This is a genomic window from Gilliamella sp. W8123, assembly GCF_016101085.1.
Lineage (GTDB): Bacteria > Pseudomonadota > Gammaproteobacteria > Enterobacterales > Orbaceae > Gilliamella > Gilliamella apis.
In genome coordinates, this window is sequence record NZ_JACFRE010000011.1 from 1 (window position 1) to 43,078 (window position 43,078).

Consider the following 43,078-nt stretch of genomic DNA (forward strand, 5'->3'; position numbering starts at 1 on the left):
TCACAGCCGGTGCGTTAAGAGCGAACGAAGGCGGAAGGCAGTCACATCGTGACCACTTGCGTGGTCGCCGCGGGAGATTGTAAAGAGGGTTGGCGGCAACCCTCTTAACTCGGACGTAATCGTCATATAGAAATAATCGCAAAACCGAAAACGTCCGAAACTTACCGAATAAAAAATTTTGCGGAGAGGGGTTTTTGGGAAAGAAAAACCAGATGATTGTGCCATGAGTTAGAGCATTATTCATCTGGTTTTATATTCAATAGATTAATTGTTTAATCTACTTTTTTATTTTATCGCTTTAGCGACAATTTGTTGTGCTTCTTGTTGTAAGGTTGCTAAATGCTCGTTACTTATAAAGCTCTCGGCATAAATTTTATAGGCATCTTCAGTACCAGACGGACGAGCGGCAAACCAACCGTTTTGCGTGATAACTTTTAAACCACCGATTGGTGCGTTATTCGCTGGTGCAGTAGTTAGGCATTGGGTAATTTCTTCACCGGCTAGTTTATTTGTAGTTAATTGGCTGGCATCGAGTTTGGCTAATTTTTGTTTTTCAGTAAATGATGCCGGTGCTTGAATTCGACCATAATAAGAAACACCAAATTTAGCTTCAAGCGCTTGGTATTGCTCTTGTGGGTTTTTGCCAGTTTTTGCTGTCATTTCAGCCGCTAATAGGCATAAGATGATACCATCTTTATCCGTTGCCCAAACTTTGCCATTAGTTCTTAAGAATGATCCGCCAGCGCTTTCTTCACCAGCAAAACCTAGTTTACCGTGATAAAGTCCATCAGCATACCATTTAAAACCGACAGGATATTCAAGATATTTTTTGTTTAAGCTATTAGCTACACGGTCGATCATTGAGCTAGTGACTAGCGTTTTACCAATAGCGATATTTTGATGCCACTGTGGACGATTTTGAAATAAATAGTTTACGCAAGTTGAAAGGTAAGCATTTGGGTTCATTAATCCTTTCGGTGTAACAATGCCGTGACGGTCAGCATCAGTATCGTTACCAAAAGCTAAATCAAATTTATCTTTAAGGTTTAATAAACCAGCCATCGCCCAGCGACTTGAACAGTCCATACGGATCACTTGATCATGATCAAGATGCATAAAGCTAAATGTTGGGTCAATTTTATTATTGACGATTTCAAGGTTTATGCCGTACTTTTCAGCAATACGAGGCCAATAGGTAATACATGCACCGCCAAGTGGATCAACACCAATTTTTAGCGATGATGACTTGATTAATGATAGATCTAAAATATTTTCAAGATCGTTGACATAATCAGTTTCATATTCTTTAGTATGTACGAAGTCTGATTTTAGCGCTTTTTCTAAGCTGACACGTTTAACACCATTAAGGTTGTTTCTTAGCAGTTCATTAGCACGGTTTTCGATTTGTTTGGTAATATCAGTATCGGCAGGACCACCATTAGTTGGATTGTATTTTATACCGCCATCTTCAGGTGGATTATGTGAAGGGGTAATTACAATACCATCAGCTAATTGAGATTGTTTATCCTGATTATAAGTCAATATCGCATGCGATATTACTGGTGTCGGCGTGTACCCCCAATTTTGTGCTATAACCACGGTTTGTTCATTAGCTACAAAGACTTCAAGCACTGATTTTAATGCCAGTTCAGATAAAGCATGAGTATCTTGACCAATAAAACATGGTCCAGTGATATTGTTTGTTTTGCGATACTCGGCTACCGCTTGGGCAATTGCTAATATGTGTGCTTCGTTGAAGGTGGCTTTATTTGAGCTGCCACGATGACCTGATGTACCAAAAATAACTAATTGGCTAGCATTATCAACATCTGGTTGAATTTGATAATAGTTATTTTGTAATGTTTGGATATTAATTAGGTCAGATGGTTGAGCTAATAATCCCGCACGGCTTGACTTAGCCATTTTTTACTCCTCTTTCATAACTTTATTTTAATATTCACTTTTATAATCATTATGTTAGTGAATTGTTATATAGTCTACGGTAAAAAGGCATGGATAACTTGATTAATCATGCTTTCTGAAATACCCATGTCACTCATAATCGATTCAATAATATATAGTTTTCGCGCTGTATTCGTATTACTAATTACCCAATATGGGGTACCAACAATTTCTCTTGGTTTGGTGTTTTTTCCCGAAGTTTCTAAGGATTGTTTGTCTTTAGCTAGGTATTGCCGTTTACTGCCATGTAGTGACGTTGCTGCAATTGAAAATAGTGCCGGGTTGTAGTTATATAGCGCGCCAAGTAGTAATAAAAAACGGCTTATGATCGATTTTTCATTCGTGAATGCATCGCTAGTAAGGAGATCCTTAAAAATAGGGTAATGATTTTCTTTGGCTGATATAGGATCAGCTTTAGTCATTTGAGGTTGGTTAAAGTTTAATAAACGTCGCAAAATACTTGATGCATCTTCACCAATATGTTTAGTTTGACCTGCAATAAATTGATAAAGTTCTTCGTCGATTTCGATAGTTTTCATTCTGTTACTTTGCCTATTAAATTATTGTACTGGACAACCATTAACTGGAATGGTGTCAAAATTTAAACTTTTAGTTGGTCTGTCTTGTAAACAATCTGGTTTAGATTGATGTGTGACGGTTTCATTTTTTATCGTCGTTTGCTGATTTTCATCATGACAGGCCGTTATCATAACTGATAATAGTAAAGGAAAAAATAACCGTTTCATGTACTTATTGTATGCTAGATTAACAATTGAGCTGAGTATAACTCAAGTTAGCCAAAAATTGTATTATCTAATGATAAAATAATGAAAATGATATTGTTGTTTTTCAAAAAGAATATTATTCTAAACAAGGTATAAAAATATACTCAAATTATATGAGGAATAAATTATGAAAAAAATCGTCACATTAACTATTCTAGCAGCAATTTTATCTGGATGTAGTAATAGTGATATCTATTCTGGCGATGTTTATACAGCAGACCAAGCAAAACAAGTCCAACAAGTAAGTTATGGTACAGTTGTATCGGTAAGGGCAGTTAAGATTCAAGCAAATTCTGATGGTAACAATAGTGGTAATTTAGCTGGTACTGTAGGTGGGGCTGTAATTGGTGGCGTTTTAGGTAATACGATTGGTGATGGTACCGGTAGAATCTTAGCTACAGCAACAGGTGCCATTGGTGGTGCAATTTTAGGCGATGCGATTGAAAACAAATCTAGTCAAGCCGATGCGGTTGAATTAGAAATTAAACCAGAAAATGGTTCTAACTTTGTTATCGTACAAAAAGGTGATGTTAAACAGTTTTATGCTGGTCAAAATGTTAAATTAATTACTAATGGTAAACGCATCAACGCCGCACCAAGATATAGTGGTAAATAATCTCAGATTTATTTTAAATTTATCATTTAAAGCTGGCTAGTTTTATATAAATTTGCTTTCACTTATACTTGTTATCAGTGAAAGCTTCTTTTTATTGTAATTATCTTATTTGCTATTTTATCCTTATCAGCTAATTGATTATTTTGTCGACATAAAAATTTGCCTGTCTAATCACAAATCGCTAAACTCAAACTAAATGTTTTAATAGAAATAAGGAACTATATAGTAATGCGTATATTACATACAATGATCCGAGTCGGGGATTTAAAACGATCAATTGATTTCTATACTCGAGTTATGGGAATGACATTGCTTAGGACTAGTGAAAATCCGGAATATCAATACTCACTGGCTTTTGTCGGTTATGGTGATGAATCAACCAATTCAGTAATTGAATTAACTTATAATTGGGGAACTGAAAAATATGATCACGGTACTGCTTTTGGTCATATTGCTATTGGTGTTGATGATGTTGCTAAAATGTGTGAGGATGTTCGTCAAGCTGGTGGTCGAGTTACTCGTGAAGCGGGCCCAGTAAAAGGTGGTAAAACGATTATTGCTTTTGTTGAAGATCCCGATGGTTATAAAATAGAGTTAATTCAAAATAGCCAAGCGACTAAAGCATTAGGCAATTAATTCAGTTATTTTAATTTTTACTATCGCCGAGTGATCGGCGATATTGGTTATTAAAATTTAGTTAATATTTGGCCGTCAATAGATCGGTTAATAGTTGGTGATGGGCTATGGCTTGTTTGCTTTGTTCAAGACTAGCACTAGTCATAATGGCATTTAATGCAGTTAATGATTCATCAAAATCATCATTGATAATCACATAATCATATTCATTGTAATGTGAGATTTCAGATTGAGCTTTATGCATTCTTTTGCTGATCACCTGAGCATCATCTTGACCACGTTTGATGAGTCGATTTTCAAGTTCTTTGAGTGATGGCGGTAAGATAAAAATACTTTTTGATTCAGGCATTTGTTGTCTAACTTGTTCGGCACCTTGCCAGTCAATATCTAAAAAAACATTAATACCTTGCAATAGAGATTGCTCAATTTCGGCTTTAGATGTTCCATAATAGTGATCGAATACATGGGCATATTCCACGAAAGCATTTTGCTTAATTAATGATTCAAACTCTTGATTATCAACAAAATAGTAATGTTCACCTTGTTGTTCACCAGGTCTTGGTTTTCTTGTCGTATGAGAAATTGAAACTTTTGCTGGATGGTGGTTTTTTTGTGCTAAATAGGCACGAATAAGACTTGATTTACCAGCACCACTTGGTGCCGAGATAATGAATAAAGTACCCGTATACATAAATAATATTACCGTTTTTTAATAAGATAATGAGTGATTTTTATTGTCACAAACAGTCGATAGGCGCTATTATAGCAAAATTTGCTTATTGTATGTGGCTTATTGTTATATATAGATTTTATTATTAGCGATCAATGATATAACGAATAATACGGCAGTGAAATTGAAGCAACATTATTACAATTATTAAATATATTAGATAGCAGTTTATGTCATTAAGGAAAGGAAAATGTCTTTAACATTTAAAGATGGTGTACAAGCGTGTATTCCAACTTTATTGGGTTATATTGGAATAGGTATTGCCGCTGGTGTTGTGGGTAAAGCGTCTAACTTATCGGTATTAGAAGTGACACTCATGGCAATTATTATTTATGCGGGCGCATCACAATTTATCATCACCGGTTTAATGATGGTAGCAACGCCAATATCTGCGATTATTTTCACGGTGTTTTTAGTTAATTCGCGGCATTTTTTGATGAGTATGGCGACTGCGCCGGCATTTCGTCGTTTCTCATTATTGAATAATATTGGTATTGGTAGTTTATTAACTGATGAAAGTTTTGCGGTAGCCATGAATGCTATTGCTAATAAACAACCCGTAAATCCAGCCTGGATGCATGGCCTAAATATAACCGCTTATGCTGCTTGGATTCTATCATGTTTAGTTGGGGCATTGATTGGTGAATGGTTGCCCAATCCAGCACAATTTGGATTAGATTATGCTTTAGTGGCGATGTTTATTGGTTTACTTTATTTACAGCTAACAGCTGATAAATCTAAAACACTTTTAAATCGTGTTATTGTAATTTTGACAGTCAGTGTAATATTGATTTTTTTATTACGTTTTGTCTCATCCGAGATGGCGATATTACTTAGTACTTTTGCCGGTTGCTTTATGGGGATTATTGTGGAGCGTAAAGCATGAGTATTTATAGTCTATTAATCATTTTGGGTAGTGGTTTGGTGACTTGGTTACCTCGGGTTATCCCTTTCTTATTAGTCAGAAAATTGCAATTGCCTGAAGTGGTAATTCGTTTTTTATCCTATGTACCTATTTGTATCTTAACCGCACTGTTTGTCGAGAATCTTTTTATAGTTAAACAAGGTGAATTTCCTAGTTTTAATTTTGAATATTGCTTAGCTGCGCTGCCAACTATTGGTGTTGCTGTTTTGACTCGTAACTTGATGTGGGTGGTTATTGCTGGAATGAGTAGTATGGCATTAATTCGCTATTTTATTATCTAAACAGATTGTCTATTCAAACAAAAACAGGGCAATTGCCCTGTTTTACTATTTAATATTTTTTAGGTTCTTTCTTTTTGTTGTAATTTTAGAATACTTTTATTCAACTTTTCCGCTTCGGCAGTTTGACCTAATTGATTTAAATAGTTGGCCATTGCTTTTTGGTTAGCTAGGTTATTAACAATAACTTTTGGTTGTTGTTTCCACCATTTTATCAAAGCAAGTGGATCACTATTGGTTGATAATTGTTTGATACGGCCAATATATGCTGCTTGTCTAAACTGATCGAGTTGAGAATCTGGATAAGCTTTAGTTTTATACATGATTGGTAATAAATCAATAACGGATTGATAATCTTCCGTTTCATAATAGAGTTGATCGGCTAATCTCAATATTTCAACATTACGCGGTTTTTCGTTTAATAATTTTTCAATTGTGATTTTAGCTGCACTATATTCATGATTTTTGAGTTGTAAACGAATTTGTACCAGTTGAAAAGCAAATAACTCTTTTGGTTGGCAACATTTTGCCGCTTCGGCTAAAGATTGATTGGCGGCGATTAATTGGTCTGCATCAATTTGTGCTTGAGCTGCAAGTAAATAAGATAAAGTAGAGCTTTTTGCACCTTTGGCACTTTTCATAAATAGTTTTGCAGCTTGTTGATAATCACCTTGTAAAAGGTAAAATTGTGCTTGTTCAACCCGTTTAATTGATTTCTTCGGTGATTTTAATCTTAACCATTCACCAAAAGCAGTTTTTGAGTTAAAGACTTTTTTACCTATTTCATAAACTAAATACAGGACAAGCAATCCCAACAATTGTAGTATGACAAATGAGTTAAAAGACATACTTATTCTATATTTAGCAACTTCAAATATCGCTGAACCTTGATTGCCTTCAAGAATAGGGCCAAGAAAAAATCCACCGACTAATACTAAGAAAATAATGAGTATTTTTAACATTATTATTCTCCTATTTACCTAATGCTGATTTGACTCGAGTTTGCATTAATTTTTCAAGTTCAATAACGCTATCGAGTTTATCGGGGATGTTTTGATTACTAATCGATTGTTTTTGTAAACTATCAAGATCATTTAAGAACAATTTAACTGCTGATGCATTACCATCGAAATAAGCATTAATCCAAGTTGAAGCATCATGTAAAGCACGTTGATATATGAGTTCTTGATGTCTTGGTACTGCCTGCGCCGCAATTAATAACCGGAAACGAATATTTTCACGAAGATACAAGGTCTGTTCTAAACTTAAAGGTGTTTTTAAAATTTGGCATCTGACAATTTGCTTTTCATCATTACCTGCCTTATCGAGACAAGTGGCAAAATGGTTATCTTTTGCGTCTAGTTTTTCAATTTTGATAAATTTGTCCATAAATTTTTCGGCATTGACAAGTAAATTGTCTGACCAATCATCTATTGATGAGCTAACTTGATCTTCAGCTAAGTTCGATGACGGTTTATTATTTGTTGAAACCTCATCTGCGGTTTTAATTTCATTTTGGTTAACTGCCTGTGCAGCTTCTTTATAATTACCGACTAAAGGTAAGTCGGTTAATGATTCAGATAAACCTAATAGCTTAATAATAATCCCATCTTCATCAATAAAACTGATTTGTGATAAGGCATTAATATCTTTGCTAATGGCTTGTCTTGCGGCTAATAGACTTGGATCATTGGTTTTGGCCAAACTTTCATCAGCACTTTTCAATAATAAACGGGCACTGGTATAATCTTGGTCATTCCAAATTTTTCTACCCGCAAGGTGGACTAAATAGTTAGCCTGTGAGATTAACCAAACATTATTATCAAGTGTGGATAGGGCAGATAAACGTTCATTAATCGTATTCAAATTTTGTTCGTTTAACTTTGTTGCATCATTAATTTGTATGGTTAGTTGTTGTTGAATCTTTTGGTTTTCATTTAATTGGCGATCAACACGTTGCGATAAAGATGTAAATTGTTGGTTTTGTTGATTAACAGCATCATTAATATTAGTTTGCAAATCATTAATTATGCTAGCTTTAGTATTTTGCTTTAAGTTTGCAACCTCTGTTTGTAAGGTGGAAATCTTTCGTTTTTGATTTTCAATTTGTTTATATCCTTGGAAATAAACAAATCCACTTAAGCAAACTGTTAATGCTATGGCAAGTATTGACAGTTTTGATACCGGTGCGTGGGATTTACTACTATTAACCGATGAATTGGTAACCGATGAATTGGTTGGTTGTTCGATTTTTGTACTAGAAGTTTTTTTGATTGGTTCTTTTTTATCTACGTTCATCGTCGTTTTCGCTTCTTTGTTTGCATTAGGTATTGGCGGTTGACTAAATGAAGTGGTGCTGATGTTGGATAGTGTTGCATTGGCACCATAATATTTTGTTGACATAAATTAACCCCATTTAGATTTTTTAAATATTTTTGGCATTATGACATAGAGTTATCATTGTTTTAAATAAAAATTGATTATTTGCACTAACAATTTTTAAAACTTTTTGCCAATTTAACTGTTTAGCTTTTGCAAAAATTCTATCACTGGTTACGATTAGTTGTGCATCACGTTTATGTTTATTTTGGCAGTAAATATCCAGTTGTAATAGGTGATCAACACTCGTAATTAATATGATCTGTTGGGTAATATTTTCGGCTAATATGTTTGGTTTATAAGTAATAGTTTGACGAGTATAACATGCAATTGTTTTCACATTAACTGTTTGTAACTTTAGCTGCTGAGATAATTGTTGACCGCCTTTATCCCCACAAAGAATTAACGCATTATGACCACTTATGGATTGTTGATTTAATAATGATAATAATCCGGCACTATTTTCTTCATTTGGGTAATCAACATGAACGCTATTTTGTTGGCTAAATAATTCGGCAGATTTTTTGCCAATGGCAAAATAGCGAAGGTGATTAGGTAACCTGAGATTAGGTAGATGTTGTTCAATCATATAAGTGACTTGTGGTGAAACAATAATAACCATATCACCTAAATTGAGGTTATCCAATTGTTGCTGTAAATACCCCAGATCTTGACCAGCTAAGATATTAAAAAAAGGTAGATGTTTTGCTGGTATATTGGCTTGATTTAATAATAGGGTTAAATTATCCCCTTCGGGGGAAGGGCGAGTAATATAAATCATTAGTTAATTAGTTCCGCTAATATTTTATCAGCGCCTTTAGCTAATAATTTTGCTGCCAATTTTTCGCCTAAGCTCTCGGCTTCTGTAGCTGCGCCTGTTACGCTAACTTTAATAATTGTTGAACCATCTAGACTGCCAACTAAACCATTTAAGGTTAATAAATTGTTAGTTAAAAGACTTTGACAGGCAATAGGCACTTGGCAACCGCCTTGTAATGCCTGATTCATTGCTCTTTCAGCTTGAATACATATTCGGCTATGTTTATCATCAAGTGGCGCAAGTAATTGCAAAATTGTTTCATCATTAATTCGAGTTTCGATACCAATGGCACCTTGGCCTACCGCAGGTAAAATTAAGTCAGTATCAATGTATTGTTTGATTCGCTCTTGTAATCCTAGTCGTTTTAAACCGACAGCAGCTAGAATAATGCCATCATATTCTTGGTTATCCAATTTGGCTAAACGGGTACCAACATTACCACGTAAATCTTTGATGATTAAATGTGGATATTTAGCCCGTAATTGACATTGACGTCTTAAACTTGAGGTGCCAATGATAGCTCCATCAGGTAAATCATCTAAACATTGATATTGATTTGATATGAATGCATCACGAACATCATCACGTTGACAGATTGTGGCAAGCGTTAATCCTGTAGGAAATTGAGCTGGAATGTCCTTAATAGAATGAACGGCAATATCAGCTTCATTATCTAGTATGGCTTGTTCTAATTGTTTGACAAATAATCCTTTACCGCCGATTTTCGATAGCGGACTGTCCAATAGTACATCACCTTTAGTTACCATTGGGATTAGTTCAACAGTTAAATCTTGGTGGATTGTCATTAATTGTTGTTTAACAAAGTTAGCTTGCCAAAGGGCTAAGGGACTTTTTCTTGTTGCGATGCGGATTTTCAATGATGCTCCCTATCTTCCGAACTTTAACTATTTTTGTTGTTATAAGTCATTCAACATAAATTGGTTAACCTAAAACTCATTATATTTGAGCTTTAGGCTGCAACACTCATTATGTCATCTATAGTTCATCAACAAAATTAATGGCAAAACCAATGTAATTTGCTGGGGTTAGCTGTTTTAAACGAGCTTTTTCATGTTCAGGTAACGCTAACGAATCGATAAATTGTTGCATTCCTTGTGCGTCGACACGCTTGCCTCGCGTTAATTCTTTTAATTTTTCGTATGGTTTTTCGATACCATAACGACGCATCACGGTTTGAATGGGTTCTGCTAATACTTCCCAATTGCGGTTAAGTTCATCAAGTAGATACTCTCGATTAACTTCAAGTTTATTTAGACCTTTGAGTGTTGATTGATAAGCAATAATCGCATAACCAATACCTACACCAAGATTACGTAATACCGTTGAGTCGGTTAAATCTCGTTGCCAACGAGAAATAGGTAATTTACTACCAAGATGACTCATGATTGCATTAGCAAGGCCCAAGTTGCCTTCTGAATTTTCAAAATCAATTGGGTTTACTTTATGTGGCATAGTTGAAGAACCAATTTCACCAGCAACGGTTTTCTGTTTAAAATGATTTAGAGCGATATACCCCCAAACATCACGATCAAAGTCGATCATAATGGTATTAAAACGGGCAATGCAATCAAAATATTCAGCAATATAATCATGTGGTTCAATCTGGGTGGTATATGGGTTCCATTGTAATCCCAATGAAGTTACAAATTCTTCACTAAATTTATGCCAATTGATTTGTGGGTAAGCAACCATATGCGCATTATAATTACCTGTAGCGCCATTAATTTTACCAAGAATTTCAATTGACTCTAATTGTTTGAGTTGTCTCTTTAGTCGATAAACTACATTGGCAAACTCTTTACCGATGGTGGAAGGTGTAGCTGGTTGTCCATGTGTTCTTGATAATAATGGTAAGTCACGATAAGTCTTAGCTTGCGTGGTGATGGTTGCAATTAATTTGTTCCAGTAAGGGATAAGAACTGTGTCTCTGGCTGTTTTTAACATTAAAGCATAAGATAGATTGTTGATATCTTCTGATGTGCAGGCAAAGTGGATAAATTCATTAATAGCTTGCAGTTCTTCGTTAGTGTTAACTTTTTCTTTTAAGAAATACTCAACAGCTTTAACATCGTGATTGGTTGTTCTTTCGATTGTTTTGATGCGTATCGCATCTTGTTCATTAAAGTTGTCAACAATTTCATTCAGGTGCTTCGTTGCTTGTTCACTTAGCGTTGGTACTTCAAGAATATCTGCTTGATTAGAGAGTTTTTGTAGCCATCGAACTTCAACTTGCACACGATATTTTAACAAACCATATTCACTAAAAATGGTGCGTAATTCTGTTGTTTTGTCACCATAACGACCATCAATTGGTGATAGGGCGGTAAGAGCAGATAATTCCATCGGTTTTACTCCGTTGCTATTTTTTAAATTTAATAACTTTGTTGATTAATATCTTTTAATAATTCTTGTGCTGCATTACATATTCGTTTACGACCCAGCAAAATTTGCCAGCGACTACCACCAACTTGATACCATAAAATGGCAGAACGAACACAACCTAGTAGTGAAGCTCTAACTTTGGCTTGCACCAATGAATTTTGTAAATACTCCGCTTTACCTACTACTTTGATTTTGGTTGATAGAGGACTGATAATATCCGAATAGATTCCCGCTAATGAATAAGAGAGATCATCAACATGATTACTGATTGTCTCTTGATTCATATCTGAGTAAAGTCCAGATATCCGTTGCAAACGTTGATCTATTTTACCTAATGCATCATTATTTTTTAAAAGTTTGCTGGTGACACTTAATGCACCAAACAAATAACGGATGATTTCAACTTGTTGCTTTTGATTGGATGATAGTAGTGAGATAAGTGTTTCTAGGCCTGTTTTAATATTGGTAATACCATCATAAACATCATCAGTGGTTTTTGGCGATGTATTGAATATGCTTTTAATTGCTATTTGATAAAGCGTATTGTTACAAACCCCTGTATTAGCAAGTTGGGGAATAAGTGACGCAGATTGTGTTACGCCGGCAAGGGCTATTGCAATATGATGATATTTACTATTCATTTTAATGCTCCTTACTGCTTACAATTCGTTCCTCAATAATACCGCCACCAAGGCAGACTTCATCTTGATAGAATACCGCTGATTGTCCAGGTGTTACTGCTGCAACAGGTTGTTCAAACATTACTTGAATTTTATCTTGTTCTAATGGTGTGACACTACAAACAATATCTTGTTGACGATAACGCGTTTTTACTGTGCATTGAAAAGGTTTGGTCACAACTTTACGATCAACCCAGTGTAGTTGTTGAGCAATTAATCCATCTGAAAACAAAGCTGGATGATCATGACCTTGGGCAACAATTAATTCATTATTTTTTATGTCTTTGTCAACAACATACCATGGCGTATCATCGGCTTGTTTTAGACCACCTATGCCAAGTCCTTTACGTTGTCCTAATGTGTGATACATTAGCCCTTGATGTTGGCCGATAACTTCACCGTCTACAGTCCGAATCACGCCTGATTGTGCCGGTAAGTAACGAGCTAAAAAGTCACTAAATTTTCGTTCACCAATAAAACAGATCCCGGTTGAGTCTTTTTTAGCTGCGGTTGCTAGGCCTAGTTTTTCGGCGATTTTTCGTACTTGTGGTTTTTCTAGTTCACCAACAGGAAATAAGCTTTGTCTAATTTGATCTTCACTCAGCGTATATAAAAAATAACTTTGGTCTTTATTGTTATCTATACCGCGCAGTAATTCGACTTTACTTCCATTTTCTCGCTTGCGAACATAATGGCCAGTAGCGATATAATCAGCGCCAAGATCTTCGGCTGCATATTCAAGAAAAGCTTTAAATTTGATCTCTTTATTGCATAAAATATCAGGATTAGGCGTTCTGCCTGCCTTATATTCGGATAAAAAATGTTCGAATACGTTATCCCAGTATTCGGCAGCAAAATTGATTGTGTGTAATTTGATGTTTAATTTGTCACATACTGCTTGCGCATCAGCTAAATCGATCGCTGCTGAACAATATTCTTCTGTGTCATCTTCTTCCCAATTTTTCATAAATAAACCAACAACATCGTAACCTTGTTGTTGTAATAAATAAGCAGAAACAGAAGAGTCTACGCCGCCAGACATGCCGACAACGACTTTTTTTCGAGTGTTTATATTTGGCATAATAACTAAATCAATGGGCAAAAATTTTGTGATAATTTTAGCATAATTATGATGAAAAGTGTAAGGCTATGCGAAAGAGGGATAAGGGTTTGACTAACAAATTTTTATTAATAGTTGTCTGTTTATATCTATTCGCAGAAAAAAATTAATTATAGTTCCAAACTCCATTGATAATATCAATGGAGTTAAATTTAAAGATAGCATTATTATGGTGATCTTAATTAAGATCTTTCAGTAAATAGACCACATGGCCGATTATTTTAAAATCGTGTTGTTCTTTTTTGTCAACCACAATAGCTGGATATTTAGGGTTATCTGAAATTAAAACTAGGTTAGCACCTTGATTTTGAATACGCTTGATACTTATATGATCATCATACTGTACCGCATAAAGAAAACCATCAATAGGTTTAGCGTTAGCTTTATTGATAATAAGAATATCATGATTTGATATGGTTGGTTCCATACTGTCACCCTTAGCCCAAACAGCGATTAGATTATCAACTTCACAACTGTGATGTTTGATTAAGGTGATATCAAATGGGATTGTTTCTAAAACTGAAAATGCACTATTTGTTTCATTGAGATGATGAAATGGAATATCAATAGAACCTTTACCTTGGCTTTCTGGAAGTAAACGACATTCTCCTTTTCCTGTTGCAAGCCACTCGATTGGTATATCACATTTCTGAGCTATGGTTGCCAATCTATTTAGCGATGGATAGGTCTTTCCACATAAATAATCTCGTATTACTGCTTCTGACATTCCTACTTTTTTCGCAAAAGCGTTACCTGAAAGACCTTCTAAAACAATAGTTAATCGATTTTTAAAATTTATTACCCCCGTACTGGTTAGTGCTCGTGTTTTTTCTTGTTCAGACTGTTTTTTTACTTTATTTTCCATTGTTTTTCATTCCATTTTTAGATATTTTTTTGTTTTTATTATTTTAATTCGTTTTTTTATATGCTATTCTTTGCGGGTAACTTGTTATCGCTTTAGTCGCGTAATACCGATAATCTTTACAATAGCAAAAAATTTAACCAATAGAGGATCTCATAATGAGAGAACAAGATCAAGACTGGACACCATCAAGAGTTGTAGGTGAGATTAAAATCCGAGGCGGAAATTTAAGAGCGCTTTCTCGTTCAAGTGGTTTACAGGCTGATACTTTACGTAATGCACTATATCGACATTGTCCTAAATATGAACGTATTATCTCTGAATATTTACAAGTGCCTGTTGAGCAAATTTGGCCATCTAGATACGAAAAGAAGGGTAAAAAATAAGTTACAATTGTACTACTGAGTAGAAAAAGACGCCTAAAATAGGCGTCTTACGTTTTATTTCTTAGCTTGTTCTGCCGCTTTAACGATTGCTGCAAAAGCATCGACTTTTAATGAAGCTCCACCAACTAAAGCACCATCAATATCTGGTTGGGTAAATAGTTCAGCTGCATTTTTATCATTAACTGAGCCACCATATTGAATAATTACTTGTTCAGCTACAGCTGCATCTTGTTTTGCGATATGATCACGGATAAATTTGTGAACAGCTTGTGCTTGTGCTGGAGTTGCGGATTTACCTGTACCGATTGCCCAAACTGGTTCATAAGCAATTACCGCGCCATTAAATGCTTGTACACCTAATGCATTAATAACAGCATCAATTTGACGAGCACATACTGCTTGAGTTTGGCCAGCTTCGTTTTCAGCTTCAGTTTCACCAATACAAAGTACTGGTACTAGACCTGCTTCTTTTAATACACCAAATTTTTGGGCAATAAATTCATCAGATTCTTTGTGATAAGTACGACGTTCAGAATGTCCAATAATGACGTGAGTTACGCCGATTTCTTTTAACATTGTTGCTGATACTTCACCAGTATAAGCACCAGAAAGATGAATACCGACATCTTGAGCACCTAAAAGAATGTTTGAGCCACCTAATTGATGTGCTACAAAATCTAAATAAACGCTAGGCGGTGCAATTGCAATGCCACAGTTAGCGTCTGTTGATAGCTCATTTCTTAATCCTGCGACCAAGTCTTTTGCCATACTGATACTACCATTGAGTTTCCAGTTACCCATAACGAGAGGTTTTCGCATATTTTTCTCCAACTTAAAATTTAAAAAGGTGTTGATTTCAGAATGAATTAGTTATAATACTACTTATTATACACCAAATAAATTGAGCTTGAGGAAAAATATGTCATTAGAAATATTGAATCAATTAGAAACTAGAATTCAACATACTGTTAACACCATTAATACATTGCAACAAGAGATTGCTAGATTAAAGCAAGGTAATCAAGAACTTGAGCAATTAATTAATGATAGTTCTGATGAAATGAAAGCATTACGTGATGAAAATGAAAAACTAAAACAAGATCAACAAATTTGGCAGCAACGGATTCAAACTCTTTTAAGTAAAATTGGTGAAATCACCCAGTAAACGACTCAATCTATCTTAAACGCGACTTATGTCGCGTTTCTTTTATGACTAACCTAAATGTGAAAATTAAATAAAAATGCGTGAACAGCTAAAATCTTTATGGCTTACTGAAACTATTCATTTAATTGAGTCACAATCTGGATGCTTTGCTGATCAGGATATTAATCGGCAAGTTAAAGCTATGCCAACCTCTTTGGTTAATCGTATTGTTACGCGAGCCACCTTATTATCTAAACAAAATGGTTTATATTTGGCACAAAAAGTAATGTTGCGCTCAATTAAACTGTCATTTTTGTTATTATTGTTTTTATCACTTTTTATCGGTAGCTCGTTGGCATTTGGAGCGTTAAGTCAAAATCCAATCAATTTATATTTGGCATTATTTAGTTTATTGGGTGTTCATTTTATTACGCTAATTGTCTGGCTTTGTTCATTGTTATTTTTTTCTCGCTTTGGTGGTAGTTTATTAATTCACGGTTGGTTATGGATAGCGGAAAAACTCTACCAAAAAAAGACTGTGCAACAACTTGTTCCTGCTTTTATTTCATTATTTGGCTATCGAATTCGTTGGTTACTAGGCTTTGTACTTAATTTATTTTGGACAGTTATTTTAACTAGCGCTTTAATTGTTTTGTTAGTGCTTTTTGCTACCCAACATTATAGTTTTGAATGGAAAACAACTTTATTAAGTGCAGATTCAATTATTAAATTAACTCATTATCTAGGTTATTTGCCATCTTGGTTTGGATTTTCTATTCCAAAAGATGATGTGATTAAACTGAGTGAACATGCATTAAGTTCTGGTGATATTCGTTCTTCATGGGCGATATGGTTACTTGGCGTTTTTATTTTTTATGGCTTAACTGTTCGTTTACTTCTGATGATTTTTTGTGGTGTCACCTGGATGGTAACCAGTCGAAAAATTAAGTTAAATTTAGATGATCCTGATTATCAAATCCTCGCGCAACAATTACAACCATTAGTCACTAACGTAGAAGATGAAGATAAATTAGGTGAAAGCAGATGGCAATTGCCGATTTCGCAAATTGAAGAAGGGCATGGTATCTATTTGGTGGCAGTGGATATCGTTGAAAGTTGGAAACCTACAACTACAGTTCCGTTCTATGGCTTTCTCAATACCCGTGAACAACGGGTTGCTATATTGGACTATTTACAATTAAAACCGGCGAAAAAATTATTAATCGCCATCGATACGGATCGCGCCCCTGATCGCGGATTATTAAACTTCATTCAACAGCTAATTAATAAATCCCAGCAAACTCGGATATGGTTTATTAATCACGGTAAGCAATTTCATAATTGGCAATCGTTATCTTTACCATTAGCCGAACCTAATTGGTTAGAGCAGGATAATTAATATGATTACTTCATTGAAATTAGCAATAGTTGGCCATGCAAATTTTGGCAAAACTTCGCTTTTGCGAGCATTGTCGCACAATAGTCATTTTGGTGATGTTTCAGATAAACCGGGCACCACAAGACACGTTGAATCGATTAAATTGTCTTTGGCTAATAATACCGACATTACTTTTTATGATACTCCGGGTTTTGAAGATAGTTTGGCGCTTTATGATTATATAACACAAATTCTACCAGCAAATTCTAAGCTAGATGGTATCGATAAATTAACGACTTTTTTACAAAGTCCGGAGGCTGAAAACCTTTTTAATCAAGAAGCAAAAGTCATCAGACAAGTGTTAAATTGTGATGCAGCTATCTATGTCATTGATGTCCGAGAGCCTGTGCTACCTAAATATCACGATGAATTAGCCATATTAGCGAATAGTGATAAACCTATTCTTGCTGTCCTTAATTTTACTTCAACCAAAGAACAGAATGAAAAGGAATGGAAAAGATTGCTTTCAATAATAGGTATCCATGCTATCATTGGGTTCGACGCTGTATTTCCACCCATAGATGGTGAAGAAAAATTATACAAAAGTTTAGCTTTACTAATTGAATCAGCTAAAAAAATATTGGATAATTGGTTAGATAATATAACGAGGATTCGTGAATCACGTAATCATACAGCAAATAAGCTTATTGCCGAAGCATTGGTTGATGTGACTGCTTTTTATAAAATGGCAAAATCAGATGATAAGCAAGCTGTAACTGATATGCAAAATAAAGTTAGGCTACGTGAACAAAAAGTAATAAATGATTTATTGCAACTCTATCAATTTGATTCAACTCAAGAGAGTGAAGAAAATCTACCTTTAATTAAAGGTAGATATAACGCTGATTTGTTTAATTTAGATGCGTTGAAATTGATGGGTATACATTTGACTAAAGGATTTGTATCTGGTGCAACTATCGGAGCAAGTATTGATTTAGCTACTGGTGGATTATCCTTTGGTTCAGCTGCATTAATTGGTGCAGCCGTGGGTAGTTTGATGCAAACTGCAAAGCATTACGGTTCTAGAATGCGTTATCAGCTTTCTGGATATAGTAAATTAAGCGTTGATGATGTGATTATTTGTTTTCTTTCTTTACGATTAGTTCAACTTAAAGAGAGTTTAAATTATCGCAGCCATGCGAACACCAGCCCGATTAGATTATCTAAGCTAGATAAAAATGAGTGGCAAAAAGGTGTGTTACCTAAAAGTCTAAAGGTAGCAAGACGTTATTCGCATTGGTCGACTTTAAATAAAGGAACAAAAAGAAATGATAAAAAAAGACAGTCGGTTATTAACCAAGTTGCGCAACAATTGCGGTAGTGTTAAAAAACGATGTTTAGTAATTTCGATTATTTTTTCTCTGTTTGTATTGTTTGGTTGTAGTAGTAGTCAAGGTCAAGTAGCGGTAAATAAATCAGATCCAGTTATTTTGGCAAAAATCGATCAACATTATAAAAAATGGAAAAAAACGCCATATCGTTATGGTGGTACAACCTTAGCTGGTAGTGATTGTTCTGGTTTAGTTATGAATTTCTATAAAAATAGATTATCAAAAACTTTGCCAAGAAGTACTGTAGAACAAGCTAAACTAGGCTATAAAGTTACTACTCCTAAAGCGGGTGATTTAGTATTCTTTAAAACCGGTCGTAGTCGTAGCGGTTTACATGTTGGTATCTACTATGCAGATGGTAAATTCCTACACGCTTCAACATCAAAAGGTGTTATTTTCTCTAATTTAAAAGAAGATTATTGGAAAAAACATTATTGGATGACTCGTCGGGTTATCGATACTAAAGTTAAGTAAAATTTTAGACTCACTGATATGAACTATACAGTGAGTCTTTAGCATTCCTTCCTTAGTTGTTTCAATTTTATATCAGTGATTTTTCCCTTAAACCATACAATATATTGGCAACATACAACATTTCACCAGGTGTCCCTAACGATATACGACACCAGTTGGTAGCTGGATTGAAATCACGACCTATCAATATAAAATTTTTCTTCATTAATTCACGATATTGTCCCAACTCAATTGGGCTTTTATGAAACATAAAGTTTGTTTCCGATTTAAGATAGTGTAATCCTAATTCTGATAATACTTTCTCCATAATATTACGTGATACATCAGTTGCTTTCTTTGAGTAGGTTAAAAATTGCTTGTCATCGATTGATGCAAGAGCGGCACAAACACCACAGTAATTAAGCTTTTCACCTGCTACATATTGACCAATATTTTTGATATTGTCGGGGGAACTAACAATATAACCGACTCGCAAACCGGCCATAGCATGAATTTTTGAAAAGGTTTTTAGTAAAATAATATTGCTATAACCTTGTAAAATTAAACTATCGACAGAACGGAAAGCAGGGTCATTGACAAATTCAGCATAAGCTTCATCAATAACAAATAATGTATTTTTAGGCTTACTTGTTATCCATGATTCTACTTCTTTATAACCAATTACCGTAGATGTTGGATTGTTCGGATTTACTAAATAAACAATCGAAAATCCTTGATGATTTTCAACCGCCTTACGTAAACCGTTAATATTAATTTGCCAATCTTCTAAAGAGGGAACTTTAGTTACTTTCAAATTAAAGATTTTTGCGAAGTGTTCTCCATCACCATAAGTTAACTCTGGAATAACAAGTTGAGTGTTAGGGTTTATGTGGGCAGCTATAGCACTACGAATACCCTCAGATGATCCTGCTGTTAATAAAATATGTTCATCACTAACATTATGATATTGTGCTAGTCTTTTACTCAATAATGGAATTTCAGCTTTTGCATATCGATTCGCTTTTGGTACTGCATCGATGGCTGCTTGTTTGGCTGTTCCCGACATGCCTATGGCATTTTCATTAAAGTTGAGTCTAACTGGATTATCTAGGCTAGGTGTAACAGCGGTATCCATCACTGGCAGTGAGAATGAAATCGTTTTTTGTAACTCGCTAGCATAAGCTTTAGATAACAATTGATTTACAGATAACCCCGCAATAGCAGCGGTAGAGAAACCCAATAATGTTCTACGACTAATGTTTAAATTTGTTACCATAATTCACCTCACAGTTCAGTCCGCTTTTATAAAAATATTGCAAAATTTATACCAATTTAAAAAAACAGATAGAAATAGCTGATATCAAATTGATAAAATTGAAGATTGGTGAATTTATGATGTGTAAATACTAAATAGCTAGATTGAAAAAAGCACTAATTTAGTTCGAGTTTGCACAACATTATGTCCATATTTAAGATCATTGCTAATATTAATGAATATACTAACAATGATCTTAAGATCTCATAACTAAGGCTATTTTTACCTGATAGTTATTTTGTGATTAACTATCTGCTGGCGTTTCAATATCAGAATAGGTTGCCAGCATTTGCAAGAATTTATATTTAGAATTTACCATTTTAGTTGATTGCGCATGTAAAGTATTGGCAATAACTGGTTCGAGTGTTTCTAAACGACGGAAACGTTGCTCTTTAAGTAAAACTTCCGTTAATGATTCACTGTTTGGTGCTTTAGAGTCTAACACTAAACCTGGTTTTCCTTCTTGCATACGACGCGGATCATAACGATATAATGGCCAGAAACCTGATTTAACTAAATCTTTCATCTGTTCATGAGATTTAGATAAATCGTAACCATGTTCTTCACAAGGGCTATAAGCAATAACTAGAGAAGGGCCATTATAAGCTTCAGCTTCTTGTAATGCTTTAAGTGTTTGGTTCAATTGCGATCCTAAAGCAACTTGGGCGACATAAACGTGACCATACATCATTACACTGACCCCAAGATCTTTACGAGCTTTATGTTTACCTAAATCAGCAAATTTGGAAACTGCACCCATTGGTGTTGCTTTCGATTGTTGTCCGCCAGTATTAGAGTAGCATTGGGTATCAAGCACTAAGATGTTAACGTTTTCGGTTAAACTCATTACATGATCGAGTCCACCAAAGCCAATATCATAAGCCCAACCATCACCACCAATAGCCCATACTGATTTATCAATCAAATAATTAGCATCTTGCATTAACTCTTTAGCTTCAGCTGAAGTTAAATGCGCTAATTGTTGACGTAATAAATTAACTTGAGTTCGTTTTTCATCAATAGATAAATCTGGTGATTGTAAATTGATAACAATCTCTGGTGAAACTTCACCGGCAACATGTTCAAGCAAACGTAATGCTCGTTTTTTATGTTGATCATAAGTAATACGATAACCAAGTGCAAATTCGGCATTATCTTCAAATAGTGAATTTGCCCAAGCTGGTCCACGGCCATTGCGATCGGTTGTATATGGGGATGATGGTAAATTACCACCATAAATTGACGAGCAACCAGTTGCATTAGCAATAGCGAGATGATCACCATATAATTGGGTTAGTAGTTTGATGTATGGTGTTTCACCACAACCAGCACAAGCACCAGAATATTCAAATAACGGTGTTAATAGTTGTGATGTACGTACATCAATTCGTTCTAGTGTTTTGATTTCCCGATCAGGAAGGTCGGTGAAATAATTATAATTAGCACGCTGAGTTTCTAGATTGTCAATTCGTGAACGCATGTTAATGGCTTTGATATCAAAGTTATTACGGTCACGTGAAGGACAAACTTCAACACATAAATTACATCCGGTACAATCTTCAGGCGCAACTTGTAAAACATAACGTTGACCTTTCATATCACGAGCTTTTACTTCAAGTGAACTTAGTGACTCAGGTGCATTGAGCATATCATCTGGTTCAACAACTTTTGCTCGAATGGCTGCATGCGGACAAGCAACCACACAATGGTTACATTGAGTACAAAGTTCAGGTTGCCAGATTGGTATTTCTTCAGCAATATTACGTTTTTCCCATTTTGTGGTGCCAACAGGCCATGTTCCATCGGGAGGAAAAGCTGAAACAGGTAAACTATCACCTAAGCCAGCTAACATAGTTGCAGTGACCATTTTAACAAAATCAGGAGCATTGCTTGGCACAACTGGCGGACGTGATGGACTACTTTCATCAACACAACTTAATGGAATTTTCTCAAGAGATGCAATGGCTAAATCAAGTGCTTTCCAGTTATTTTCAACAATATCTTGTCCTTTACTGCTGTAACTTTTGGCAATAACTTCTTTTAGTTGTGAAATACTAAAATCATTTTTAAATATTTCTGATAAATGGAAGAAAGCGGCCTGCATGACCGTATTAATTCTTGCCCCTAAATTACATTCTCGAGCAATTTTAGCTGCATTAATTATATAAAAATGTGCTCTTTTCTTAATTAGTTGAATTTGCACTTCTTTAGGTAATCTATGCCAAACTTCATCCTTACTATAAGGTGTATTTAGTAAGAAAATACCATCATCTTTTAATCTTTCAACTATTTGATATTTGTCGATAAACTGATCTTGATGACAACCGATAAAATGGGCACTGGTTATCAAATATGGTGAATCTATTGGTTCAAGGTTAACTCGAAGGTGAGAAGTGGTTAAACCACCAGCTTTTTTCGAATCGTAAACGAAATAACCTTGTACATAAAATGGTGAACTATCACCAATGATTTTGATATTATTTTTGGTCGCCGAAACTGTACCATCACTGCCTAAACCATAAAATAGAGCTTCAAGTGCTGATTTTTGTGGAATGGATTTTTCTGGTAATGGTAGTGACAAGCCGGTTATATCGTCATAAATACCCACAGTAAAGCGAGGTTTAGGTTTCTCTGTTGTTAGTTCATTAAAAATGGCTAACACACAGCGAGGATCGAACTCTTTGGATGATAAACCATAACGGCCACCAATAATTTGTGGTAAATGGTTACGTTCGCCACGCGAAAAACTCTCTGCAAATGCTGTCATTACATCTAGGTAAATAGGTTCAGCTTGTGCGCCGGGCTCTTTGGTACGATCTAGCACGGCGATTTTTTTCACAGTTTGCGGAATTATGTCAAGTAGATGAGTCGCTGAAAATGGTCGGAATAATCTTACGATAACGACGCCAACTTTTTCGTTATTTTTAATCAGATGATCGACAACTTCCTTCGTGGTGCTGACGCCGGAGCCCATAATGACAATGATACGTTCAGCATCTTTTGCGCCATAATATTCGAAAGGTTGATACTTCCTACCTGTCTCTTTTTCAAAGGCTTGCATAGCATCAGCAACATGATTGAAAGTATTCTCATAATATGGATTAACTGCTTCACGGCACTGGAAATATGTATCAGGATTAGCTGATGTACCACGAATGACTGGGTTATCAGGCGTTAAGGCGCGGTGGCGAAAAGCATCAATAGCTTGATTGGGAAGCAAATTACGAATCTGTTCATCACTGATTGGATAAATTTTATTTACTTCGTGTGAAGTTCTAAAACCATCAAAAAAGTGAATAAATGGTACTCTACTATTGAGTGTCGCTATTTGTGCGATTAAGGCTAAATCTTGGGCTTCTTGTACCGAGCTAGAACACAGCATGGCAAAACCAGTTTGCCTAACTGACATAACATCAGAATGATCGCCAAAAATAGATAAGGCATGAGTTGCAACAGTACGGGCGGCAACATGTAATACAAATGGTGTTAATTCCCCAGCTATTTTATATAGCGAAGGAATCATTAATAACAGACCTTGCGATGAAGTAAATGATGTTGCTAATGCCCCAGTCATTAATGCACCGTGTACAGTTGATATTGCTCCCGCTTCCGATTGCATTTCAACAACTTTCGGTGTATCACCAAAAACATTGGGTTTATTGAACTCCGCCCACGTGCTGGCTTGTTCAGCCATAGATGAACTTGGAGTTATTGGATAAATAGCAATGACTTCGTTTGCACGATATGCGACAGATGACACCGCACTATTAGCATCTGATATGATCATTAAAAAACCTTGTATCTTAGAGTATTATGACATTACTTAGTTATAATAATTTTGCTTATTGTACCAGAAACTAAGATAGCTTTTAGTTATTTTTAAGTTAAATTTTTGGCTAACTATACGTTTTTAGTAAAAATAAAAAAGGCAGGGGATTTGCATATTAAAACATAAGGTAGATATTGCAGATTGATACTAAAAGGAATTTTTTTGAAGATTTTTATATCAATATTTTTTTGTCCAGTAATATTGACTGATTAGTTACTATTACTAGACAAAAATTGATATCGTATATATTACTGAATAACAACTCGTTCAGTTGATGAAGAGTGTTTTATTTCGCCAAGTAACCAAGCTTTTTCACCATGCTCATTAAGTAAATTAATGGCTTGTTCAGCTAACTGTTTTGGTAAAGCGATGATTAAACCTACTCCACAATTGAAAGTACGGTACATTTCATGACGGCTTACATTACCTGCTTGTTGTAACCAATTAAAGATGGCCGGCCATTGCCAACTAGATTCATCAATAACAGCTTGAGTATTATCAGGTAAAACTCGTGGAATGTTTTCCCAAAAACCACCACCAGTAATGTGTGCAATAGCATGAACATCAATTTTCGAAATCAAATCAAGCACTGATTTTACATAAATTTTAGTTGGCGCAAGTAAGTGATCTGCTAATGGTTTTCCGTCTAATTGTTCTGTCGTTGGATTAACACCACTTACTTCGATAATTTTGCGTACTAATGAATAACCATTTGAATGCGCACCACTTGATGCAAGGGCAATTAGTGCATCACCATCTTGAACTTTACTACCATCAATCATTTCTGATTTTTCAACTACACCGACACAAAAGCCCGCTAGGTCATAATCATCACCATGATACATACCTGGCATTTCTGCGGTTTCACCGCCAACCAATGCACACCCAGATTGTTTACAACCTTCGGCAATACCAGTAACGACTGTTGTGGCGACATCGACATTTAATTTGCCAGTAGCATAATAGTCGAGGAAAAATAAGGGCTCAGCTCCTTGAACGATCAAATCATTAACGCACATGGCAACCAAATCAATACCTATTGATTCATGACGATTTAAATCCATTGCAAGGCGTAATTTAGTGCCAACACCATCAGTACCTGAAACTAAAATAGGTTGTTTATATTTTTCTGGAATTTCACATAATGCACCAAAACCACCAAGTCCACCCATAACTTCAGGACGTTTGGTCTCTTTAACGACAGATTTAATACGATCAACCAATTCATTGCCAGCATCGATATCAACACCAGCATCTTTATAGCTTAGAGATTTATTATTTGACACGGGGAGCAGTCCTTTCAATAGAAAAAATTGCTTGTTATTTTAGCAAGGATGAAATTTATTGGCGACTAGTTATTGTTAAAATAATCTATTCATTATCAAGATTCTCTATTTTCGAACCAACTTTCTAAAATAATAATTGCCGAAGTCGCATCAACATGGCTTTTTTCAAGGGCTCGGTAGCCACGTGAAGCAAAAATATGTGATTTTGCTTCAACGGTTGATAATCGTTCATCTTGTAAATGAACTTGATAGCCAAACATTCCATGCAGACGGTTAGCAAATTTGCGTGCTCTTGCGGTTAACGGTTGCTCTGTGCCATCCATATTTAGTGGCAATCCTACCACTAAATAATCAGGTTTCCATTCATTAAGTACTTTTTCTATTGACTGCCAATTAGGAATGCCATCTCGAGCTTTGAATGAACAAAGTGGATTCGCAGTCTTGGTTATATCTTGACCAATAGCTGCGCCGATGCTCGCTGTACCAAAATCAAATGCAATGATGGTAGCCATAATTTATGCGGTACCCATTTGAGGTGAAATTGTTTTAATATTAATGCCCAATGATTCAGCTGCTTTCTGCCAACGATCTTCAATAGCCACCTCGAAGATAATTGCAGGATCAACATCGGTAACTAACCAATCATTTTTTGCTACTTCACTTTCAAGTTGTAATGATTGCCAACTAGAATAACCTAACGCTAAGAAAAGATCTTTTGGTTGTTCTGGTGAGCCAATAGATTTTAATGCATCGAGAGATGTGGTAATCATAATATCATCAGAGATTTGTATACTTGAAGCAAACCCTTGATGAGGAGTATGAAGAATAAATCCTTGCTCTTCAGCAAGTGGGCCGCCACAAAACACCGGGTGTTCAAGTTCAGCACAACTTTTTGATGCAGTTATTTCTAAACGGGATAATACCGTTTCTACGTTGAGATCAACTATGGGTTTATTAATAATAATCCCCATTGCACCATCACGATTATGTTCACAAATATATACTACTGAACGACTAAAAATTGAGTCATTAACAGTAGGCATGGCTATAATAAAATGATTTTTTAAATTCATATGCTCACATTGTCGTTAAATTTATAATGCACATTTACCTATTTTGACTTTATGTTCAACATTACAGCGCATTAATATTTCAGGATGATTGGTTTCTTCATTAATTGATTCACCAACAATTTCAAAATTTTGTGATAAATAAAAGTTAATTGCATCACTATTTTGTTTGTAAACATGTACCATTAATTCGTTGTGACGCTGTTTGGCTTTTTCAACTAATGCTGATCCGGTACCTTGATGACGAAAATTCTTTTCAACATATAAACCTGAGATATAGTTTTCAGTTAGGCCAATAAAACCAACAACAACGCCGTTGATATCTTGAACATATATTGTTGACATTGGGATCAACATCTTCACTAAGTCAAAGTTTTGTTTAAAAAACTCAGGATCGATAAAATTATGTGCTTGTTCATTACCTTGCAGCCAAATTGTCATTATGGCATCTAAATCTTTTGCTTGATATTCTCTAATCATTTTTAACTCTTTATATTCAATCTTGATTCAATCGCATCCATTAATAAACCTGTGATTGATAAATCTGGGTTAGCTGCTTCAATTTCTCGAACGCAAGTCGGGCTGGTAACGTTAATTTCGGTTAGTTTGTCACCAATAATATCAAGTCCTACAAATAGTAGTCCTTTTTGTTGCAAAACAGGGCCGATACTGTTAGCGATTTGCCAATCACTATCACTTAATGGCCTAACTTCACCATGTCCACCAGCAGCTAAATTTCCTCGAGTTTCCCCTTGTTGTGGGATTCGTGCTAAGCAGTAAGGTACGGGGACCCCGTCGACAACTAACACCCGTTTATCGCCATCTTTGATTGCAGGAATAAATGTTTGTGCCATGCAATAACGGGTATTATGTTCAGTAAGTGTCTCTATAATCACCGAAACATTAGCATCATCTTGTTTCACGCGAAAAATTGACGAACCACCCATGCCATCTAGTGGTTTTAAAATGATGTCATGATATTGTTGATGAAAAGCTTTGATTTGTGATGTTTGACGAGTAACTAAGGTTTCAGGTGTAAAGTCAGCAAACCAAGCCGTAAATAATTTTTCGTTACAGTCGCGTAAACTTTGAGGTTTATTTACTACCAATACGCCTTTCTCTTCCGCACGCTCTAATATATAGGTTGCATAGATAAATTCAGTATCAAAAGGCGGATCTTTGCGCATTAATATTACATCAAGTTCACTTAATGCTATAGTCTGTTCGTCTCCAAAATCAAACCAATGTTCACTATTGTTATGAACTGTTAATGTACGTGTCGTGGCACTAGCTTCTCCATTGCGTAAAAACAGATCATTCATCTCCATATAATAAAGTTGATAGCCGCGTTTTTGTGCTTCAAGTAGCATCGCAAAACTGGTATCTTTTTTTAATTTGATATGGCTAATGGGGTCCATAACAATACCAAGTTTGATCATGGTAACTCCTTACTGATTATATTTGATTTTACTGAATTCGGTGTTGATGATTTGCTGCTGCTCTACCTATTTAATAATTTAGATAAAATCAAGGTAGAAAGAGGTATTAGCAATAATAATCGAATTTTTAACTATCATACCCGTTACCGATTAATAAGCAAAGCAATCATTTATTAACTTATTTATTTCTTGTGACTAACCTAAATCACCGAAACGAACTTGAAGCGCTGTTATTACAGTTAACGCCGCTGTTTCAGTCCGTAATACTCTCGGTCCGAGCAAAATATCAGTAAACTGATATTGATGAGTCATGCTAATTTCTTCATTAGATAGACCACCTTCCGGTCCAATTAATAAACTAATATTGTTATTATCACACGGTAATTGGTTTATTCCTTGTTCGGCTTTAGGGTGTAAGTTAAGTTTTAAACTATCGGTTAAATTTGCACACCAAGTTTCTAATTTCATTACTGGATTGATGTTTGGGATAATATTTCGTCCACACTGTTCACAAGCCGAAATAACAATTTTTTGCCATTGTTGAACTTTCTTTTCAAGCCTTTCTTGATCGAGTTTGACGCCACAACGTTCTGAAAGTAGGGGGGTAATGGTATTAACACCTAATTCGACCGATTTTTGAATAGTAAACTCCATTTTATCACCCCGAGAAATCACTTGCCCTAAATGAATGTTTAATGGTGATTCTCGATTATCTAATACACTGTTTGCTGTTTTTACAATAACCGTTTTTTTATTAACTTCATGTATAACGGCAGGCGTAATTTGGTTGGAACCATCAAAAAGCGTAATTGATTCCCCTGTTTTCATTCTTAATACTCGAATAAGGTGATTGAAAGCATTATCATCTAAAGTGATCAAACTATTTTGATTGATTGTGTAAGGCTGAAAAATTCGCGTCATATAAACTATTATTTACTATTATTTGCAATAAATTATAGCGTAATTTATTAAGATTCGGTAATCTCTATTTTAAACAATATCTATATCTGGAATAGAATATGACCTTATCAATTAAAGATAGAGTATTCATTGAATCACTAACGGTTTATACCACAATCGGTGTTTATGATTGGGAAAAAACGATTAAACAAAAGTTAGTTCTTGATCTCGAAATGGCATGGGATAATCAACCTGCTGGACAAAGTGATGATGTGAAATTTTGTTTAGACTATTTTGTTGTGTCGCAATCAATAACGTCATTTATTGAACAAAATAAATTTGAATTGATTGAAACAGTAGCTGAACGTGTTGCAATGTTAGTCATTGAGAAATTTTCGGTACAATGGTTAAAAATAAAAGTGTCAAAACCTGATGCTATTGCTAATGCTGGTAACGTTGCGGTACTAATAGAACGCAGAGCCAAATAACTACAATTAGATATCCCTTAATGAGTAAAGCGAACAAAATAATATGTGATCAGTCACATCATAAAAAGAAAGGTTTTGATAATACTGAACCTTTTTCAATTAAATTAACTGATGCTTTGCGTTGGCGACTGCAACGTAAAGTGTTACCGCCGAAAGGCGGATATCAAGCATTCATCCAAAATTGGCTTAGCTCAATTGATATTAGCTTAAGCGGTGATAGAGTTTGGTGGATCGGACATTCTACTACCTTGATAAAGCTTAATGAACAATGGATATTAACCGATCCAGTTTTTTCTAACCGGGTATCGCCGGTGCAATTTATTGGACCAAAACGACGAACAAAACCAGCAATTACCATTGATAAATTACCGTCAATTAATGTGGTGGTAATCTCTCATAGCCATTATGATCATCTTGATTTTAATAGTATCCGCCAACTTATCATGCGGTATCCGCAACTTACTATTCTGGTTCCCTTAGGACTTAAAAGAAAACTATTAAAATGGGGGGCCAAGCAAGTTATTGAGTTAGATTGGTGGCAGTCAACTAATGTTAATGGAATTACCTTTACCGCTACACCGGCAAAGCATTGGAGTAATCGGGGAGCGTTTGATGTTAATAAAGCATTATGGTGTGGATGGGTTATGCAGACAGATATTGATAAACCACTATCGACTAAAACTGTCTACTTTATGGGGGATACCGGTTATTGTGCAAGCTTAAAGAAAATAGCTGATAAATTTAAGCAGATAGATCTTGCTTTGATACCGATTGGTGCTTATGCACCACGTTGGTTTATGCAATCGCAGCATATAGATCCACAACAAGCTTTACAACTTTATGATGAATTAAACTGTCAGTCAGCCATTGCAATTCATTGGGGAGCGTTTGAATTGGCAGATGAACCATTAGATGAGCCACCAACATTATTAAACTCATTAAAGGGAGATAGATCTTTTCATATATTAAAAATAGGTGATAGCTTAGCTATCAATCAGCTTAATAATGAACTAAAATAATTAACAATAATAATTTAAACTACATTTTGATATTTGCGAGGGAAATATGATGAAATCAGTAATTATTGCATTAACTTGTCTAACGTTTAGTTTAGCTTTAACTGCTTGTGGCGGTAAAAATGATGAAGGTAAACAATATCATTGGTCACAAGCACATGGAGTTCTTGAAGATTGCCGTGGAGTAATGAATAAATCAGAGCAATGTCAAAAAAATTCTAATAATCAACAATATTTATTTCAAATCGATAGGTATTAACTTATATGAGTGCTTGGCTTATTTATGCATTATTATCGGCGATTACTGCGGCTTGTGTAGCAATTCTCGGTAAAATTGGTTTACAACATCTTGATGCTAATACTGCGACAGCAATTAGATCTATAGTGATGGCAGTATTTTTAGTTGGTGTAGTTGTTGTACAAGGAAAACTGAATTTAATCAATACGTTTTTTAATGATAAAAAAGCACTGCTTATTATTGCATTGAGTGGCGTTGCTGGGGCGTTATCGTGGCTATTTTACTTTATGGCAATAAAAGAAGGTAAAGTATCACAAGTCGCTCCAATTGATAAACTTAGTGTCGTTTTTGCGGTAATTTTTGCAACTATTATATTTGGCGAAAAAATTTCATTTCTTTCTGCTATAGGCGTTGCCATGATAGCTGCTGGGGCGGTATTAGTTGCACTATTTTAATAGTGTATTAAACGGTTCAACAGTTACCCATTCACCTTTGGTAACATTACCTCTATCTTTTTCAAGCAAGATAAAGCAGTTAGCATGATTAAACGATTGTGTGAGATGGGAGCCTTGTTGCCCAGTTGAAACAACCTCCAACTCACCATTAGTTGAAATTTGCAATACACCACGTTGAAAATCTAATCTACCGATACTTTTTTTCAGATTTGTTGCTGTTTTTACTTTAAATGATAACTCAGCTTCGGTTAAATTTTGTCCAGAAAGGGCTAAAATTAATGGTTGAACTAATTGATAAAAAGTGACAAGAGATGAAACTGGATTACCCGGTAATCCGCAAAATAACGCATTACCTATATTGCCAAAGGCAAACGGTTTTCCGGGTTTTATGGCAATTTTCCAGAAGTTAACTTTACCCAGTTCTTCTAGTGCCATTTTAGTATAATCAGCATCCCCGACTGAAACACCACCACTACTAATCACTAAATCAGCCTGTTTAGATGCGATTTCGAGTGTTTGCTTAATTTTGCTCGGATCATCGACAATTATCCCTAAATCAATTATTTCACAGTTTAATTTGCTCAATAATAATTTGAGGGTGAATCGGTTACTATCATAAATAGCACTATTATTTGCCAATGGGCTACCAATTTCAGTTAATTCATTACCGGTGGAAAATATTGCAACTTTTAACTTTTGATAGACAGTTAACTCTGCAATCCCAAGTGTTGCTAAACTTGATAAAGTCGGAATAGTTAACCGAGTGCCTTTTTCGACAATAACTGCACCTTGTTTAGCATCTTCACCTATATAACGAATATTACTAGCTGGTTTTATTTGCTGTAAAAATTTAATTCCTGATTCAGTTTGTTCTGTCTCTTCTTGCATCACAACAGCACTAGCTTCGTTAGGAACTGGTGCACCAGTCATAATTCGTAAGCAACTACCTTTAGGCCAATTTAGTGATGAAATATCGTCACCTGCATAAATTACTCCAGCTAACGGTAATAACCTTGATTGATTGATATCAGATAATCTTAGCGCATAACCATCCATCGCCGAATTATTAAAGCTAGGTACATTAATTGGCGAAATAACCGGTTCAGCAGTGATTCGATCTAAGCCATCAAATAATGCAACTTTTTCCATTAACGGTTTATGATTATTTGTTGCAACTTCAAGTATATTTTTTTTGGCTTGTTCAAAGGTTAATAACATAAATGAAGCTCCTTATAATCGATTTTCCGTGGTGTTAGACAAGTAGTTAATTGAGAGCAGATAATCTATTGAGTTATATAAATATATGATAATGATGCCGCAATACACGGCATCAACAAAGATTAAACATTAAATAAGAAATTCATAATATCGCCATCTTGCACGATATAATCTTTCCCTTCAGAGCGCATTTTTCCTGCTTCTTTAGCACCTTGTTCACCACCATATTTAATGAAGTCATCAAAAGCAATGGTTTGTGCTCGAATAAAGCCTTTTTCAAAATCGGTATGAATTTTACCGGCAGCTTGCGGCGCAGTATCTCCAACAGAAATTGTCCATGCCCGAACTTCTTTAACACCAGCAGTAAAATAAGTTTGCAGATTAAGTAAACTATAACCGGCACGAATTACTCTATTTAGGCCAGGTTCAGTTAAACCAAGGTCTTGCATAAATTCATCGCGATCAGCGTCATCGAGTTCCGCAAGTTCAGCTTCAATTGCGGCACAGACAGGTACAACGACAGCTTTTTCTTGCTCAGCAATGGCTTTCACTTTTTCTAAATATGGATTGTTTTCAAAACCATCTTCATTAACATTAGCAATATACATTGTTGGTTTTAGGGTTAAAAAGCTTAGATATTTAATTGCATCTAATTCTTCTTTACTAAAATCGAGTAGTAATAGTTTTTTACCTTGTTCAAGATGAGGTAAACACTTAGCTAAAATTTCCAGTTCGTACTTGGCGTCTTTATCGCCACCTTTAGCACGTTTTTGTAAACGGGTAATGGCTCTTTCACAAGCCTCAAGATCAGCTAACGCAAGTTCAGTATTAATGATTTCAATATCTTCAGCTGGATCGATTTTACCTGCAACGTGCACAATATTTTCATTTTCAAAACAACGAACAACGTGGCCAATCGCTTCTGTTTCACGAATATTGGCTAAAAATTGATTACCTAGTCCTTCACCTTTCGATGCACCTTTAACTAGCCCCGCAATATCAACAAATTCCATTGTGGTTGGTAAGGTGCGTTGTGGTTTAACAATTTCCGCAAGTTGATCTAAACGCGGATCAGGCATTGGCACTACACCTGTGTTTGGTTCAATCGTACAAAACGGAAAGTTAGCAGCCTCTATTCCAGCTTTGGTTAGTGCATTAAAAAGCGTTGATTTGCCTACATTTGGTAGTCCGACAATACCACATTTAAATCCCATACTGTTTATTACCTTGTGTTATAAAAATCTTAAAAATAGGGGGCAATTATATACTAAATTAGGCTAATTATGCTAATGTTGATACTGTTCTAAAATATTCAACAAAACTAGCGTGTTAAGTTTTGGAACTGAAAATTTGTTATTCCTATCTTTATAATTAAGTATTAATTGACTTCTTGACTAATTTTCCAATGATAAGCCGATTTGATACAATTGGTTTTTCTTCACTCCATACATCTCTGCAGTAATTGCTGCTGCTTTTTTTAATGGTAACTCTTTAACTAATAATTTTAAGGTAGTCATTACTTTGGCATCAATAGCATTATCAGTTTTGCTATGTCCTTCAACGATTAGAACAAATTCGCCTTTTTGACGAGTACTATCTTCTTGTAACCAGCGAATTAATTCATTTACCGGATAGCTGACAATGGTTTCCCATGTTTTAGTGAGTTCTTTGGCCAGAACAATATGTTTATCGCTACCCCAAACCGTCTGCATATCTTTTAAGGTATCTAAAAGTCGATGGGTAGATTCATAAAAAATCATTGTTCGACTCTCTTCGCATAAAGTAGACAAATAATCTTGGCGTGCTTTGGTTTTTGCCGGTAAAAAACCCTCATAACAGAATTTGTCTGAAGGTAATCCCGCTACTGATAATGCGGCAATAGCCGCACATGCACCAGGGATGGGAACGACATTAATATTATTTTCTCGACAGGCTTTGACTAAGTGATAACCAGGATCATTTATCAGCGGTGTTCCTGCATCTGATATTAATGCAATTGATAACCCGGATTTTAATTTTTCGATCAAAACGTGTGCTTTTTCTTGTTCATTGTGATCGTGTAAAGCAAAAAGTTTAGCTTTAATACCTAAATGTTGTAATAGTAGTCCACTGTGTCTAGTATCTTCAGCCGCAATAAGATCAACACTTTTAAGTGTATTAATGGCTCTTAGGGTAATATCATCTAAATTGCCAATGGGTGTTGCAACAATATATAAAGTCATTCTATTTTGATCACTGTAAATTTTGTAGTAAGGCATTAAATATACTATACCAAACCTTGTTTTATTGTATATACTCATTATCATGAAATTAGTATTAATCATTATCGGCCAAAAATATGGCTGAAATGCGTTTTTGTGCGAATGATATTTATTCGGTCGTATAAGCGGTTAGTTAGAATACGATAGTTATTTGTATATTCCGCGAATAATTAGCCATCAAATGAGATGAATTTATAGCTTTTACTCAAGAATTGTACATTTTTACCAGTGATTTTATTGATTTACTTTACAAGTAATTAATATAATAGCTTTTTGTTGTAAAAACGATAAAATGTGCATAACAAAATAATATAAATTAATGAAAGGTGTTATTGTGAAAAAAATTCTCACATTAAGTTGTTTAAGTTTGATGATCTCCGCATGTACACAAACTAATCCAGCTGAAATTGAAGATATTTCTGACTCTTCCAGTCGTTCTAGCTCGTCGGTATATTCAAAACCACCGACAAATATTTCTACTGGTTCACGTTCTTCGTCACAAATTTATTCATCATCAACACCAGCATCTCACTCGACAGTAACATCTAATAGCAATAGAGATAGTCAAAGTGTGGTTACCTCTAATGAGCGTATTGTTTATAATCGTAACTACAATGATATTCCTAAAGGTGGTTATCAAGGCGATACCTATACTGTTAAACGAGGTGATACACTTTTTTATATTGCGTGGGTAACGGGTAATGATTATCGTGCCTTGGCTGCTAAAAATAACATTAAAGAACCATTTGCGGTAAATGTTGGTCAAGTGTTAGATGTCAGTGGTGGTACAACGGTGGTTGAAACTAAAAAAACCACTTCTACAGCGCAAGTTGTTGCAGCTGGTAATTATGGTTCAGCGACTAATACCACTACCAAAACTAAACCAGTTGTAACCACAGTTACAACAACTACAACCACAACCTCGGGTAAAGATAAACCAACCAATACGATTCAAACTACAGAAACGGTAACTGAACCTGTTGATACCACAGCCACAGAGCCAACCAAGTTACCAACCACATCTAACGTAGCTAATATTGTATGGCAATGGCCTGCACAAGGTAAAATCATTGAAAAATTTTCTAATGCTAGCAAAGGGATTGATATTTCAGGTACTTTAGGTACCAAAGTCGTTGCCGCTGCTAACGGTCGAGTGGTTTATTCAGGGAATGCCTTACCGGGCTATGGTAATTTAATTATTATAAAACATAACGATGACTATTTAACCGCGTATGCACATAACCAAACTATTTTAGTTAAAGAACAACAAAATGTTCGTGCTGGTGAACAAATTGCAACGATGGGAGCAACAGGAACTTCATCAGTAAGATTACATTTTGAAATTCGTTATAAAGCACAATCAGTCGATCCATTAAAATACTTATCAACAAATTAATCAGTATTTTAAAGTGATATAGAGGCTTATAACCAATTAATAAATAATAATACACTAATTAATCATGTGTTTTAGTGCAAACCAAATTGATTTAACCATTTTATTTTACGTAACTAAGGAGTTATATTCATGGCAGTAAAAAAATTAGTTCTTATTCGTCACGGAGAAAGCGTTTGGAATCAAGAAAACCGTTTTTGTGGTTGGACTGATGTTGATTTATCTGACAAAGGTAATAAAGAAGCTGCAGAAGCAGGTCAATTACTAAAACAAGAAGGTTTCGAATTTGATTATGCATATACTTCTGTTTTAAAACGTGCAATTCACACATTATGGCACGTTTTAGATGCAGTTGATCAAGCATGGTTACCGGTTGAAAAAAGCTGGAAATTAAATGAACGTCATTATGGTGCGCTACAAGGTCTAAATAAAGCTGAAACTGCTGCTAAATATGGTGATGAGCAAGTTAAATTATGGCGTCGTGGTTTTGCAATTACTCCTCCAGCACTTGAAAAATCAGATGAGCGTTTCCCTGGTCATGATTCACGTTATAGCAAATTACCTGAATCAGAATTACCTTTAACTGAAAGTTTAGCTTTAACGATTAAACGTGTGCTTCCTTATTGGGAATCAACTATAGCTCCACGTGTTGCTAAAGGTGAACGTGTAATTATCGCAGCTCACGGTAACTCACTTCGTGCGCTAGTTAAACATTTAGATAACATCAGTGATGATGATATTATCGATCTAAATATCCCAACTGGTGTACCATTGGTTTATGAATTCGATGACAACATGAAAGTTGTTAAACACTATTACTTAGGTAATGCTGATGAAATCGCCGCTAAACAAGCAGCGGTAGCTAACCAAGGTAAAGCAAAATAGTATTAATCAATCAAAAGGTAAGTAGAATAACTTACCTTTTATTTCCTAATATAGGAAATAAATATTTAACTAGTTGAGACGCAGATTTTGTCGAAAATTTATTATATTTATGGCGTAATGAACGCTGGAAAATCTACCGAATTACTGCAAATCGACCATAATTACTTAAGTAATAATATGCAAACACTATTGCTTAAATCTTCGGTCGATACACGAGATTCTGCTGTTGAGATCGTATCTCGACTTGGCTTACGTAAAAAAGCATTACAACTTGACGATAACACAGTGGATGGCATAATTGAGCATATCAAACAAAATAATTACGCATGTATTTTAATTGATGAAAGTCAGTTTTTATCATCTAATACCATCTGGAAATTATCTGATGTTTGTGATGAATATGGTGTTCCTATGATGTTTTTTGGATTAAAAACAGACTATATGGGGCATTTATTTGAAGGTTCGAAAACCTTATTAGAAATTGCTGACAATTATAGAGAACTTAAAACTGTTTGTTGGTGTGGTAAAAAAGCTACCATGATCCTTTTAGAAGGTGAAAATGGGCAAATAGTCAAATTTGGAAATTCTATACATCTTGGTGACAGTGAGTATCATTCTGTTTGTCGAAAACACTGGAAAGCAGGACAAGTAAGACCAAATCATTAAATTTACTTGTGCATTTTTATAGATATTATACTATCGGAAAATAATACTCATATTATGATGTGCAAAAATATTAAATTATTATAAGGAATTAAACTCATGAAAATTAAACATACATCATTAGCTATTTTACTCGGCTTAGTTTCATATTCCGCCAGTGCAAAAGATTTTTTAATCACTGATGATGAAAAAAACCTTCAAAAAGGCAATTGGTATATTACAAACAAAGATGTTAGTCCTGATGCACCTCCTTTTACTGTTCAAAATCTAATTCTCAAAGGTGGTAAACAAGAAGGTTCTGAACTATTAACTGTTAAAAGTGATGGCTTAACGATTAGCTTAAGTCCAACACGTGGTTTAGGTATCGTAAAAGTTGAGGGAGATGGGATTCGTTTAGGTTGGGATTCACCAGTTAAAGAGGTTGTTAATCCTAAATATATGAATTTAGAAAGCCGTGGTGGTCTTGGTTGGCTAGATGGCTTTAACGAAATGATGGTTCGCTGTGGCTTTGAATGGACCGGTCACGCTGTACAAGCTGATGGTATGATATATACACTTCATGGTCGTGCACAAAATACTCCTGTATCGAAATTATATGTTGAAGTTGAAGATCAAGCTCCTTATACGATTACTATCAAAGGGCTAATTAAAGAAAATACTTTCAAAAAGAGCAATTTTGAAACTTGGGTTGCTATCCAACATGTTCCTGGTAGCAAAGAATTTACCGTACATGATATCCTAACTAATTTGAGCGATTATGATCGTGATTATCAAATTATTTATCACAGTAATTTTGGTACGCCAATTTTAGAACAAGGCGCTAAATTTGTTGCTCCAGTTAAAGAAATCTCACCTTTCAATGAATACGCTGCAACTGGTCTGAAAAATTGGCAAACTTATCTAGGACCAACTAAAGACTTTGATGAAATGGTGTATAACATTTTCCCTTATTCAGATGCAAATAATCAAACTCAAGTTATGTTGACAAACAATGCAAGTGATAAAGGGGTTGGGATTGCTTTTAATACTCAACAATTACCTGTGCTAACACTATGGAAAAATACTGATACAGTTAAACAAGGTTATGTGACTGGTATTGAACCAGGAACAAGTTTTGCTTATCCAGTTACAATTGAACGTGAACAAAAACGCGTACGTAAATTAGAAGCCGGAAAAAGCACAGAATTTGTTTTAACTTATAGCCTATTGTCAAACAAAGAAGACGTATCAAACTATGATGCTAAAATAAAAGCCATCCAAGGAAGTCAAAAAACCAAAGTTGTTGAAGAACCTATGGCAAAAGAGTAAGTCATTCATAAATACCGCTAACATTTTGGTTAGCGGTATTCACTTCTCTCTATCTGAAAAGATATTTTAACCATCCCATCGATTTATAATATTGTTATCTAGACTATGTTATTTTAAGCTACACTAATCAACAAACGTTTAGATTCAATTAAATAACAGGAATAAATATGGCTGCGAAAAGGATAGTAATTGGCATAAGTGGTGCTACAGGCTTTGCTTATGGTATCAAAGCTTTAGAACTATTAAAACCAATGGATATTCAAACTCATTTAGTGGTATCAAAAGCGGCAAAAATCACCGGTCATTATGAACATTCGCAATCACAATTAACTCAATTGCAATCGTTAGCAGATGTTGTATATGCGATCGATAATATTGGCGCTGCAATTGCGAGTGGCTCATTTAAAACCATGGGAATGTTAGTTGCACCATGTTCAATGCGAACACTTTCAGCTATAGCAAATAGTTTATCAGATAATTTACTTACTCGAGCGGCAGATGTGGTATTGAAAGAGCGACGCCGATTAGTTTTAATGACGCGAGAAGCGCCATTACATTTAGGTCATATTAAAAATATGGAAGCGGTGACTTTAATGGGAGGAATTATTTTTCCGCCAGTTCCTGCGTTATATCAACACATTGAAAGTGTGGATGATATTATTACCCATAGTGTTGCTAGAGCGCTTGATCTGTTTGATATTAATGTACCTTGTTTACCTCGCTGGGGTGAAGATATGCATCTTAATCAAAAACCTGAATAAACAGTAATATCATGAAAAAAAGCGAGTCTAAAATCGCGCAATTTATCCAGCAACAACATGTAGTAAATTTATGTGCGATATTAGCTAATAACCAGCCATGGGCATGTAATGCATTCTATGTATTTGATAAAGAGAACTGGTGTATATATTTCTTATCAGAATTAAAAACCAAACATGCACAAGCAATGCTACACAATCCAAATGTTGCCGGTACTATAAGTGTTAATCCAAAATCGATAACCAAAATTCAAGGTATTCAATTTAGCGCTATAGCTGAACAACTCATTGATAATAAAGCTAGCAATGCTTATAAGCTTTATTATTCCGCCTTTCCTTTTGCAAGAGTCATGAAAGCGCCGATTTGGTCACTACGATTACAAGAAATTAAGATGACCAATAATCTACTTGGCTTTGCACATAAAAGCTATTGGCAACGAGACGCAAAACTGAAAGATCACTAATTTGATAAATGGAATGTTAGGTTTTAGTCTAATCATTATCTAATCACAAACTAAAATCCACTAATAACGTAAATCAAAAATGAGTTATCACAGCTTAGATGGTATATTTTCCTCATATTCACAATCGCCATCACAAATAGTATCCCAATTGGCTTTTGAACCAGTATAAATGTGTATACGCTTTTCAGCATTAATTGGCTCATTAATCAATCCAATACGTAATCGGTAATTACTATTATCATTATCGCGACTAGAAAATAGATGTGAACCACAATTACCACAAAAATGACGGTTGACGCCTAAGCTAGAAAAAACCTTTATATTTTCTTCCCCTTTGATAAAAGTTAAATCTTCCTTGTTAATGAGTGTGGCAGAATTAAACGCTGAACCAGTTTGTTTGCGACAACGTGAACAGTGACAAAAGACAATCGCTTTAATATCACTATTTAGCTGATATACAATTTCGCCACATAAACAGTTACCTGTCATCATAATTAATTTCCTTGTATTATTTATAGTCGTATTATTACCACATTTTACATGCAAATTTAAAATAAGCTATAGATAGCTAAATGATCAGCATAATTCAACAAAAGCACAAAAAAATTGCGGAACGGGGTTTTTAAAGCCAAAATCCCGCCCAAGTTTCCCCGAAATTGGTTTTAAAACTAAAATTAGTTCGCTATAAACATAAGAGTTTATTTTGGCAAATAAGTTTGGTGTATTTAATTTAGCGACTTTCGCAACGTGCTGACAACTGAGTGAGGTTAGCATGGCAAACAGGGATGTTTGCCAAGGCTGTGTTTTGTCAGGAACAAATCACAGCCGGTGCGTTAAAAGCGAACGAAGGCGGAAGGTAGTCACATCGTGACCACTTGCGTGGTCGCCGCGGGAGATTGTAAAGAGGGTTCGCGCCAACCCTCTTAACTCGGACGTAATCACCGTATAGAAACAACCGCAAAACAACAAACGTCCGAAACTCAAACAACCAAAAAATTTTGAGGAACGGGGTTTTTGAAATGCAAAATACCTTCTAAAAACGATTATAGAATTGTCAAAATCAAAAAACTAATCTGCAAATTATTAATATTAAAAATGGTGATTTTTTAAGAGAGGGATAAAGGGGCTATTATTTCTAATAAACAGCAAATAACCGATGCTGTTTTCGGGCTAGCAGTATTCTTCTTTACAAAAGTTAACAATTAAACCATCAAAAAAAGTTGCATGGTTTTTTGCAATCACTATACTTTTATAGCATATTTATACGAATGGATAAATTTTATGCCATTAGGCTTAAAATTTTAAATAAATCATAAAATTGGATTGACAAGGATATCTGATATGGATTATAATTTTCAACACACAACACACAACCTGCCCAACTTATAATTTCACCTTTCTAAAGTTAAGCTCAAATCGTTTATTATTTCACTGCAGTTTATTCTTTCCGCAATTTCCAAAATTTCCGAAATTCTCGCAAAATTTTTCAAAATTTCTTGGTTTAGTCTGTTTATCTCGGCCGATGGTTTTGGTATTAACCATGGTTGTATTACAATCTATCTCTTTTTCTAATTATGCATTAACCACTAAAACGACCAATATTATTTATGGCTCAGCACCTTATTTAACCTTTGATGGTGGTCGAACCCGGGTAACAAATACCGAAGCACTACTCGGGATAACCCTTTCTGATGGAAGAACATTTACTCCGACAACCAATAATTCGAGTTCAACTAATCCTATCGTTTTACCTGTTGCTGGTCAGAGTTTTAATGATATTGGTATGTTAGTACCAACGAATACTAATTCTATTGCATTAAGTTCACTTATTGGCGAACCTTATAATTATTGGGGGGATGATGATGGCGATGGTCAGGGAGTTAATGGTGTCACCGCTACCGGTAGTTTAAATTTATCTATTGTTGATAAAGACAATAATCGTGTTGCCCGTAATGAAGTGCTTGATATTTGTAACGGTAAAGCACCTTATAAACTAACCTTATCTAATACTAACGGTACATTAACAACACGTTATGGTGTACCTAATGAAAGTCGTTTTAGTGCAGGTAATGCCACTTATTATATTAATCCTAAGGCAGCGCCAGTGATTTGTTTTGCTAAACCTAATTTAATATTTGGTGACTGGAGCCGAGATTATAACCGTAGGACGTGGGTTAATTTTGCTGGTCCTGCTGACATATGGAACCCTAGAAAGGGTTTTCTACCACAGTCAGTTACACCGTCGTCTTATGGTTTAAACTTCCCGACTACGGGTGCTAATAATTTGTATTTTGATTTACTTATTGGTGGTGTTAGTCAGGCCTTATCTTGGGCGCCGGTTTCTCATGGTGGTATTACGGCGACGATGACCGATTCAACAAGTACCAGTGTTCGAGTCACCCTAACGGGTCCTGCTGTTACAGACCGTAATCAATGGTACTCAGAAAATCCAGATAGAATTGACAAACCATCTTTACCGCAGACATTTGAGTTAGTCGGTCGTGATAGCAGTGGTAATGCGGTGCTCAAATATGGATTTGTGTTAAAGCAGTGGTTTGTTAATCGTGGTACTTATCCTAGTGGAGAGAATACGATGGCGGTTTGGTGTAATAAGATTAGATACCGTCAGGTAAAGGTCAAGGATTTAACTAATGCGTCTTGTATGAGCGTAAGTGGTGTTGCTGAATGTCAATATTTAGAAGTGGCAACGCCTTCGTCAGATAGTGTTTATTATTACATGCGTCACATTGGTGCAGGATTTTTCACGGAATGGGGGCGGATGGGCGATTACATTGGTACCAATTTCGTAAGCATCTATTGGACGCAAGATAGGTCGGAGCCGGTTGATAATAACAGTAAAAGAGCTTTTTGGACTGTTATCCCTGATGGTTTTTTGGTTACCAGGGTGAGAGACTATCTCACCGAACCATACGGACTCTGTGTCTATCCTTAGCTATTATTTCTTAGTTCTTAGCTATTGAAGCTGAGGATAAAAAAAACATTAGGACATTAAACAATCATTGCCCTGCCAAGGCAATGGTGTTGACGTTGACGAAGTCGGCGATAAAAAGCGATTTTGTGGCGCGACATTCGCAATGTGCTGACAACTGAGTGAGGTTAGCATGGCAAACAGGGATGTTTGCC

General features: G+C 35.3%; 45 protein-coding genes. 20 read left to right on the forward strand and 25 right to left on the reverse strand.

The annotated features are described in order from the left end of the window. Positions 1-285: 285 nt before the first annotated feature. The 3 genes from pgm to H3T56_RS10970 all read right to left on the reverse strand — a co-directional run bounded on the left by pgm (position 286) and on the right by H3T56_RS10970 (position 2,708). Positions 286-1,923: a phosphoglucomutase (alpha-D-glucose-1,6-bisphosphate-dependent) gene (gene pgm, locus H3T56_RS10960; RefSeq protein ID WP_034903334.1), complete on the reverse strand. Its 1,638-nt coding sequence runs from the start codon at positions 1,921-1,923 to the stop codon at positions 286-288. Between the two features lie 74 nt (positions 1,924-1,997). Continuing rightward, positions 1,998-2,501 (reverse strand): replication initiation regulator SeqA, encoded by a 504-nt coding sequence (locus tag H3T56_RS10965; protein ID WP_198193034.1) that lies wholly within the window; start codon positions 2,499-2,501, stop codon positions 1,998-2,000. Between the two features lie 21 nt (positions 2,502-2,522). Continuing rightward, positions 2,523-2,708 (reverse strand): hypothetical protein, encoded by a 186-nt coding sequence (locus H3T56_RS10970; RefSeq protein ID WP_034903340.1) that lies wholly within the window; start codon positions 2,706-2,708, stop codon positions 2,523-2,525. A gap of 166 nt (positions 2,709-2,874) precedes the next feature. Here H3T56_RS10970 and H3T56_RS10975 point away from each other — a divergent pair, with 166 nt between their 5' ends. Together H3T56_RS10975 and gloA are read left to right on the forward strand one after the other, a co-directional pair. Continuing rightward, entirely contained in the window at positions 2,875-3,363 is a 489-nt protein-coding gene (locus H3T56_RS10975) for a glycine zipper 2TM domain-containing protein (RefSeq protein WP_217332195.1), read from the forward strand. Positions 3,364-3,591: 228 nt separating this feature from the next. Then, complete coding sequence (gene gloA / locus H3T56_RS10980) at positions 3,592-3,999, forward strand: lactoylglutathione lyase (RefSeq protein ID WP_086354280.1); 408 nt, start codon at positions 3,592-3,594, stop codon at positions 3,997-3,999. 61 nt (positions 4,000-4,060) lie between these two features. Here the strand turns inward: gloA and gmk are convergent, their stop codons facing one another. Next, positions 4,061-4,690, reverse strand: a complete 630-nt coding sequence (gene gmk / locus H3T56_RS10985; protein ID WP_086320315.1) for a guanylate kinase — start codon at positions 4,688-4,690, stop codon at positions 4,061-4,063. A 229-nt stretch (positions 4,691-4,919) separates the two neighbouring features. Between gmk and H3T56_RS10990 the strand changes: the two genes are divergently transcribed. Then, positions 4,920-5,615 (forward strand): AzlC family ABC transporter permease, encoded by a 696-nt coding sequence (locus tag H3T56_RS10990; RefSeq protein ID WP_144190239.1) that lies wholly within the window; start codon positions 4,920-4,922, stop codon positions 5,613-5,615. Further along, positions 5,612-5,935 (forward strand): AzlD domain-containing protein, encoded by a 324-nt coding sequence (locus H3T56_RS10995; RefSeq protein WP_034903355.1) that lies wholly within the window; start codon positions 5,612-5,614, stop codon positions 5,933-5,935. Before H3T56_RS10990 ends, H3T56_RS10995 begins: the two co-directional genes overlap by 4 nt. Before the next feature lie 59 nt (positions 5,936-5,994). On the opposite strand, the gene H3T56_RS11000 is transcribed toward H3T56_RS10995, so the two are convergent. The 8 genes from H3T56_RS11000 to H3T56_RS11035 all read right to left on the reverse strand — a co-directional run bounded on the left by H3T56_RS11000 (position 5,995) and on the right by H3T56_RS11035 (position 14,199). Continuing rightward, positions 5,995-6,894 carry a heme biosynthesis HemY N-terminal domain-containing protein gene (locus H3T56_RS11000; protein WP_086354276.1) on the reverse strand — a complete coding sequence of 300 codons (900 nt, stop codon included), beginning with the start codon at positions 6,892-6,894 and terminating at the stop codon, positions 5,995-5,997. Positions 6,895-6,904: 10 nt separating this feature from the next. Further along, complete coding sequence (locus H3T56_RS11005; RefSeq protein WP_198193001.1) at positions 6,905-8,335, reverse strand: uroporphyrinogen-III C-methyltransferase; 1,431 nt, start codon at positions 8,333-8,335, stop codon at positions 6,905-6,907. Between the two features lie 22 nt (positions 8,336-8,357). Further along, the gene (locus H3T56_RS11010) at positions 8,358-9,092 is read right to left on the reverse strand and encodes a uroporphyrinogen-III synthase (protein ID WP_198193003.1); all 735 of its coding nucleotides are present in this window, start codon (positions 9,090-9,092) and stop codon (positions 8,358-8,360) included. After that, the gene (gene hemC, locus H3T56_RS11015; protein ID WP_198193005.1) at positions 9,092-10,009 is read right to left on the reverse strand and encodes a hydroxymethylbilane synthase; all 918 of its coding nucleotides are present in this window, start codon (positions 10,007-10,009) and stop codon (positions 9,092-9,094) included. The genes H3T56_RS11010 and hemC overlap by 1 nt, the downstream gene beginning before the upstream one ends. A gap of 118 nt (positions 10,010-10,127) precedes the next feature. Beyond that, a complete protein-coding gene (purB, locus tag H3T56_RS11020) occupies positions 10,128-11,495 on the reverse strand; it encodes an adenylosuccinate lyase (protein WP_198193007.1) in 1,368 nt (455 codons plus the stop codon). Positions 11,496-11,524: 29 nt separating this feature from the next. Further along, positions 11,525-12,175, reverse strand: coding sequence for a high frequency lysogenization protein HflD (gene hflD, locus H3T56_RS11025; protein ID WP_034902253.1), 651 nt, complete (start codon positions 12,173-12,175; stop codon positions 11,525-11,527). A gap of 1 nt (position 12,176) precedes the next feature. After that, positions 12,177-13,295, reverse strand: a complete 1,119-nt coding sequence (mnmA, locus tag H3T56_RS11030) for a tRNA 2-thiouridine(34) synthase MnmA (protein WP_065651014.1) — start codon at positions 13,293-13,295, stop codon at positions 12,177-12,179. A gap of 217 nt (positions 13,296-13,512) precedes the next feature. After that, the gene (locus H3T56_RS11035; RefSeq protein WP_198193009.1) at positions 13,513-14,199 is read right to left on the reverse strand and encodes a LexA family transcriptional regulator; all 687 of its coding nucleotides are present in this window, start codon (positions 14,197-14,199) and stop codon (positions 13,513-13,515) included. 155 nt (positions 14,200-14,354) lie between these two features. Between H3T56_RS11035 and H3T56_RS11040 the strand changes: the two genes are divergently transcribed. Beyond that, positions 14,355-14,582: a helix-turn-helix domain-containing protein gene (locus H3T56_RS11040; RefSeq protein ID WP_065578965.1), complete on the forward strand. Its 228-nt coding sequence runs from the start codon at positions 14,355-14,357 to the stop codon at positions 14,580-14,582. Between the two features lie 54 nt (positions 14,583-14,636). On the opposite strand, the gene tpiA is transcribed toward H3T56_RS11040, so the two are convergent. Further along, positions 14,637-15,401, reverse strand: coding sequence for a triose-phosphate isomerase (gene tpiA / locus H3T56_RS11045; protein ID WP_198193011.1), 765 nt, complete (start codon positions 15,399-15,401; stop codon positions 14,637-14,639). A 100-nt stretch (positions 15,402-15,501) separates the two neighbouring features. Here tpiA and zapB point away from each other — a divergent pair, with 100 nt between their 5' ends. From zapB to H3T56_RS11065, 4 genes are all read left to right on the forward strand, one after another. Next, a complete protein-coding gene (gene zapB / locus H3T56_RS11050; protein ID WP_034902244.1) occupies positions 15,502-15,747 on the forward strand; it encodes a cell division protein ZapB in 246 nt (81 codons plus the stop codon). A gap of 76 nt (positions 15,748-15,823) precedes the next feature. After that, positions 15,824-17,125 carry a DUF2868 domain-containing protein gene (locus H3T56_RS11055; RefSeq protein ID WP_198193012.1) on the forward strand — a complete coding sequence of 434 codons (1,302 nt, stop codon included), beginning with the start codon at positions 15,824-15,826 and terminating at the stop codon, positions 17,123-17,125. A 1-nt stretch (position 17,126) separates the two neighbouring features. Beyond that, complete coding sequence (locus tag H3T56_RS11060; RefSeq protein ID WP_086320306.1) at positions 17,127-18,485, forward strand: DUF3482 domain-containing protein; 1,359 nt, start codon at positions 17,127-17,129, stop codon at positions 18,483-18,485. Beyond that, a complete protein-coding gene (locus H3T56_RS11065; RefSeq protein ID WP_082205063.1) occupies positions 18,433-18,969 on the forward strand; it encodes a C40 family peptidase in 537 nt (178 codons plus the stop codon). The genes H3T56_RS11060 and H3T56_RS11065 overlap by 53 nt, the downstream gene beginning before the upstream one ends. A 67-nt stretch (positions 18,970-19,036) precedes the next feature. Here H3T56_RS11065 and H3T56_RS11070 read toward each other — a convergent pair whose 3' ends face one another. The 8 genes from H3T56_RS11070 to rsmE form a co-directional block, all read right to left on the reverse strand. Continuing rightward, complete coding sequence (locus H3T56_RS11070) at positions 19,037-20,224, reverse strand: histidinol-phosphate transaminase (protein WP_198193013.1); 1,188 nt, start codon at positions 20,222-20,224, stop codon at positions 19,037-19,039. Between the two features lie 283 nt (positions 20,225-20,507). Then, the gene (gene nifJ / locus H3T56_RS11075; RefSeq protein ID WP_198193014.1) at positions 20,508-24,050 is read right to left on the reverse strand and encodes a pyruvate:ferredoxin (flavodoxin) oxidoreductase; all 3,543 of its coding nucleotides are present in this window, start codon (positions 24,048-24,050) and stop codon (positions 20,508-20,510) included. Positions 24,051-24,340: 290 nt separating this feature from the next. Next, positions 24,341-25,378, reverse strand: coding sequence for a phosphoribosylformylglycinamidine cyclo-ligase (gene purM, locus H3T56_RS11080; RefSeq protein WP_198193015.1), 1,038 nt, complete (start codon positions 25,376-25,378; stop codon positions 24,341-24,343). A 95-nt stretch (positions 25,379-25,473) separates the two neighbouring features. Then, positions 25,474-25,890 (reverse strand): Holliday junction resolvase RuvX, encoded by a 417-nt coding sequence (gene ruvX / locus H3T56_RS11085; RefSeq protein WP_232351438.1) that lies wholly within the window; start codon positions 25,888-25,890, stop codon positions 25,474-25,476. 3 nt (positions 25,891-25,893) lie between these two features. After that, on the reverse strand, positions 25,894-26,451 hold the full coding sequence (locus tag H3T56_RS11090; RefSeq protein WP_198193016.1) for a YqgE/AlgH family protein: 558 nt from the start codon (positions 26,449-26,451) through the stop codon (positions 25,894-25,896). Between the two features lie 21 nt (positions 26,452-26,472). After that, on the reverse strand, positions 26,473-26,928 hold the full coding sequence (locus H3T56_RS11095) for a GNAT family N-acetyltransferase (RefSeq protein ID WP_198193017.1): 456 nt from the start codon (positions 26,926-26,928) through the stop codon (positions 26,473-26,475). A gap of 2 nt (positions 26,929-26,930) precedes the next feature. Continuing rightward, a complete protein-coding gene (gshB, locus tag H3T56_RS11100; protein WP_198193018.1) occupies positions 26,931-27,887 on the reverse strand; it encodes a glutathione synthase in 957 nt (318 codons plus the stop codon). A 195-nt stretch (positions 27,888-28,082) separates the two neighbouring features. Continuing rightward, positions 28,083-28,808: a 16S rRNA (uracil(1498)-N(3))-methyltransferase gene (gene rsmE / locus H3T56_RS11105; protein ID WP_198193020.1), complete on the reverse strand. Its 726-nt coding sequence runs from the start codon at positions 28,806-28,808 to the stop codon at positions 28,083-28,085. 98 nt (positions 28,809-28,906) lie between these two features. Here rsmE and folB point away from each other — a divergent pair, with 98 nt between their 5' ends. The 4 genes from folB to H3T56_RS11125 are packed head-to-tail and all read left to right on the forward strand — an operon-like array spanning position 28,907 to position 30,984. Beyond that, complete coding sequence (gene folB / locus H3T56_RS11110; protein ID WP_034902224.1) at positions 28,907-29,275, forward strand: dihydroneopterin aldolase; 369 nt, start codon at positions 28,907-28,909, stop codon at positions 29,273-29,275. A gap of 20 nt (positions 29,276-29,295) precedes the next feature. Continuing rightward, positions 29,296-30,294 (forward strand): MBL fold metallo-hydrolase, encoded by a 999-nt coding sequence (locus H3T56_RS11115; RefSeq protein WP_198193022.1) that lies wholly within the window; start codon positions 29,296-29,298, stop codon positions 30,292-30,294. Between the two features lie 49 nt (positions 30,295-30,343). Further along, positions 30,344-30,550 (forward strand): hypothetical protein, encoded by a 207-nt coding sequence (locus tag H3T56_RS11120; protein ID WP_065614207.1) that lies wholly within the window; start codon positions 30,344-30,346, stop codon positions 30,548-30,550. Between the two features lie 5 nt (positions 30,551-30,555). After that, positions 30,556-30,984 (forward strand): EamA family transporter, encoded by a 429-nt coding sequence (locus tag H3T56_RS11125; protein ID WP_065578957.1) that lies wholly within the window; start codon positions 30,556-30,558, stop codon positions 30,982-30,984. Here the strand turns inward: H3T56_RS11125 and moeA are convergent. The 3 genes from moeA to rsmI all read right to left on the reverse strand — a co-directional run bounded on the left by moeA (position 30,976) and on the right by rsmI (position 34,460). Beyond that, the gene (moeA, locus tag H3T56_RS11130) at positions 30,976-32,202 is read right to left on the reverse strand and encodes a molybdopterin molybdotransferase MoeA (RefSeq protein WP_198193023.1); all 1,227 of its coding nucleotides are present in this window, start codon (positions 32,200-32,202) and stop codon (positions 30,976-30,978) included. The two genes, H3T56_RS11125 and moeA, sit on opposite strands and share 9 nt — an antisense overlap. Positions 32,203-32,324: 122 nt before the next feature. Further along, a complete protein-coding gene (ychF, locus tag H3T56_RS11135) occupies positions 32,325-33,416 on the reverse strand; it encodes a redox-regulated ATPase YchF (protein WP_198193025.1) in 1,092 nt (363 codons plus the stop codon). A gap of 180 nt (positions 33,417-33,596) precedes the next feature. Continuing rightward, on the reverse strand, positions 33,597-34,460 hold the full coding sequence (gene rsmI, locus H3T56_RS11140; RefSeq protein ID WP_232351439.1) for a 16S rRNA (cytidine(1402)-2'-O)-methyltransferase: 864 nt from the start codon (positions 34,458-34,460) through the stop codon (positions 33,597-33,599). A gap of 322 nt (positions 34,461-34,782) precedes the next feature. Between rsmI and nlpD the strand changes: the two genes are divergently transcribed. The 6 genes from nlpD to H3T56_RS11170 all read left to right on the forward strand — a co-directional run bounded on the left by nlpD (position 34,783) and on the right by H3T56_RS11170 (position 39,934). Beyond that, positions 34,783-35,859, forward strand: a complete 1,077-nt coding sequence (gene nlpD / locus H3T56_RS11145) for a murein hydrolase activator NlpD (RefSeq protein WP_086357219.1) — start codon at positions 34,783-34,785, stop codon at positions 35,857-35,859. 129 nt (positions 35,860-35,988) lie between these two features. Further along, a complete protein-coding gene (gene gpmA, locus H3T56_RS11150; protein ID WP_034902210.1) occupies positions 35,989-36,741 on the forward strand; it encodes a 2,3-diphosphoglycerate-dependent phosphoglycerate mutase in 753 nt (250 codons plus the stop codon). 87 nt (positions 36,742-36,828) lie between these two features. After that, positions 36,829-37,407 carry a thymidine kinase gene (locus H3T56_RS11155; protein WP_034902208.1) on the forward strand — a complete coding sequence of 193 codons (579 nt, stop codon included), beginning with the start codon at positions 36,829-36,831 and terminating at the stop codon, positions 37,405-37,407. A 96-nt stretch (positions 37,408-37,503) separates the two neighbouring features. Further along, entirely contained in the window at positions 37,504-38,712 is a 1,209-nt protein-coding gene (locus tag H3T56_RS11160) for an aldose 1-epimerase family protein (RefSeq protein WP_198193029.1), read from the forward strand. A 167-nt stretch (positions 38,713-38,879) separates the two neighbouring features. Continuing rightward, positions 38,880-39,473 (forward strand): UbiX family flavin prenyltransferase, encoded by a 594-nt coding sequence (locus H3T56_RS11165; RefSeq protein ID WP_034902204.1) that lies wholly within the window; start codon positions 38,880-38,882, stop codon positions 39,471-39,473. Positions 39,474-39,484: 11 nt separating this feature from the next. Then, complete coding sequence (locus H3T56_RS11170; RefSeq protein ID WP_086365757.1) at positions 39,485-39,934, forward strand: pyridoxamine 5'-phosphate oxidase family protein; 450 nt, start codon at positions 39,485-39,487, stop codon at positions 39,932-39,934. Between the two features lie 87 nt (positions 39,935-40,021). Here H3T56_RS11170 and H3T56_RS11175 read toward each other — a convergent pair whose 3' ends face one another. Then, positions 40,022-40,426, reverse strand: a complete 405-nt coding sequence (locus H3T56_RS11175) for a GFA family protein (RefSeq protein ID WP_198193031.1) — start codon at positions 40,424-40,426, stop codon at positions 40,022-40,024. Positions 40,427-41,474: 1,048 nt separating this feature from the next. On the opposite strand from H3T56_RS11175, the gene H3T56_RS11180 reads away from it, so the two are divergent. Further along, positions 41,475-42,887, forward strand: coding sequence for a hypothetical protein (locus H3T56_RS11180; RefSeq protein ID WP_198193033.1), 1,413 nt, complete (start codon positions 41,475-41,477; stop codon positions 42,885-42,887). Positions 42,888-43,078: the final 191 nt, after the last annotated feature.

What these genes read in the sequence shown, in the direction of transcription:
- H3T56_RS11035 (WP_198193009.1), bottom strand. Translation starts at nt 14,199, where the DNA reads ATGGAAAATAAAGTAAAAAAACAGTCTGAACAAGAAAAAACACGAGCA.
- gshB (WP_198193018.1), bottom strand. Translation starts at nt 27,887, where the DNA reads ATGATCAAACTTGGTATTGTTATGGACCCCATTAGCCATATCAAATTA.
- H3T56_RS11005 (WP_198193001.1), bottom strand. Translation starts at nt 8,335, where the DNA reads ATGTCAACAAAATATTATGGTGCCAATGCAACACTATCCAACATCAGC.
- folB (WP_034902224.1), top strand. Translation starts at nt 28,907, where the DNA reads ATGACCTTATCAATTAAAGATAGAGTATTCATTGAATCACTAACGGTT.
- gloA (WP_086354280.1), top strand. Translation starts at nt 3,592, where the DNA reads ATGCGTATATTACATACAATGATCCGAGTCGGGGATTTAAAACGATCA.
- H3T56_RS10970 (WP_034903340.1), bottom strand. Translation starts at nt 2,708, where the DNA reads ATGAAACGGTTATTTTTTCCTTTACTATTATCAGTTATGATAACGGCC.
- H3T56_RS10995 (WP_034903355.1), top strand. Translation starts at nt 5,612, where the DNA reads ATGAGTATTTATAGTCTATTAATCATTTTGGGTAGTGGTTTGGTGACT.
- H3T56_RS11175 (WP_198193031.1), bottom strand. Translation starts at nt 40,426, where the DNA reads ATGATGACAGGTAACTGTTTATGTGGCGAAATTGTATATCAGCTAAAT.
- H3T56_RS11170 (WP_086365757.1), top strand. Translation starts at nt 39,485, where the DNA reads ATGAAAAAAAGCGAGTCTAAAATCGCGCAATTTATCCAGCAACAACAT.
- H3T56_RS11120 (WP_065614207.1), top strand. Translation starts at nt 30,344, where the DNA reads ATGAAATCAGTAATTATTGCATTAACTTGTCTAACGTTTAGTTTAGCT.
- ychF (WP_198193025.1), bottom strand. Translation starts at nt 33,416, where the DNA reads ATGGGATTTAAATGTGGTATTGTCGGACTACCAAATGTAGGCAAATCA.
- H3T56_RS11160 (WP_198193029.1), top strand. Translation starts at nt 37,504, where the DNA reads ATGAAAATTAAACATACATCATTAGCTATTTTACTCGGCTTAGTTTCA.
- H3T56_RS11125 (WP_065578957.1), top strand. Translation starts at nt 30,556, where the DNA reads ATGAGTGCTTGGCTTATTTATGCATTATTATCGGCGATTACTGCGGCT.
- H3T56_RS10975 (WP_217332195.1), top strand. Translation starts at nt 2,875, where the DNA reads ATGAAAAAAATCGTCACATTAACTATTCTAGCAGCAATTTTATCTGGA.
- H3T56_RS10990 (WP_144190239.1), top strand. Translation starts at nt 4,920, where the DNA reads ATGTCTTTAACATTTAAAGATGGTGTACAAGCGTGTATTCCAACTTTA.
- rsmE (WP_198193020.1), bottom strand. Translation starts at nt 28,808, where the DNA reads ATGACGCGAATTTTTCAGCCTTACACAATCAATCAAAATAGTTTGATC.
- H3T56_RS10965 (WP_198193034.1), bottom strand. Translation starts at nt 2,501, where the DNA reads ATGAAAACTATCGAAATCGACGAAGAACTTTATCAATTTATTGCAGGT.
- H3T56_RS11115 (WP_198193022.1), top strand. Translation starts at nt 29,296, where the DNA reads ATGAGTAAAGCGAACAAAATAATATGTGATCAGTCACATCATAAAAAG.
- zapB (WP_034902244.1), top strand. Translation starts at nt 15,502, where the DNA reads ATGTCATTAGAAATATTGAATCAATTAGAAACTAGAATTCAACATACT.
- purB (WP_198193007.1), bottom strand. Translation starts at nt 11,495, where the DNA reads ATGGAATTATCTGCTCTTACCGCCCTATCACCAATTGATGGTCGTTAT.
- moeA (WP_198193023.1), bottom strand. Translation starts at nt 32,202, where the DNA reads ATGTTATTAACCTTTGAACAAGCCAAAAAAAATATACTTGAAGTTGCA.
- H3T56_RS11095 (WP_198193017.1), bottom strand. Translation starts at nt 26,928, where the DNA reads ATGATTAGAGAATATCAAGCAAAAGATTTAGATGCCATAATGACAATT.
- gpmA (WP_034902210.1), top strand. Translation starts at nt 35,989, where the DNA reads ATGGCAGTAAAAAAATTAGTTCTTATTCGTCACGGAGAAAGCGTTTGG.
- nifJ (WP_198193014.1), bottom strand. Translation starts at nt 24,050, where the DNA reads ATGATCATATCAGATGCTAATAGTGCGGTGTCATCTGTCGCATATCGT.
- ruvX (WP_232351438.1), bottom strand. Translation starts at nt 25,890, where the DNA reads ATGGCTACCATCATTGCATTTGATTTTGGTACAGCGAGCATCGGCGCA.
- H3T56_RS11070 (WP_198193013.1), bottom strand. Translation starts at nt 20,224, where the DNA reads ATGGTAACAAATTTAAACATTAGTCGTAGAACATTATTGGGTTTCTCT.
- H3T56_RS11180 (WP_198193033.1), top strand. Translation starts at nt 41,475, where the DNA reads ATGGTTGTATTACAATCTATCTCTTTTTCTAATTATGCATTAACCACT.
- H3T56_RS11000 (WP_086354276.1), bottom strand. Translation starts at nt 6,894, where the DNA reads ATGTTAAAAATACTCATTATTTTCTTAGTATTAGTCGGTGGATTTTTT.
- H3T56_RS11065 (WP_082205063.1), top strand. Translation starts at nt 18,433, where the DNA reads ATGATAAAAAAAGACAGTCGGTTATTAACCAAGTTGCGCAACAATTGC.
- H3T56_RS11010 (WP_198193003.1), bottom strand. Translation starts at nt 9,092, where the DNA reads ATGATTTATATTACTCGCCCTTCCCCCGAAGGGGATAATTTAACCCTA.
- rsmI (WP_232351439.1), bottom strand. Translation starts at nt 34,460, where the DNA reads ATGCCTTACTACAAAATTTACAGTGATCAAAATAGAATGACTTTATAT.
- H3T56_RS11060 (WP_086320306.1), top strand. Translation starts at nt 17,127, where the DNA reads ATGATTACTTCATTGAAATTAGCAATAGTTGGCCATGCAAATTTTGGC.
- tpiA (WP_198193011.1), bottom strand. Translation starts at nt 15,401, where the DNA reads ATGCGAAAACCTCTCGTTATGGGTAACTGGAAACTCAATGGTAGTATC.
- gmk (WP_086320315.1), bottom strand. Translation starts at nt 4,690, where the DNA reads ATGTATACGGGTACTTTATTCATTATCTCGGCACCAAGTGGTGCTGGT.
- mnmA (WP_065651014.1), bottom strand. Translation starts at nt 13,295, where the DNA reads ATGCCAAATATAAACACTCGAAAAAAAGTCGTTGTCGGCATGTCTGGC.
- nlpD (WP_086357219.1), top strand. Translation starts at nt 34,783, where the DNA reads ATGAAAGGTGTTATTGTGAAAAAAATTCTCACATTAAGTTGTTTAAGT.
- H3T56_RS11055 (WP_198193012.1), top strand. Translation starts at nt 15,824, where the DNA reads ATGCGTGAACAGCTAAAATCTTTATGGCTTACTGAAACTATTCATTTA.
- H3T56_RS11090 (WP_198193016.1), bottom strand. Translation starts at nt 26,451, where the DNA reads ATGAATTTAAAAAATCATTTTATTATAGCCATGCCTACTGTTAATGAC.
- H3T56_RS11040 (WP_065578965.1), top strand. Translation starts at nt 14,355, where the DNA reads ATGAGAGAACAAGATCAAGACTGGACACCATCAAGAGTTGTAGGTGAG.
- pgm (WP_034903334.1), bottom strand. Translation starts at nt 1,923, where the DNA reads ATGGCTAAGTCAAGCCGTGCGGGATTATTAGCTCAACCATCTGACCTA.
- H3T56_RS11165 (WP_034902204.1), top strand. Translation starts at nt 38,880, where the DNA reads ATGGCTGCGAAAAGGATAGTAATTGGCATAAGTGGTGCTACAGGCTTT.
- hflD (WP_034902253.1), bottom strand. Translation starts at nt 12,175, where the DNA reads ATGAATAGTAAATATCATCATATTGCAATAGCCCTTGCCGGCGTAACA.